The sequence below is a fragment of the Paenibacillus sp. FSL P4-0338 genome (assembly GCF_038002365.1).
In the GTDB taxonomy this organism is placed as follows: domain Bacteria; phylum Bacillota; class Bacilli; order Paenibacillales; family Paenibacillaceae; genus Paenibacillus_AQ.
Genome location: NZ_JBBOCG010000002.1, coordinates 1,899,665 through 1,957,335, shown reverse-complemented (window position 1 = coordinate 1,957,335; position 57,671 = coordinate 1,899,665). Strand labels below are relative to the sequence as shown.

Sequence of the window (57,671 nt, the reverse complement as noted above, 5' to 3'; positions counted from 1 at the left end):
GATCGCCCCGCTGACTGCGAGGATCAGATTGAGCTGGAGGATACGCTTGATGCTTGGAATGATAATATGCCGGAACTGATGCCAGCGGTTAGCCCCATCTATCTCAGAGGCTTCATAGATATCGCTGCCAATCGAGGAGATTGCGCCAAGGAAGATAATAAAGTTCATCCCCATGTAACGCCATACCGAGGCAAAAGCAAGCGAGATATTAATCAGCTGCGGATTCAGAAGCCATTTCTGCTGCAGCGCCCCGAGGCCGAGCAGATCAAGAATCGTATTAAGGGTGCCTTCCGGCTTGAAGAAGAACAGAAAGATGAACCCGATGGCCACACCGTTCAGCAAGGTCGGAAAGAACAGAATCCCCTTGAACCAGTTCTTCATCCGGACATTGAAGCTCAGAATCGTGGCAAAATAAAGGGCCAGGCCCATCTGGACAAAGGTGGCAAAAAAGTAGTACAAGCTGACCTTGAACACGGCGAAGTACTCCGGCTTGGTGAAGATCGTCTTGTAGTTGTCGAAGCCGATGTACTCCATATTTTTGCTTAGCCCGTTCCAGCTGGTGAAGCTGTACTGAAACATTTTAAAGACAGGTAAATAGGAGAACGTCAACAGCAGAACTACGGGTACTAGCGAAAATAAAAAGATGATTAGAATCCGTTGATTTTTATAGCTCATGTTAGACAATTTGGGCACTCTCCACACCTCCTGAAAACTTACTGCTCTTCATTCCGCTTCTATCCCTGCAAAAGTGAAGGGGATTATGCCGTTACCGGCATCTCCCCTTTCTTTTGATCTTTAATCTACTTGGCAGTCACAATTTTGGCTCTGGCTGTTTTCCATTTATCATTTAGTTCTTTCATAATGTCATCATAGGATTGCTTCCGGTTGCCAATTGCCGCTTCAATGATTACCTTCTTGAAGTCAGGCTGCCACAGACCGATCTCAGCCTCTTTATCAATGGCATCCACCCAGCCCTCTTCACCGGCTTTGGCTGGAGCAAGTGTGTCGAAGGTGATGTCTGTACCTGCAAATTGTTTGAGGATTTCAGGCAGCTCGGCTCCCTTTACCGGGCTCATGCCTCCGCCTTCAGTAGTCGGATAACCGGATTCATTAATGAACCAGTCCACCCATGCTCTGGCCGCTTCTTTATTTTTGCTGTGAATGCTAACCCCCAGATTATAGTCGTCAGACAGCGGAACCAGGATCTTGCCGGCATTGGTCGGGAATGGCATGAAGCCTACATCATCCGGGTTCGCTGCCAGTCCTTTGATCTGACCGATGGCCCAGGAGCCAAGCATCATCGTACCGATTTTGCCGTTCGCCAGATCTGCCTTGGAGGATTCCCAGTCGGTTGTAGTCGGGTCTTCTTCAATCAGACCGTCTTTGGCTGCATCGTACATCACTTTGTAGAGCTCATAGTGCGGCTGGCCTGGAACGAAGTTATCGTCGGAGGCCACCTGACCGATGTTGACATATTCCCGGTCTCCGGCAACGGTTGCCAGATCCGCTTCCCACTGGGTCAGCGTCCAGCCCGCAGCATAGTTCGTGTAGAGAGGAACGGCATCCGTCTTCTCCTTAATGCTCTTCAGTGCGGCGGAGAACTGGTCCAAGGTTCTTGGAACCTCGGTCACTCCGGCATCCTTGAAGACCTGCTTGTTATAGATCACGCCGGAGAAATTAACCGTAATCGGAATGCCGTAGGAAATCCCGTCTACCGTCCGCTCTTCGAGGCCTGTATATTGCTGCTCCAGGTCAGACTTTTTACCCAGCGGCTCGAAGAAATCCGGCAGGTCTTTGATCGCTACGCTGGTAGGCAGGAGCAGAACATCTCCGTAATCACTGGTGCTCATGCGGATTTTAATCTGATCCTCGTAGTTCGACAAGGCTTCAAAATTCACTTTGACATCCGGATATTTCTCATTGAACTTGGCGGCGTAGTCTTTGAACACGGTATCCACAATATCCGTCCGCTGTGTAATAACCGTAATATCACCCTTTATATCCTTGGCGGCATCTCCCTCTGGAGCGGCTGTTGCCTCCGCTGCGGTGCCTGTGTTCCCGCCTGCTTTGGTTGCTGCCGCATTAGTGGCATTATTGTTGTCAGATGCACAGCCGGAGAACAATCCGGCCATCAGTGTCAGCGCTGCCAACCCGGTAACTGCTTTGGTTTTTTTCATCATATTTCTGACCCCTCTCTTCATTTAGAACAGATAAGTAAAATAACAAAACAATAACAACAAAATTGATTTCCCTACTAAACAGAACCTAAATTGTCCTGAATTCATCTTGAATCCTTTGTTGTTATCGCTTTCATTGCAATTATAGACCTTACTTTCCCTTTAAACGATGGTTTCAATTGCTTTTTCTGGTCTTATATTTGTTATTTTTGTTATTTAAAATATAGTGACAGCAAAAACAAAACATCTGCACAACCGCGAAAAAACACTACCCTGACACTTCCTGAAGAAGTGAAATGGTAGTGCCAACGGGCTCTTTTCCTGTAAAGTGCGACGCAAGATTATGATCTGTAACGGCTTTTATACTCCTTAGGCGTCATGCCGCACATTTTCTTGAACAGCTTATTGAAGTACACCGGATCGCTGTAGCCGACTTTGTCAGCAATCTCATAATTCTTCAGGTCCGGATGATGGAGAAGCATCTTTTTGGCCTCCGCAATGCGGATGCCGATCAAGTAGTCGGTAATGGTCTGCCCTGTCTTATGCTTGAACAGCCTGCTGATATAACTCGCATTCATTCCCACGGCCTCAGCCAGCCGCTCAAGCTCGAAATTAAGACCGTAATCCTGCTCAAGAATGCTCTTCATCTGCTCTACTACATAATGCTCCCCGCCTTCGGAAGGCTGATTCGGCACTTCATCGGAGGGAGCAGCTGCAGGCGTCTGCCGGGTCGCTTCTACACTTTTGAGCAGATCATATAATTGTGCCTTATCAATGGGCTTCAGCAGATAATCAAGTACACCGAAGCGCATGGCCTTACGGGCGTAGTCGAATTCACTGAAGCCGCTCAGCACTGCTATAGGCAGCTGCTTAAGATGTCCTCTCGCCTCTTCAATCAGCTGGAATCCATCCATTCTCGGCATCTTGATATCTGTAATAAGAAGATCAATCTCCTCCAGGCTTAGCTCCTGCAGATGGTTCCAGGCCTCAAGCCCGTTGCCGTACGAGCCGATTACCCTGACCTCCACATCCATTCTGGAAGCGATCTTCTCCAGCCCGCGGCGGATCACTTCCTCATCATCTGCAATCATGATCCGGATTACCACCCTATCGCCCCCGTCGTTTCATCTCTGATGATAGCGCTATCAATATAATTATAGTCCCTGCATAACCATTAGAAAATGTGCCCCTATCCACTTTTATAGTCTTCAATTGACTTGATCCAATTCCCGCTTGAATTCCCGGCCGAAAAGGGTTATAACATGGTTATATATCGTTATTATTATATACTAATATAACAATAACAATTATAAAAAATAACTCCAACACCAGCAAGCACTAATAAGGAGTGAACAGAACAAATATGAACAATGCAACCGAAGTATGGCGCACCCGGCTGGAAGCAGAGCTGAAAGACAATATTCTGGGCTTCTGGATGAAGCATGCCCTGGATGATACTCATGGCGGCTTTATCGGTGAAATGGACAATCAGCTGCAGGTGTTGCCCGGTGCGGACAAAAGCCTTGTACTGAATGCACGGATTCTCTGGACATTTGCAAGTGCTTACAGCGTGTACAGAACCGCAGATTATCTGGCTATGGCCGACCGTGCCTATGATTACCTCATTCAGCATTTCACAGATTCTGAATTCGGCGGCTTCTTCTGGTTGGTAGATGAACACGGATCTGCTTCCCAGCCCAAGAAACAAATCTATGGACTCGCTTTTGTCATCTACGCCTTGGCTGAGTACTATCATGCCACCGGCCGGGACGACGTCCTGCGCCAAGCCACCCAATTGTTCCATTTGATTGAGAAGTACGGTTATGACCCTCTTCACAAAGGGTATATTGAAGCTTTATCGCGGGAGTGGGAGATGACCGATTCCCTAAGTCTGAGTGCGAAGGATATGAATGAGAAAAAATCCATGAATACACATCTGCATGTACTGGAAGGGTACACCGGCTTGTACCGGGTATGGAAGTCAGAGACACTCAGAAGCAAGCTCGCTGAGCTGATCGAAATCATGCTGGAGCATATCCTGGATTCGAATGGAAAGCACTTCCATTTGTTCATGGATGAAGAATGGCAGGTGAAGTCAGAGCATATCTCCTTCGGCCATGACATAGAGGGGAGCTGGCTGCTCTATGAAGCTGCAGAAGTACTCGGAGACGAAGCCCTGCTTGAACGCGTGCGCAAGGTATCCCTGTCGATGGCCGAAGCTGCACTAACTGAGGGAGTAGCGCCGGACGGCGGAATCTGGAATGAGGCAGATCTAAGAGGCTTCATTGACAAATCCCACGAGTCCAGAGACTGGTGGCCGCAGGCTGAGGCCATGGTCGGATTCTACAATGCATATCAGTTAACCGGAGAACTGCGGTTCCTGGAAGCCGCTGAGAACTCATGGAGCTTCACAGAGAAATATATTATTGACCATAAGCTGGGCGAATGGCACTGGGGTGTGGATGCATCACTCCAGCCACTGGCCCATGCACCGAAGGTCAGTGCCTGGAAATGCCCCTATCATAACAGCCGGGCCTGCTTCGAGCTGATTAGACGGCTTGGCGAACCATCACATGTAGAGGAGACTATTCAATGAGCACAATCTTTGAACAACGCAAGCAGACGTTAACGGAACGCTATGAGGCACTCATCACTCGCCCCAATGAAAAGCAGCCATACGGCAACGGTATTTATGACCGCTACAAGTATCCCCTGCTCACTGCGGAGCACGCCCCCCTGATCTGGCGTTACGACTTCAATGAGGAGAGCAACCCGTATTTCGCAGAGAGAATCGGAGTTAACGGCGTATTCAATCCAGGCGCCATTGAACTGAACGGCAAATTCTACATCGTTGCCCGGGTGGAAGGCAATGACCGCAAATCCTTCTTCGCCGTTGCCGAGAGCAGCAGCGGTGTGGACGGCTTCCGCTTCTGGGATCACCCCGTAGTGCTTCCTGAGACCGCAGACCCGGATATCAACGTCTATGATATGCGCCTGGTGCAACATGAGGATGGCTGGATCTACGGCCTGTTCTGCACCGAACGTAAGGACCCGGACGCTGCCCCTGGCGATTTGTCCAGCGCGGTTGCGCAGTGCGGCATTGCCCGTACCAAGGATCTCAAGACCTGGGAGCGCCTCGCCGATCTTAAGACCGGCTCCGCCCAACAGCGCAACGTGGTCCTGCATCCAGAATTCGTTGACGGCAAATATGCCTTCTACACACGCCCGCAGGACGGGTTCATCGACGCCGGTTCCGGCGGCGGTATCGGCTGGGGCTTATCGGAGCAGATTGAGAACGCTGTTATCACCCGTGAGACGATTATAGACCAGCGCTACTACCATACCATCAAAGAAGTGAAGAACGGTCAAGGGCCGGCCCCGATCAAAACACCGCTCGGCTGGCTGCACATCGCTCATGGCGTCCGCAATACGGCTGCCGGCCTGCGCTATGTGCTGTATGCCTTCTTGTCTGACCTTGAAGAGCCTAACCGTGTGACTCATGCCCCAGGGGGACATTTCATTGCGCCAGACGGCGAAGAGCGCGTCGGTGATGTATCCAATGTTGTCTTCTGCAATGGTGTAATCGCCCGTGACAACGGAGAGGTATTCATCTACTACGCTTCCTCCGATACCCGTATCCATGTAGCCGTCACCACTGTAGACCAACTGCTCGATTATGTCATGAATACTCCTGAAGATCCGCTTCGTTCCTATGCTTGCGTACAGCAGCGTATCGCTTTGATTGACCGGAATTTACAATTGAAATAACGCAAACAAGCTAAAACGGTACCGTCCTTTGAGGACGGTACCGTTTTAGCGAAAAATAGAAGGATAAGTTATCGTGTGCAACATATAAATTCTTATATTTAAGCTAAAGCTCCACATTGTGGGGTTATTTTGCTGCTTCAAGCCCGGGGTTTGCCTACAGAGTCCCGGTGGACGATATCTGCGGAGATCAGAATTTTCTCCAGCGGTGCTGCGGGATTCTGGATGCGGTTCAGCAGCTTCTCTACAGCTGCACGGCCCATAGCTTCCTTAGGCACATGAACGGTTGTAAGCGGAGTAACCCCCCGCAGGGAATCCTCGATATTGTCAAAGCCAGTGACGGATATATCAGCGGGAATACTAAGCCCGGCTTCCCGCAGCACTTCACTGACGTCAAGGGCTGTAAAGTCGTTCGCACACACAATTGCCGTAGGCAGGGTATCCGATTCTTTCCGGGTGGCAATCCAGCGTCTGAATTCGTCGCGGAGCATTTGGTCATCCATTCCCTCCAGCAGCAGTTCGTCACCTATGGCCGGGACCTTCAGATGATTCTCCTCCAAGGCGCTGCGGAACCCGATCCAGCGGTCACGGAAGCTGCGGGAGTAACGGATATTGCCGATAAAGTGAAATAGAGTATGTCCGGTGCCTATCAGATGATTGACGAGCCGGGTCATGGAATCGATGTTATTCGCAAATACAGTATCACATGGAATCAAAGCATCCTCATGATCGATCATGACCAGCGGAAGCCCGATCCGGTGCACTTCGAGCAGCAGTGAGGTGGAAATCTGCCCTACTCCGATCAGACCGAGCAGACCGTCAGGATTGAGGACATTAACGAAATTATCAGCCCGGTGCTCTGAAATGATTACCATGCCCAGCCCCTCCTGATCCAGCGCCAGCGCAATGCCATCGACGATTTTGCCCCAGTATAGTGAATCTTGGGTCTGAGAGCGGATATTGGGCATCAACACCAGCACGGACTGCTTATTTCGGTCTTGCTCTCCTGTCAGCGAACGGCGCTTGGGACTTTGCACATAGGCGTTTTTTTGAGTGAAATATCCCAGCTGAGAGGCGGCTTGAATGACCCGCTCCCGGGTGGTCTCATTGACCCCGTCCTTGCCGGAGAGCGATTTGGATACGACGAACTTGGAGACCCCAAGATGATCGGCTATTTTTTGCATCGTTACTTTTTTGGCCACAACACTACCTCCAGAATTTGATCTTGCTTGCTGCGCAGCCCCCGGTGGTTACGGAGCAGACTGCTGACTCATACGCGCTTCCTTCCATTTCGCATTCAACTGGTCAAAGGACTTCTGCAAGTCCGGTGCCGCGAGCACATCCTGAATATAATCGCCCGACCAGAAGCTCAGCTTCGTCCGGTTCGCCAGATCGATGAACGCATCCGTCTGCACCGTAGCCTCAACCAGCTTCGGATGATAGGAGAGGAACTCGCTGTATTGCTGTAAGGCAGGCTCGTCCGTACCCTTCGGCGGAAGAAACCCCCAGTCTCTCGCATACGACGTTTCTGTAATGAAATACTCTAGCCAAGCCATCGCAAGCTCTTTATTGCGGCTGTACTTGCTGACCCCCATGAACCAGTCGGGATTGAGCGCAGCATAGTGGACCGGGTGATTATCATAGGGAAAAGGAAAGAAGCCGATGTCCTCAGGTGAAGCGCCTGCATCCATAATCTGCCGGATGGTCCAGTTCCCCTGGAGATACATGCCTGCTTCGCCTTTAGCCAGTCTGGCTTTGGAGATCTCCCAGCTGTTGGAGAATAGCTGTTCCTCGACATAGCCCTTGGCCATCATCGTCCTGGCAATTCCCAGAGCCTGCCCCCATTCGTTACCGATCTGCCAGGGACTGTCCTCATGGACCATATCATTCAAATAATCAGGGTTACCCGTCATATAATTAACCAGATTATCACCCCACTCCCGCAGCGGCCAGACTGCCCCGTAATTCATATACAGCGGGATGATGCCCGCCTGCTTCAGCTTGGCACAGGCCGCGTAGAACTCATCCAGCGTCTGCGGCACCTGCTCAATTCCCGCCTGCTCAAAAGCCTTCTTGTTGTAGACGATTCCGCTCGTAGTTGTACCTGTAGACAGACCGTATCGCTTGCCGCCAAAGGTAGCAAAAGTTGTGAATCGCTCCTGCGCCGCCAGCTCACCGCTCAAAGGCTCGAAGAAAAGCTCCAGCTCCTTCGCAGGCAAATTGACCGGCAGCAACAGAACATCCCCTGTATCCTTGGTGGACAAGCGAACCAGGATATCCGTCGCATAGCTGGACAACCCCTCGAATTCCACATGCGCCTCAGGGTACCGCTTCCTGAATTCATCCGCGTAGTCCTTGAAGGTCCCATTCTCAATCAGGTCAATCCGGTTCGTCAGCATCACGATGGTTCCGGACAGTCCGGAAGGCGCTTCCTCTCCGGCAGAAGCTGCCGGGACCGATGCCGGCCCTCTACTACTCCGGCTGTTACAGCCGCTTGCCAGCAGGAGCAGCAGCACAACATACACCGGAAAGCATACAATCATCCGTCTCAAGCTCATTCCTCCTTAAAAGGATCTTCCCTTCCATTCTCGGCGGCACGCCCCGGCAGCGGTAATGACAAGATTACATCCGTACCCGCGCCCGGCTTGCTGAACACCTCAATCCCATAGGCCGGACCATAATGAAGCTGAAGGCGTTGGTGCACATTTGCCATGCCAATCCCTCCATTAATGCTCTTCTTCGGAGGAGCTGCAAGCCGAAGTCTCTCCCTCAGCTTATCCAGCGTAACCTGATCCATTCCGCAGCCGTCATCACGGATATGGAACAGCAGCCTCTGCTCTGTATACTCACACTTGATGCTCAGATGCATCCGGGACTTGGTATCATCCAGCCCGTGATACGCAGCATTCTCAATAATCGGCTGAAAAACCAGCTTAATCATGGAATAGTTGTCAAGCGCCTCGGGAACGTCAATCTTCAGCTCAAATCTGCCGGGATACCGGCTGCCCAGCAGCTCCACATAGTTGCGCACATACAGCAGCTCCTGCTTCATCGTTGCCCAGCCGGTCAAGTCACTGGTACTGTAGCGGAGCAGCTTCCCCAGGATAGAGATCATGTCAGCGGCTTCCACATCATCATTAATCTCTGCCGTCATCCGGATGGTTTCAAGCGTATTGTAGATAAAATGCGGGTTGATCTGGCTCTGAAGCGCCTGCAGCTCCGCCTCCTTCTTCTGTTCTTCAATCTGGTAAATATCCTGGATCAATTGACGAATGCGGGCCAGCATACGGTTGAATTGATGCCCCAGGAGACCAATCTCGTCACGGCGTTTAATGCGGAAGGTCACATCAAGATCGCCGCCCTGCACTTTTTTCATAAGCTGGATCATTTGGGTCAGCGGCTTGGTCAGGGCAAATGACAGAATGATCGAGATGATCAGGGCCAGCACAATGATGATTAGAGTAGCGCCTATAGTCGCATTACGGGTCAGCTTCACTCCACGGGTCAATTCGTCCACCGGTATGGAAATAATCACCTTCCAGTTCGTCTTGGTTGAACTCGAATAGATATTAAGCCGGTCCTTGCCGGATACGGTGTCATAAAAGCTCCCGGAGCTCCCTTCCGCAGCACGGAATAAGGAGGACCGGGAAATATCCACAGTGAGCAGCTTCTGCTCACTGTCATAGATGACTTTGCCCGACTGATCCACAAGGATGGACTTCCCCCGGGTCACCTTGTCCAGCTCCGCCACCTGATTCTCCAGATTACTGAAGTTAGCCTCCACTGCGATCAAGCCGGCTGGTTTCCATAGCCCGTCCAGAATGGGACGCACCACCGTAAAGGCATAACGGGTACTCTGCAAATTGCTTGTATACGCCTGTGTTCCCAGCAGGGTCGCTTCTCCGCCGGAGCCCTTTACCTGCTCACTCCAGAACCTGTAGCTTTGCTGCAGATCTAGCCGAATGCCCCCATCCTTGGCAGAATAATAACCATTCCCGTAGGCATCAAAAATATAGACCGAATTGGTTCCCCGCTTAATATTGTTAATAAATGAAATATTCTCTTCGATGCCCCGCTGAATGGACAACAGGAGATCCAAATCGCCGGGGGCCACCTGAGCCGTGTCCTGCTTGCCTTCCATCATCTGCTTTTGCTCATAATAACGGTTCGAACGGATCAGATTCTGCTTAATCTCATTGACGTAGGCGGGCATTGAAGAGATCCGTTTCATATCTTCTATGTAATCATCGATGGAATCCATCATTTGATCAATCAGCTTCTCGGAATAGGCGATTGTGTTCGCCTGGATGGATTCCGAATAGCTCCTGAAGCTGATCACACTGATGAATGACAGCGGGAGCGTAATAATGACCAGAAATACCAGGAACAGCTTGCGCTCCATGGACATATCCTCAATATAAGACCACCAGTTGGTATTGCGTGCTGTTCTCATGCGGCCTTCTCCCTGGTTCAAATTACATAACTAATCCAGCAAACAACAATAACAAAACCCTAACAAAAATATTATACGCATTCGCTTAAGGATGTACAAGGAAGGATGTACTGTCAAAAGAAAATAAGTTTCTATAAGCCAACGGGCAGGAAAATTTGGTGGCTCTATTGAATAAAAGGTAATTATTAATTAGCCGTATTCGCTAAGGGTTAGGCTTCTCAGGAAAGTAGGAAGGTTATGAAACTTAAAGGGACTTTGACTGAACAAGCATATAGAGAAGAATTAATAGCCTCGAAATTTCATTTGTTCAATGATATGTCCAGGCGCAGGTTTTTGAACATTATTAGAAAAACATTCCCGGCAATGAAAACAGCATACGTTTTATCTTGGATCCCCGACCAGGGTGAGGATATAATTAGCTTCCTTGTGGATACTCATTCAGTTATTAAGATTGAACTGGATCGTTATGATAACACAGTTACTCCGTTAGTCGATGTGTATCCAATTGAACATTGGATGAAGGGACTTAGTAAAACGTTTCAGATCAAAATCTTAGTAGCTTTGGATCTGGCTAAAAATGATATGTATCAAGGCAATTGAAGTAAAACATCAAAGTATTAACAGAGGTACTAATATTTTTATAATCCGTGCTACAGCGCTTAAGACGCATAGTAAACCGCTGAGACAGACCAACTAATAGAACTCTAAGGGTGAAAGATACTGGTGCCTTCTCTCACTGGCAGCTTGTAAGGAGCAGTATTGTTGCATTATTTGCAGGATTCCTTAAAAAATAGTACTGGCTAAGCTCCAATTGTTGCATTATTTGCACAAATTCCGGCGTTTAGAGCAAGTTAGCACAGGATTTGTTGCAATTCGTGCAGGATTTCAGCATAGACCACTTGTACCGGGCAGCATTGTTGCACTTTTTGCAGGATTTACTTATAAATGTTACTGGTTCTGAAGCGTGGGGCCCGTCTCTCTGCGCAGCACTCCTAAACATCAACCACATAGAAACGGTATTGCCGCCCTTTTAAAGGACAGTACCGTTTCAGCGAGAAATAGAAGGATAATTTATCGTGTGCAACAAATAAATTCTATATTTTTAAAAAAGGGCGTCACGCAGCCAAATATCGGCTTGCGTGACGCCCTTGCTTTAGACCTGGAACGGTTCTGATGTTTATTTGATTGTAAACAGCGACAGCTTGCTCTCCAGTTGAGTAGAAGCCCCTTGCAGCTTGTTCGACAAGGCTACGAGATGGTCACTGACATTCTGCTGCTCACTGCTGAGCGATGCAACCTCTTCCGAGGTTGCCGAAGATTGCTGCGCTACCGCACTTACATTCCCCATAGCATCAGACAGTACACCTTGCGAATGGTTCAAACTGTCGATGGCCCCTGTTACAGACTCCAGACTCATAATGAAGTCTTCCATCTGACCCTTCACGGACACGAAGATCTCACTGGTACTCTTCACGGACACCATCTGCTCCTTGAACAGCGGAGCCACTTCAGACAGGACAGCAACCGTCTCATCCATTTCAGCTACGATCTTGTCTGTAATTCCGGCGACCAGAGCGATGGACTGCTTGGATTGGTCTGCAAGCTGCCGGACCTCCCCTGCGACTACCATGAAGCCACGGCCGGCTTCGCCTGCTCTCGCTGCTTCAATCGTTGCATTCAGAGATAGAATGTTCGTCTGCTGGGTAATATTCTTCATCACATCCAGCACCTTGATTACGGAATATACCGTTTCCTTGAGATTATTGACTCTTTCCACCAGAGCGGAGGTCATCTCACCTGTACGTCCGGTCTGATCCAACAGCTCTTCCAGCTGTACAGCACCCTGTCCGCTGGCTTCCCCAACTCCACGGGCTGCCTGATCCATCTCGGAGTTGGCTGCAATAACACTCTGCATCTGCGTAGCAATCAGGTCTGTCAGCTCATTACCGCGTTCGGCTTCCTGGGCCAGACTTCCGGCACCGCCGGCAATCTCTTCCGTGGCCGCAGCGATCTCCTTGGCAGAGATAGCCGTCTTGCGCGAAGCATCCCCCAGCTCACCCGCAGTCTCAAGGACTTCGCGGGCTGTATCTGTAGTCTGGGCTACCAGCTCAGTAATCTTACCCATCATCATATTGAAGGAGGCCGACAGCTGGCCGATCTCATCCTTCGAGACATACTGGGTACGGACACTCAGGTTACCTTCGGCTCCCTCCAGCATCAGGTCCTTGAGGCGTGCCAGCGGCTTGGCGATCAACTGGACCATCCAGAAGCCGACAATCATAGCAAGCACGGCTGCCGCTCCCGCAGCAAGGAAGGTGGTAAACAGAATCGGCGTGGCAGCTTGAACCAGTTGTCCGGTAGGAACTACACCGGCAAGCTTCCAGTCTGCCTTCTGCATCGGATTGTACACAGCAAGGATATTCTTGCCGTTCTCATCCTTCGCTTCCGTGCTGTCATTGTTCACCTTGCTGTCCTTGATGAAATTCAGTACGGTGGCTTTGCCGTCCTCTTCAGGCTGCGAGGATGCCACTACGATACCATCCGGGGCAATCAGTTGAATCCGCGAGCCATCCCCAAGTTGTACACTCTTGAAGGCTTCTTCCAGGAGAGTGCTCTTAAGCTCCAGCATGACTACATAAGAGGCATTGGAGCCCAGATTCTTAAGCGTTCTGACCATAGCCAGATTCTTGCCGCCGCTGCCTTCAACGGCAGTAGGGAACCAGTAGTTCTGGGCGGATTTGGCTTCTGAAGTATAATAAGGCTCATAAGAGCTTGAATTCTTGACCACGGTCTTGTACCATTCCTGTGCTCTCACATCATCGCCTGCGAGACCGGTGCTTCCGCTGGAGACAATCCCCATCTGAGGGTCCTCCGGAATGAGAGAAATCGCAACGATATTGGAATCTGTTGTAGTCTGGCTGGACAGCTTCTTACTGATCGCATCGGTAGCCACGAACTTATCGTAGCTGCTCTTCGCTGAAGACAGCTCTGTCAGATTCGCTTGCATCTGTGTATCAAAATATAACTGAAGCGCGAGACTCTCATACTGCTTCAAGGTAATGTCCAGCTTCTCCGAGGTCTGAATAATTGTCTGCCGGTTGGCTTCGGACACATTCTCTTTAATTGTATTCTTGGCTTTGTTGTAAGACAGAAGTCCTAAGAACAGGACCACTACCACGATAGAAGATAAGAAGATCAGGAACAGCTTAACCCCAACGGATTTATTCGGGTTCACCCTCTTCATCTGGCTTAGCGAGCTGTTCAATACTTTTTTGTAATTTCTTTTCTCTGCCGTGTTGCTTGTAGTCTGTGAAGCCTCTGTCTTCTGGGCCTTAGCCTTTTGTGTGCTTTTTGGCTTTTTACTGTTTTTTGCCACTTTTATCCTACTCTCCTTCGGTTTATCTGCCTTATTGTCCGGATTGGGAGCCCCCATAACCATCACCTACCTATCCCTTAGATTGGAAGATATATGTAAGCGTTACCTGCCCTATATATCGGCACAAAGACTCATATTTCTTAGCATTTTTTTTGCAAGTTGATACATTATACAGATATTTTTGTCGAATTGCATAAGTATATTGATACACAAAAAAGAAATGCCCTTGTGTAAACGGACATCCCTTAGTTTGTAAAGCCATTATTTTCGCTTGCGCATCATATCGAAATAAGCAACAGGCTGATCTACCTTCATCCGCACACGCTGAAGCGGGTGACGGGCCACATCCAGCGGATTGCCGGCCTCATCCCACAGCTCTCCGACGGTCTGCTTGAAGAAGGTGTCATCCGGGCCGAAGAACTCAACTTCCTGTCCCGGCTTGAAGTTATTGCGCTGCTGAACGAGCGCCATTCCGCTCTCTGCATCATACTCCAGCACCAGTCCCGCGAAATCATACGGAGCTGCCTTCTCTTCGGGTTCATAGATGTGGTCCTCATGGTCCGGTGTGTCATAGAAAAAGCCTGTGTTCAGCGGACGGTTAGCCGCCTTCTGCAGCTCCTCCAGCCATTCGGGCTTCAGCACATACCCTTCAGGGTCGGCCATGTAAGCATCTATGGCTTTGCGGTAGGCATTCACTACGGTCGCCACATAGTGAATCGATTTCATCCGGCCCTCAATCTTGAAGCTATCGATCCCGGCTTCAATCAGGTCGGGAATACTCTCCAGCATGCATAGGTCCTTCGATCCCATAGTGAACGGGTTGTCCTCGGGCTGATGCAGCGGCAGCTGGGTGATTCCAGGCTGCAAGGCCTGAGGCGCCTCAGCTTGTTCCTCTTCGGATACCCAAGCCCCTTCGGGACGGGCATCTTCGAACAGATCATACTTCCAGCGGCAGGATTGGCAGCAGCCGCCGCGGTTGGAGTCACGGTCGGTGAAGTGATTCGATAACACACAACGTCCGGAGTATGAGGAGCACATCGCTCCATGGATGAAGCTCTCGATCTCAATATCCACATGCTGCTTGATCTCGGCGATCTCCTCCAGGCTAGTCTCCCGGCCCAATACTACGCGCGGCAGACCTTCCTCCTTCCAATAAGACACTGCCTGCCAGTTGAGCGTGGACTGCTGGGTGCTTAAGTGCACTTCAAGACCAGGCACGAGACGCAGGGCAGTATCGACAATCACCGGATCGGCTACGATAATTGCTGCAATTCCGGCCTCATATAAATTACGCAGGTATTCTTCAATCCCCGCGACATCTTCATTGTGAGCATAGATATTGGTGGCTACGAATACTTTGGCACCATATTTCTTGGCAAATTCAACACCCTCGCGCATTTCCTCGAAGGTGAAATTATCTGCGCCTGAGCGCAGACCGTATTTCTGTCCTCCGATATAGACTGCATCCGCGCCATAATGCACGGCGAATTTCAATTTCTCCAGATTTCCTGCCGGAGCCAGGAGCTCCGGTCTGTCCAGACGGTAACGCTTGCCCTTGAACTGGGGCTTAGTCATGGTTCCCATTCCTGTTCTCCTTTCTGTGTCTCATCTTCTGCAAGATTTAAAAGCATACATCAGGTGGTACACGCTGCTGAACCCAATGATGATGGGATAAACCTTACAAGAGCTGAGACAATACCTTTTATTTAATATACCTGCTCTTTATAGAAGAAGCCGAACGACAGTTCACGCTCAGGGTCCTGCAAAGCCCGGACCTCCTCCAGCCAAGACTCCTCGAATGCATATACAGCGGGATCAGCGGCGTAGACGTCCATGGCATGACGGTAAGCCTTAACGACAGCCACATTATAAGCCACCGGCTTCAGCAACCCCTCGATCTTCAGGCTGTGTACACCAGCTTTTAACAAGAAATGGAGATCCTCCAGAATGCAAATATCATCCGAGCTCATAATATGCGTGCCGTTCTCGTCCTCATAGATCGGGAACTTCTCATTCGGACGCTCCGCTTCGATCAGGAACAGCCCGCGCTCCTTACCCAGGCTTCCGCCATCGCTTGGACGGCCCTGGTGGGACATATAGCTTGCAACAAGCTTTCGCTTGGAATGATAGATATTCGTCATGCCGTGTACCTGGACCTGGGCTTCCACTTCAAGGTTAGGGACCATCTCGGTCATCTCATCCATATTCAGCTCACGTGCCAGAACGACCCGCGTGGCTCCCTTGCGGCCCCAGTAATTGGCTGTAGCATAGTTGGTCGAGGTCATTTCCGCATTCCAGTGCAGCTTCATTCCCGGTGCTTCGGCTTTGACGGCCGCCAGTACGGCGGGATCACCGAACTCCACCCCATCCACACCCAGCCCGCCCATGGCCTTCACATAAGCCGGAAGCTCCTCCAGCATAGTATTGGGAATCAGTCCATTGATGCTTACATATACCTTACCGCCCCGGGCATGTGCCAGCTTAACTACTGCGGCCGTGTCTTCAAGTGTAAAATGTCCGGCGAGACGCATACCAAAGCGGTCATCGCCGACCAGCAGGGCACTCGCTCCTGCATCCAGCAGCGCTGCCGCTTCTTCCAGAGAAGCCGCTGTTACCAGCAGCTCCGGTGTGTTATTCATCGTGTTACCTCCTGTGCATTGCTCATCCTTACTATTGTAGCGGGTTCTTACGGATTTTGTTTGCTTTTTTGAATATTGGCTAAATGTTCCTTGTAGGTTCTGGCAAATAAATGTCCCTGTGAACCGTCCTTCTTCGTCACATAGAAGAAATAATCCGAGATCTCCGGCGTCATGGCTGCTTCGATCGACGCCAGCCCGGGGCTGCTGATCGGTCCAGGCGGCAAGCCCGCCTGCTTATACGTATTATAAGGACTGTCTACCTTCAGATCCTTCTCATACAACCGCTCTTTCTGCTTGTCCAGCAAGTACTGGACGGTAGCGTCGATCTCCAGCTTCTGCCCCTTATCCAACCGGTTATAGATAATACCGGCCACCAGCGGACGTTCCTTGTCTACTACCACCTCACGCTCCACCAGTGAAGCTACGGTCAGCAGCTCATGCAGCGAGAGCCCGCGGTTCGCCAGCTTCGCCTTCCACTCAGGAATCGTATCCAGCTTCTTCACCAGCTGGTCCAGCATCGCCCCGATGACTTCCTGCGGGGTGCTGTCCTTAGCCAGTTCATAGGTCTCCGGGAAAAGGTACCCCTCCAGCCGGTGGCGCAGCAGCGGATTGTCCGGAATCTCCAGCTTGCTTACGGCTTCCATTCCCTTACCTGAATCAATCAGCTTCAGGAAGATCTCCGGCTTCTGATTCCATGCAGCGGCCAGCTTCTCTGCCACCTGAACCGCAGTATACCCTTCAGGAATTGTAAAAGTAACGGTAGCTTCCTTCACAATATCTCCGGCATTCAACCGGCTGATCAGCGTATCGTAGGAGTCGCCGGGGCTTACCTGGTAAGTGCCCGCCTTGAAGCTGGAGCCTTCCTGGACCCATTTCAGATATCCTTTGAAGAACAGGCTGTGCTTGATAATGCCCTCTTGCTCAAGCAGGTCAGCTATTTGCGAGCTTCCCATACCCTTCTCAATCGTAACCGTTACGGCCGGCCCTGCGGGCTTGACCGGCTGCATTCCATTCCAGATGTACCATGCTCCTCCTCCTGCAGCAGCTGCCAGGACCAGAATTAAGATAAGCACAGTGCGGATCACGGCTTTCAAATGTTACGCCTCACTTTCCGACTATAAAGTATAAAATTGTATTGTCCAAAATTCAACCTATTTTTATAGCATAAGCTTTTTCCATCCAAACTGAAAGGTCATTTCGCTGACCATAAGCAAAAAGAGCGCGGAAAAAATCCGCACTCTTCCGTATCTGCTCTACATGAAGTTGCTACAGTCGCTTATTCGCTATCCGCAGGGAAAGTAAGCTCATCATACAGCTCGGAAATATTCTCCCACTCTTCATCGTCCATAATGCTCTCCAGCTCCGGAAGTCCGTCCGGAGAAACTACGATGCGCAGAATTTCCTGCTCCGCAGCTCTTCCCGATCCGCCCAGAACGGCATAAGCATGATCACCCACAGCAAATTCTGCAATAATATCGTAAACGGAAGACTTGCCCTGCTCATCCTCCAGTTCTACTGTTTCTCCATATACTTCTTTGAGCTTAGAAGTCCATACCGCTTGATCAGCGGAAAACTCAGTCATTCTCTGCTCCTCCATCCAGCTCGTCAACCAAAGTATTGAAGGTCTCCTCTACGATGGCCCATTCTTCATCATTCTCAATCATGAAGAGCTGCAGATCGTCGCCGTCTTCCTCGTAACGGAACGCGTAGACCTCATCTGTCTCCTCATCCTCGGAATCAAGCGGAACCACCATCATATACTTGGCATCCGATCCGTCCACTTCAAACTTCATGATGACCTCGAATTCCTCTTCATTACCTTCCTCGTCGGGAATATAGATAATTTCCGGTTCCTCTTCTTGGCCGATCTGTTCGTTTGTCATATCCGCACACCCCTCACCTTTTACTGTTAGCATCCAAATAATTTTGCAAAATCAGCGCTGCGGCCATTTTGTCCACCAGCCCCTTGCGTTTCTTCCGGCTGACGTCCCCATCAATCAGCACCCGCTCAGCAGATACCGTCGTCAGACGCTCATCCCAAAGGTGTACGGGTAAATCGAGTTGCTCCCGCAGCTTATCTGCGAATTCAATGCAAATTTCACCACGGGGTCCTACGGAGCCGTTCATGTTCTTCGGCAGTCCGACAACAATCTCGCCGATTTCGTACTCCTTGACCAGTTCACGGATACGCTCGAATTCATTGCCGTTTCCGCGCCGCTCAATAGTCTCCAGAGATTGTGCTGTCCATCCGAAAATATCGCTTGTGGCGACACCTATTCTGCGGTCGCCGTAATCCAGTCCCAGCTTCTTCATCATTTGGGCTGGTCCACCCGATGATTGGCCAGATAGAAACGGACCAGTTCTTCGATCAGCTCATCACGCTCTTTCCTCCGGACCAAACTTCTCGCATTGTTGTGGCGTGGAATGTAAGCCGGATCTCCTGAAAGAAGATATCCTACGATCTGATTGATCGGATGATATTCTTTCTCCACCAGCGCGTCGTACACGGCGAGCAGTATTTCCTGGGGAGAGGCTTCCTTTTCGTCGCCCTTCACATTGAATTTGACCGTTTTGTCCATGGAGTCCATGTGGTGACACCTTCCTTCTGCAAAATCACCCTGATTCGGGCGGCTTCGCAAAGTTGCTGCTGTACAGCTCACTTGCTGCCCTCATCATAACATATTCATGCCCCAACGAGGAAATCCTGCCATGGTTAAAGCGCTTTTTTTGGCATTTTGTCTACAAAAATAGATGTTTTTTTGGGTTTTAAGCTATTGCAAGCCCTGGGTCAATAATGAATAACCCAAAAAAATATACATTGTGTGAATAAAGCAGCGGCACCGAGGAAATGCCCTCAGCACCGCTGCTTCCCAACCCTTGATAGAAATCCACAGTTTCTTACAGAAAGGAATTACTGTATACCGCTTAAGCCTGTGCGGCTACCAGTTCCTCGGCCTTCTTCAGGGCTTCGCCCAGCTTGGAAGCGTCCTTGCCTCCGGCCTGCGCCATATCCGGACGTCCACCGCCGCCGCCGCCGCAGACTGCAGCGATCTCCTTCACCAGCTTGCCGGCATGGAAGCCCTTCTTCACCAGCTCCTGAGGTACGGCTACCACGAAGTTCACCTTGTCATCCATTGCAGCACCAAGTACCAGTATGGCCTCCGGGAGCTTGGACTTCAGTTCGTCCGCTGTCGAGCGCAAAGCATCGATATTGCCGGCTTGTACAGAGACCGCAAGAAGCTGCGTTCCTCCGCCTACTGTGATTACACTGCTGGTCAGCTCTGCTGCGAAGGTTGCGCTCAGCTTGGACTGGAGCGATTCATTCTCACGGCCCAGCTCGCGTACCTGGGCATGCAGGGCTTCAATCCGCTTCGGCACATCGGTCAGCGAAGATTTCAGCAAGGCTGCCGACTGCTTCAACAGGTCCAGCTGACTCTCCGTGAACTGATAGGCGTAACGGCCAGTCACAGCTTCAATCCGGCGCACCCCGGAACCGATGCCGCTCTCGCTAAGCAGCTTGAAGATTCCGATCTGTGCTGTATTAGACACATGGCATCCGCCGCACAGCTCCAGGCTGTAGTCGCCAACTTGAACGACACGGACAACATTGCCGTATTTCTCTCCGAAGAGGGCCATCGCTCCCATAGCTTTGGCTTCATCTATCGGCTTATTCTCAATGACTACTGGAAGGCTGCGCCAGATCTGCGCGTTCACGCGCTGCTCAATATCACTGAGCTCCTCTGGAGTAATGGCTCCAAAATGCGAGAAGTCGAACCGCAGGCGTGAGCCTTCTACTAAAGAGCCAGCCTGATTCACATGGCTGCCCAGCACTTCCTTCAGCGCCTTGTGCAGCAAGTGGGTGGCCGTGTGGTTCTTCACGATATCCTCGCGCTCCGCCTGGTTCACTTCGGCACGGACGGTATCGCCGACCTTCAGATCGCCTGCTTCCACCGTAACCAGATGAACATGCTGGCCATGCGGTGCTTTGAAGAGGCCGTTCACCTTCGCGGTCACCGATCCGCCGGTCAGAACGCCGGTATCGCTGACTTGGCCGCCGCTCTCTGCATAGAATGGTGTTGTCTCCAGGATCACCTGGCACTCGGCGCCTTCGCTTACTGTATCCTGAAGAACACCGTCTACCACAATCGCCAGGACCTTGGACTCTGTTACCGTGTCATTATATCCAACAAATTCACTTTTAACCGTAAGCTCGGCGAGCGCACCGCCTTGAATCTTCATGCTGGCGCTGTCCTGACGGGCTGCTCTGGCCCGGTCACGCTGCTCCTGCATCGCGGCATCGAAGCCGGCGCGGTCTACGGCAAGCCCCTGCTCGGACGCGAAATCCTCGGTCAGGTCAAACGGGAAGCCATAGGTGTCATAGAGCTTGAATGCATCGGCACCGGCAATGGTGCTCAGGCCGTCTGCTTTGGCTTTGGCGCTGATCTCCCCGAGGATCGCCAGACCATCGGACAACGTCTCGTGGAAGCGCTCCTCTTCCAGACGGATGATTTTGGCGATATATTCACGGTTCTCGACCACGGAAGGATAATATACTCCCATAATCTCTCCAACGGTCTCAGTCAGCTCATGAAGAAAAGGACGGTCCATTCCCAGCGTCTTGCCGTAACGTACGGCGCGGCGGAGCAGACGGCGGATAATATAGCCGCGTCCTTCATTGGAAGGAAGTACTCCGTCACCCACCGCAAAGGTAACGGTACGCACATGGTCGGCAATGACTTTTAGCGCGATATCCTGTTCAACATTATCTTTGTAGGTTACCCCGGCAAGCCCGGCAGTCTTCTGGATAATCGGCTGGAACAGATCGGTATCGAAGTTGGAATCCACATCCTGAAGAATGGAAGCGAAGCGCTCCAGGCCTGCGCCGGTATCAATATTCTTGTTGGGAAGCGGCGTATAGCTGCCGTCCTTATTATGGTTGAACTGTGAGAATACGAGGTTCCAGACCTCCAGCCAGCGCTCATTCTCACCGCCCGGATACATCTCCGGATCACTCATATCACTGCCGTACGCTTCACCGCGGTCATAAAAAATCTCCGAGCACGGGCCGCACGGGCCTTCGCCGATATCCCAGAAGTTCTCGTCGCCCAGCTTGATGATGCGTTCTGCGGGCAGGCCGACCTTCTCATTCCACAGCTTGAACGCTTCTTCGTCCTCAGCATACACAGTCACGGAGATCCGGTCGCCGTCGAAGCCGATCCACTCCTTGCCGGTCAGGAATTCCCAAGCCCAGGTAATGGCCTCTTCCTTGAAATAATCACCGATGGAGAAGTTACCCAGCATCTCAAAGAACGTATGGTGGCGGCGCGTCTTGCCCACGTTCTCAATATCATTGGTGCGGATACATTTCTGCGAATTCGTCAGGCGGGGATTCTCCGGAATCTCCCGGCCGTCGAAGTAGGCCTTCAGTGGCGCCATACCTGCGTTAATCCACAGCAGCGAAGGGTCATTGTGCGGCACGAGCGAGGCGCTCGGCTCAATACGGTGGTTCTTGCTCTCAAAAAACTGCAGCCATTTGGAACGGATTTCACTTGCTTTCATCATGTACAGCTCCCGTCTCTTCATTAAATTAACAACAAAAAACGCCCCTGAATGAAATTCAGGGACGATGATTATCGCGGTACCACCCTGGTTATCGCCTTAATCCGTGAACCACGGACAACTGCAGACGATCGCCTTGTGCGGCTGTTAACGGGTGCCCCCGGCGGGATTGTCCCCGCACTCCGAAATTAGCTTTCAGCCGGCCTGTCTCCCAGGTTCTCACACCCGATGCGGCAATCCGCAAAGGAACCTGTTCTCTGGTGAAGCCATGCTCCGGCGTACTTGTTTTCATCAACGCTTTGTCCGATTTGCTTTTTAACATTTCAAGTATAGCCAGCGGGTGGATATCTGTCAATCACAGGCCGTAATTTGCTGTAACAGGAGCTGATAATCGCTATGAAAAAGGTTATTTACAGCGCTTACACACAGGCGTATAATTTAATTATTCTTAGCGTCGAGACGTAGCTCAGCTTGGTAGAGCGCTTGCTTCGGGAGTAAGAGGCCGCAGGTTCGAATCCTGTCGTCTCGACCATTTCTAACATATCTAATTAAGATTCGCGGCTTTGGGGCCGTGATTTTTTGGCATTCTGTCTTCCATATATTATCCTGTTTGGACTCTTGGATCATTCCTCTCTAGCGGCTCTTCTCCTTGCCTAAGACCTTTCGGCATTCTTTCTCGGCAAGTGCCATCTGCTTAATTCCCGTTCTGATCTGATTCTCCGATAAATTCGAATACCCCAGAATAAATGTTGGCTTCTGAGGGATCTGGTTAAGAAAATAATCAGATGCAGGATATATTTTCACTCCATGTCCCAGAGCCTTCGCGGCAATCATCTGCTCATCAACCACTGTATCCAGCTCAATGAGCAGATGTAATCCAGCCTCATCTCCAAAAACCTTGACCCGGCTGCCAAACTCATGCTGAAGCGCCTTTACCAGACAGGAGCGGCGGGTAGCATATAATTTCCCCATTCGGCTTACATGCTTGGCATATTGTCCTGACTGGATGAAATCCGTCAGTGCTTCCTGTTCCAGCGTAGGGGTCATGCGATCCGTAATCCACTTGATCGCCAGAAAGGGCTTTATTAAGGAAGGCGGAAGAATGGCATAGCCAATGCGCAGTGCAGGAAACAGAATTTTGCTGAAGCTTCCCACGTATACGACCCGCCCAGAGTTATCCAGCCCTGCAAGTGCAGATACCTTTTGCCCTACATACCGGTATTCACTGTCATAATCGTCTTCAATAATGAGTGCTCCTGACCCTCTTGCCCACTCCAAAAGCTGAATTCTCCGGTTAAATGACATTGTCACACCCACCGGAAACTGATGCGAAGGGGTTACATAGATCAACTTGGGAGTTTTTGACTGTCTTTTACTGTGATGCGCCAGACATTCATCCATCTCCTGAACACATATTCCTTCCTGGTCAACCCGTACGGGAATCACTTCACCCCCAGAGTAGCTGAATATTTCCCTGAGCACGTTATGAGTTGGGTCTTCAACCAGCACCTGATCTCCTTTACTCAGGCAAAGCCTGGCGAGAATATCCAGAGCTTGTGTAGCCCCAGTCGTAATCACAATTTGCTCCGGAAGTGCCGGAATGGAGCGGGTAGAACGAACTAACCGGGCAATCTCCTCCCGGAGTGCCAGGGTACCTTCTGCTGGTCCGTATGTAAGCATGTCAGGTGTGGCTCTCCGGCAGACCTCAGTCAGTGCACGCTGCCATCGGTCCATGGGAAACATATCCCAAGCTGGCACACCATGTCGGAAATCATAAGGAACCGCTGACGATGAGGGAAGAGCCGATATGAATTTCGGTGCTTTGGTTGACACAGCACAATAATTACCCGTCATCCTGCCGGGGTCAGTATCTGCTCCCGCTGCATTGTCGGCAACAAACGTTCCCGCTCCTCTCCTCATCTCCAGATAACCTTCCGCCTGTAGTTGCTCATAGGCTTGAAGAATGACACTGCGGGAAACCAGAATCTGTTCGGACAGCAATCGAGTGGCAGGAAGCTGGTCCCCGCTTCGCAAGCATCCGCTGTTAATTGCCTGCAAGATTTGCTCAAACACCTGTCTGGATAAAGATGTATCCGATGTCTTATCTAGTGTAATTAACAATTCATACGCCAAGTAAAGCCCCCTCCATCCCCTATGAGATCTTTCTCTATAAATGGATTTAAGCCTCCGGGTTTTGAGACACCGAAGGCTTGCAGTATATAGATTGTCTTATACTTCTTGTAGTGCAGGGCGCTCCTTGAGCATTTCATAGACTTGAGCAACATCCTTGTCCCCGCGGCCAGAAAGACTAACCACAATAATTTCATCCTTGCTCATGGCTCCTGCAACCTTCATCGCATAGGCGACAGCGTGAGAGCTTTCCAGGGCCGGGATAATTCCCTCCGTCTTGGAAAGGGTCAAGAAGGCATTCAGCGCTTCTTCATCGGTAATCGAGACATATTCCGCCCGCTTAATCTGCTTATAATAGCTATGTTCCGGACCCACACCGGGGTAATCCAACCCGGCTGCAATGGAATGGCAGTTCTCGGCATCGTTCATCACGTAGCATCTGAACCCGTGAATAATATCCGGCTTGCCTGTACTAAGCGGTGCTGCATGGATCCCGGTCTCGATCCCTTTTCCTGCAGGCTCTATGCCCACTATCGTGACACCCGGGTCATCCACGAAGGGATGAAACAATCCAATCGCATTGGATCCCCCGCCTACACATGCAGTGATCAGATCAGGAAGGCGCCCTTCCTTCTGCAGAATCTGCTGCTTGGCCTCTCTTCCAATAATCGCTTGAAAATGACGGACCATCAGCGGAAACGGATGCGGTCCAACAACAGATCCGATGAGATAGTAGGTATCTTCATAGTTCTGTGCGAAATCATTCAGCGCTTCATCCACAGCTTCCTTCAGTGTTCTGTTACCGGACTTCGCAGCCACAACCTCAGCTCCCAGCATCTGCATACGGAATACATTGAGAGCCTGTCGTTCAATATCCACCTCCCCCATATAAATGGTGCAAGGGATATTGAACAAGGCACATACGGTAGCAGTGGCTACACCATGCTGTCCTGCGCCAGTCTCGGCAATAATTCTTTTGGCCTTCATCCGGTGGGCAAGCAGGATCTGGCCGATAGTATTATTGATCTTATGTGCTCCGGTATGATTTAAATCTTCACGTTTGAGGTAAATTTTGGCCCCGCCCAGTTTATTCGTCAGCCGCTGCGCATAATATAACAGACTCGGCCGGCCCACATATTCATTCAGATAGTGCAGGAACTCCCGCTCGAACTCTTCGTCGTCCTTATAACGCTGAAAAGCTTCGTCCAATTTATTAAGCGCCGCCCTTAGCTCATCCGGAACGTTGCTTCCGCCAAACTTCTCCTGATCTCCTTCACCAAATACACCGTCCGCAGTTACCTTAATAATGCTCATTGAGTAACCTCCTATATATTTTTGGGTGTGCCAAAAGAAGTTCTTATAAACCCGTCTCTCATTCTATAGGGTACTGTGCAATCAAACACGACTTTTGTGGTCATGCCAGGCTTCGTAATCTGTGGGGACATGCCCGGCATTTGCGATGGGTCCAGATGGAAGCCTTCAAGTCCCGGGAAGGTAATAATGTCCACATCCGCCTGAAAACGGGTCGTCATGGCCCACCACACTTCCTCTTCACTGAACAGGTTAACATCCTCATCTACCAAAACCACCTGTTTGATCATTCGAAAAGAACGAAGAATCATCGTTCCGGCGCGCCTGACGGCGAGATCGTCCTCATCATCTATTTTATGAAATTGAGCAAATAACAGCAGTTGCCCTCCCCCGGCAGAGCTGCAATAGGCATTGGTAATGCGGGAAGTTACTTGATTGCGTACATATTGGAGCACTCCAGCTTCCATCCCCACCGCTAAAAGATTAGATTGCTCGTATCCCGGACCAATCACGGTTTGAAATATAGGATTAGCTGAGGAAGTGATCCCCATAATCTTAATGACAGGCAAATGGGGATGTGCCTTGCCGTCATATCCCAGAAACTCCGGCATAGAATGGCCCCCAGGCTCTCCTTCAGGAGCATACTCATAGGTAATTTCACCTTCCAGTACATACTCCGCTTCGGACAAGCAGTCTGCGGCAACAGATAAACAGGAGGAAATCTTGACTGGCTGTCTCCGTAATCCGCCTGCAATAGCCAGCTCATTGAACCCCTCGGGCGCTACAGCACCCGTGCAGCAGGAAGCAATATATATAGCAGGATCCAGACCGATATTGATGGAGATCGGAAGCGGCACACCCATTTCTTGTGCCGCCAGGTAGAAGCTCTCCAAGTGGCGGCCTGGAACCATCCAGATTGTCAGTTCGTTGTTGCTTTTCACCCATAGCCGATGAATGGAAATATTGCTGTCACCAGTGACAGGATGCTTAGCGACTACTAACCCGAGTGTAATATAGGGTCCCGCATCCTTCATGCTCATGGTGGGGATTGGCAACCGGGTGAGGTTAACATCCTGATGGATCACTTCCTGACAGGGCGGCTTCTCATATTTTACAGGCTCAATTGGATGCTGTGCGGCATCCAGCAGGAAGTCCGCTATATATTGTTCTTGGGCCCCGAGAAGCATTGCACAACGTTTCCGGGTTCCAAAGATCCCCGCCAGCACCGTTTTGTTCACTGGCATCACATGTTCGAATAACATCGGTACTCCCGGGCCGGTTGGTGAAGAGACAGGAACCCCGCCTCCCTGGGCTGCATATAGAGCGGCTAACTCATATTTAGCGTCCACAGGCACCGTATACCGCTGGACGCCTTCAACATGTTCCTCCAAGTATACAAGAGCCGACTTCAGATCATGAATCGCGGCTCTCACACCGCTGGCTCATCTGACTGCTCGCGGCTGTGCAGATATTCAAGCTGCATATCCGTCAGAACCGTAATTAATGTCTTGTAAGTAGCCGTTGCGATCTGTGGTTCAAGACCTGCCGCCTCTGCCAGCCCAGCTACCTTATCTAGTACCTGCTTAACCCGGTCACAGGAACGGACGGACTCCTCATCTTTTTTCAAGACCATAATTTTCTTAACGACCCGGGTTCTTTCAGCGAGCAAAGCCACTATCTGCCGGTCGATGATATCAATCTCTTGACGATGAAGCGCAAGGTTCTCATTCAACATTACTGATCCTCCCTAGATAATTTGAGTTTCATATAAGTATGATACATAGGTCGAAATGAAATTTTGAAATATTTGAAATCCGCTTTCAGTGCATACACTTTCAGGATGAAATTGAATAGATTCAATTGGCAATTCCCTATGCCGTACCCCCATAATATATCCATCATCCGCAGATTCTGCAGTGACTTCCAGACAATCCGGCAGCTCCTCCCGGCTCACGATCAGGGAATGATAACGCGTAGCCCGAAATGGATTATGGAGTTCTGCAAAACAGCCTTTACCATCGTGAATAATCTCACTGGTTTTGCCATGCATCAGATGTTTCGCCCCTATAACTTTGCCGCCGAATGCAAGTCCAATCGCCTGGTGACCCAGACATACGCCAAGGATCGGAAGACACGCTCCATATTGCCGGATCAGCTCGATATACCGCGCATCAGCCGGATGGCCCGGACCTGGACCCAGGACTACAAAATCCGGAGCCAACTGCTCCACAAGACCCGAACTTAACTGATCGTTACGCACCACTTCAAGCTCTACTCCGGCTTTCATCAGATATTGGCAAATAATAAATACAAAGCTATCATATGCGTCAACGACCAATGCTCTCATTCAGTACCTCCCTGCCTGTGACAGCCCAGAATAATGCACCCATTTTATGAAAAGTTTCACTCCACTCCTTCTCCGGCACGGAATCAGCCACCACTCCCGCAGAGGCGCGAATGGAATACGAATCAGGCTTATGGTGAACCGCTGTACGAATGCACAGGGCCATATTTACATACCCGTTGAAATCAATGAATCCCATTGCCCCCGCATAGGCCCCACGGCGCGTGGTTTCAAGCTCTTCAATGATCTCCATTGCCCGAATCTTAGGCGCTCCAGTCATTGTGCCTGCCGGAAAAGTAGCGGCAATAATATCATACATGTCGTTTGTGGCTTTCTTCGCTCCCCTTACACTTGACACCAGATGGTTCAAATGTGAATATTTCTCGATCGCCATTAATTCCTCTACCTCCAGAGTCCCTGTTTCACAGACCCGGCCAATATCATTACGGCATAAATCTACCAGCATAATGTGCTCTGCTACTTCCTTTTCATCCCGCTTCAGAGCTTCTATAAGTCTCACATTCTCCTCTGGAGTGGGGCCCTTGGGGCAAGTACCTGCAATAGGCCTCATTATGATGTTCCCACCCTGGATTTTAATATACAGCTCTGGACTGGCCCCGATCAGCGTCATCCCTCCAAAAGTGGCCAAATACATATATGGCGATGGATTACGCACTCTTAGTCTCCGATACACGTCAACAGGAGTCATAGGGCTGTCAATATTGACTTGATTCCCTAGCTGGACTTGATAGATATCTCCAGCCGAAATATAGGAGAGAGCTTTCCTCACATTATTCTGATATACCTGACTGTCTATCGTATATTCCACAGATAATGGCTCTACAGCATCAGTTAACACCCGGTTCATCTGCAAATCACCCTTATGAAGCATAAGGCAAATCTCCGCCTTGGACAGGTCATCCCATCCTTCAGCAGCTTGGTTGAGAATCAGCCGTACGGTCTTGTCAACCAAATTATATTCTATTAGCCCTTGATACAGGGACAAGGCAAGATCCGGGACCGTTCCGTCATTCGGAATCTGTCTCGGCAGACTTTCAACAGACCATGCGGTATCATAGCCCAAATATCCAAAAAAACCGAAATAGAAGGCTTCGCCCCGATCCGGGACGGAAACGGTGAACTGGGACTGAACGAACCGCAGGAAATCCCACAAGTCCTTGCGATTTCGCAAATGCAAACCCCCATCCCGAGAGACAAGCAGCCCTGCCTTCAGCCCCCCCTGGCTTACCCGCTCCATCATGGACTCTAGTCCTGTCAGTTGTATTTCTGTTGAGAATGCTGTAATCGTAAAGAGCGGTTTGAACCCTATAAAAGTACTCTGGGCACTCTTGGAAGACCCCGATAAGGTTTCCAGAAAGTAGGTATTTTGCTCCCCCAGGTGTTCCCGCAAGGATAAATAGGTCTCAAAGGAATCGTGAAACGGAATATCATGCACTTCAGTGTTTACTTGAATAGGATGCAAGATTCTTCACACTCCCAGTCTGTTTTAGTCCACTTCATCAATAACAAACACCAGAGTCGGGCTACCTTCCATCCCTTGTGACCGATGCGGATCTCCATCAGGAATTACAAAACCCATCCCGGGCCTGCAGGATACCTTTCTGCTCTCGTAATGTATTGTGAATTCTCCCTGCAGCACATAACCCACATGCCCCTTCAGGCACCAATGCTCTTCATTAAAACCCGGAGGAAGCTCCAGCAACCGAAGCCGCTTATTGCCGATATAGCTGATTTTCACACGCCCGTTAGCACCAGGCTTTTCCCAGCTTGTCCATTCCATATTAGGAAAATCAATCCCTCCGAGAGCTTCCAGTTCCTTATTCGTCACAGCCATCAACCTCCACTTTTTATTATTTATTATATGAAAACCAATGATGGGCAATCTCTTACACTAGCGGTGCTTGGAGACGACGCAGCTCATTCTTGCATATTCTCCGCTCATTCTCTTCCTCACATTGCAAAAAGGAATGATTCGTAATCTGCGAATAATGCTTCATAGCTGAGATCATATCAATCATCCGGTTGATCATTCTTCGTACAGAATCCAGCCCTTCCAAATCACTGAATGCCTCGCTTGCTTGTCCGGCATGCAGAAGAGCGGGAAAACCGCTCCCTACCAGGATCATACGATTCAGCAGAATATTGTTCACAATCTGAGAATGAACATGCTGGTGATTATAGCGCCGGCCTGTAATGATCGCTCCTCCGACCTTATTCGTAAGGGGGCGCTCAAATCGGAGATAGCATACCCCTGAGCGTTCAATAAACATTTGCATCAGATGCCCCATGCCGAAACCATGAACAGGAACCGCATAAATAATCCCTTCGGCCTTCTGCATCATCTGCACAATGTACTGCATGTCATCCGTCAGTTCGCAGGCCTTCTCCCGGTAGTTGCAATCCCCGCAGGTCCCGGAAGGCGAGAGGTTAAATTCTCTTAAATTAAGTACTGAGAGATTTGCTCCTCTGTGGATAGCTATTTCTTTGCTATACTTCAGGATCTGGTCTGTATTTCCACCAATGCGGGTTGATCCGCATATCGCTAGCAGTTCTACCGGCATAATATCCATAGGCGCATATTCCTCCCATTATGAATGGATTATAGAAGTTCAACAAAAACAGCAACAGCGACAGAAGCAATGATGACACCAAACAATGGCACCTTTTTAGCCAATACGAGAACAATAGCAACCACACCCGCTGCAATCCCTACCATCGGCGCCTCTTGATCCACCTGAAATATACCGGGAATAATTAACGCGCTGAGTACAGCCAGAGGAAGATTCTCCAAAAACCAGTTCTTTCGCTCCTCCATCTCCGCCTTCCGCACAAGCAGCAGCGGCGCAATGCGGAATAAGAAGGTCAGCATACCCATTCCGAGGATCACAATTATTGTCACATGACTTCACTCCTGACCTCATTTTCTTTGGAAGGGAATATTCCGCCGACACATGCTCCGATGATCATCGCAGCCACTACAGTAGCTGTTCCTAATAAGGGCTGTAGCAACCAGGAGGAAACAGCGGCTGAAATGCAGATCGCCAGGTTTCTTTTGTTGAGCCGGATCTGGGGTATTACTAATGCAATAAGCAAAGCGTACAGGGAAGTATTCAGCGCCGGCAAAATATTAGCGGGAATATAATCTGCCAGCATAATCCCGGCATACGTTGCGATTAGTGTGACGGTGTAGGGCGGGATCTCCAGCCCCAGCAAATAAGGAAGGGAATGACTCCCTGCTTCTCTGCGGTTTTTGTCGGACATCATACTGACCGCATACACCTCTTCTGTCAGCCCGAATCCAACAAATCCTTTGTAGAACGGGCGTGTATTCCGGTTCATTCTGGAAGAGAATGACAGGCTAATAAAAAAGTATCTTAAATTGATAACGAACGTGAGCAGCAAAATAATAGGGGCAGCGGTTCCCACTGCGAGCAGCTTAGCTGCGATAAACTGGCTTGCTCCGGCGTAGACCACAGCGGATAGAAGAAAGACCTCCAGGTCACTTAAGGAAAGGGCTTTGCCCACCAGGCCGAAGGTGATGCACGCCGGGATATATCCGATAACAATGGGAATGGAGTCAATAATACCTTTCTTCACTTGCCTCATGGGCTCTGTCACGATCCGCGAAAACCTCCCCGTTATGTAATAGAAAGGTATGCACAGGTGAATCCTTATGAATGAACGCCCATTCAGATCTCCCAACTCCGGTAAATGGCTGCAGCAATTCATTTAAAAGAAACGTAGTGGCCTCTACAAGTACTTTAGCTTCTTTATGGACCGCTTCAATCGTAAACAGCATTTGTGAGGATTCAGCCGTTGTCTTAACATGATCGCTCTGTCTCCAGTTCCAGCGCCGGGAGTGTGCTCTCCCGGCATCATCTGCATAAATAATCTCACCGGCTGAAGGAAGCTCACACCCATCCACTTTCCCAATCGGCAAGAACTGTTCATTCCCAGTAGCTCTTCTGATAACAAATTCTTGTATATCAGAGATATCGCACGAAGCTATAGGTGTACGGCATTTCAAAGAGATAGCATTGCATAAGTTCACGAGTGTATGAATTCGGGCTAATGCCCCCTGTTCAACTACACGTCTTATGAGCGATTCTGCAGCGCAAGGATACCTTGCGGGCTTGACACCAAATTGACTATAGACTTTCCGCCAGGCTGCAATGGTCGGAATTTCACTTATTGATTCTTTTTGCAATCCTGAGTTCATGATTTCCTGTTCCATATGAGCAAGCAGCGCGTTCACTTCAGAATCCCTGTCTAAGTTTGCAATATGAGAAGTCGCGATCAACCCAACATGTAAATCAGGGGCTATCTCAAAAACATCTTGCGAAAATTCCACTTTAAATGCTCTACTGCCCTCTACTTTCCCGGTATGGACTTGATTCATCTTAATCCTCCTTCGGAGCATTTCACTTCACTGCATTGCAGCGCTACATGGAATATTATACCTTATATACATTTTATTTATAAACTACCAATTCCCGACCAATCAACCATACCAATTTGCTTTTGAACTGAAACGTCCGGATGGACGATATCATCCTCAAATAAATCGAATATGTGCTCTTCTGTCTCTAAAATAAAAAAGCACTACCGTGAAGTAGTACCGTCAATGTCCTATTCTCTTTTATGTTTAAATAGCAAATTCAGACTACCTCAGCCCCGCCCACAGCCGTCTTCGCAGCTCCATCTCCTCATAGATACGCTCCAGCGGCAGTTGCATGGACTGGCCCGTTATATTCACTGGTGTGCCGGCGAGACGGAGGTTGATGGCCATCAGCCAGCGCTTTAGTCCGCGTTGCCGGGACAGGTAGGCTTGGGGGTCAACGAGGAAGATGCAGATGTTCAGTTGTCCATAGTAACGGATCAAGCGGATGTCCGAAATGTCCTCCCACATCAAGCGTCCTCCCGGAATCGCTGAAGACTGGTCATCAATGCCCTGGGCATCCACCACCAGCAGCGGGGAGCGGCGCAGCAGCATGATTAGATAGACGATGGCCGCCAGGCCAAACAGCACGGTGCAGGCAATTCCCAGCGTCCGCAGAAGGATGGCAAGATCCGTCGTAACCTCCCCGGATATTTTTAGCAGCCAGAACCCCAATATCACAAAAAGCAAGGATCCCGCTAACAGGAAAAGGATCTTGATCCAGAACGGCTTCACCACGAGCGGCTGGTAACCTCCATCGTTATACGGCTGGTAGTCCATTTAGTCGTCCTCCTTCAGAGCCTGCCATTGAACCGCAGCAGATACATGCCCAGTTTCTTTGGATTATAACTATAAATGGTACCCGATCACTCTACCCTCCGCAACCATTTTACCCAAGAAAATGAAACATTATTGCACATGCGCACCAGCCGTGTTATTTCCGTATTCTAGGCAGGAACGCCGCCGGAATTAACGCCAGAGTCGAGAAGGCAATCGTCCACATGAACGTATGATCGAAGGCAACGGCCAATGCGGACGGGTCAGGAGTCAGGACGGAATTCAGCTCATTTTGCAAAATAATTGCGATAACCGATACGCCGAAGGCGCCGCCAATCTGCTGCATAATACGGGTAGTGCTGCTCGCGTGCGGGATTTGCTTCGAGGACAGACCGATATAGGCAGAAGCCATAACCGGCAGAAAAACGGCCCCTAATCCGGCCCCCCTCACAATAAGAACTGCACTCAAAAAATAGTAACTCGTGTCTGCTCCAAGCTGTGTCAGCGGCCAAGTGCCGAGGATGGTAAGGACCGTTCCGGCAAGCACCACAGGTCTCGATCCGATCTGATCCGTCAATTTGCCGGCCAGTGATCTGGTCAGCAGCATCCCGATGCCTTGGGGAACGAGCAGCAGGCCGGAGATCAGCACCGTTTCACCGCGGACTTGCTGGAGATACAGCGGCAGGAGCAGCATTGCACCATAGGTGGTCAAGCCGGATAGAAACAGCAGTGTAGAGGACACGGTTAAGGAACGTACCCGGAACAGCCTGACATCGATCAATGCTTCGCTTCCTTTGCGGAGGGCATACACCACAAATACTGCTAAAAGCGCCACACCTGCTATGACTGGGGCAAGAACCGCAGCATGACCGAAGCCGTGGTGGGAGCTGACTTCTCCAAGACCGTACAGGATAAGCACGATAGCCGGAGACAGCATCAGCAATCCAGACATATCCAGCCGTAGCGTCCGGGCATTGTGCTCTTCCTTAGGGAGCCCTTTCCAAGCAACAATTATGGCAGCCACGCACAGCGGAATATTGACAAAGAAGATCCATCTCCAGTTCAAGTGATTAACGATTATTCCACCCACCACCGGTCCCAGAATGGGCCCAAGCAGCGCTGGCAGAGCTATGGTCGCCATTTTTCTGCCCATATTGTCTCCTCCATAGGCACGTACGGCCAAGGTCTGCATAATGGGCATCAGCAAGCCCCCGCCGATCCCCTGAAGGGTTCGGAACAGTATCAGGCTCTCCACGTTCCACGCCATGCTGCACAGCACAGAGCCGAGCAAAAACATGCCCAGTGAAAACAGCCACATCCTCCTTCCCCCAAACCGCTCCACAGCCCAGCCGCTTATCGGAATGACCATCGCAAGCGATAGCAAATATCCGGTCATCACCCACTGAATCGTGGACACCGAAGTGTTAAATTCCCGGACCAGCGTATCAATCGCCACATTGGTTATCGTCGTATCGAATATCGGTGCCAGGATACCAAGCATAAGAATCCACATCAAGTTCTTCGCTCCAGCCTGCTGTTCAGACGGTTCAAGTGCTGGTTTAGCTTGCTCTTGCAAGTTGATCATCTCCCTTTAATCACTAAATAAGATACTTTAAGTTTCTTATTTGAGCCTATGATATACTATCCACATAGGAAACGCAACGAAATTCTCCAATGGAGGTTGAGATAGATATGTCCACTTCTCAAGAACAGGATAAATCGAAGAACAGACGCAGAGGCAAGGAGCTGGAAGCTGCCATTCTGCAAGCTGTACGGGAAGAGTTAACAGAGCAGGGGTATTCCAATCTTACGATGGAAAGTGTGGCCGAGCGGGCGGGAACAAGCAAGGCCGTACTCTACCGCCGGTGGGCTAACCGCGCTGAGCTTGTGCTTGCTGCCATCCGGGAACGTGTGCCCCTGCCGCTGGAGGAAGTCCCCGATCACGGGAATTTGAGGGATGATGTATGCGGGGTGCTGCGGGCTATGAACCAGAATAATATTCAAGCCATATTGAACGCTTTCTACGGGCTTGTAGCGGAAATGGGCGATATGCCGCTTGCCTCGTATATTTTCCCGCATGGGCGTCAAAACAGGACCATGTCGATTTTGCTAGAGCGGGCTGTTGAGCGGGGAGAAGTGTCTGCCGAAGCCGTGACCCCCCGAATGCTCACTCTGCCGTCCGATCTGGCCCGCCATGAGCTGATGCTGTACAACGCCCCCATGTCGGAGGAGACGATCGCCAATATTGTGGACGAGGTGTACCTTCCACTGGTGTTGAAGCGGTAAATACTTGTTATGAACCTTCATGCCATTTCTCCAGCATCTCCTGCGCCTTGTGCTTATCTGTCAAAAGCATCTTGCCACTGTCGTGCTGGCAGCCGGTGCAGCCGGGACTGATTGCTGATCTGGATGAGGGGCATTACTTTACCGTTTAGGCTATTCGCCCTTAATTATTTGATGTGGGGCTAATGTTGCAAGTATTGCAACTCGGCATACCCAAACAGCCAGCCACCGGAAATCCCCGGCGACTGGCTGTTTCTCTTTCTTATAGAAGTAACTTTACAGCTTCCAGATCCGGTACAGAATCACCGCAGCTTCCGCACGGGAGAGGGTGTCCCCCGGGGCAAGCTTGCCCGTCTTACCGTTCACTACACCGTATTTCAGCAAGGCGGATACGCTGTCCTTGGCATAGGCGGAGATTTGACCGGCATCGGTGTATGATGCAATTGATCCGTTGCCTTCAGCCGTGATTCCGGCCGCCTTCAGGGCACGCGCTGCAATTACCATCATCTCCTGACGGGTGATGACGCCCGCTGGCTTGAAGGTATCGCCCGCATAGCCTGTGACGATACCGAGCTGCTTCGCCGCCGCAAGCTCCTTGCTGTATGCCGCGTTATTCTGGACATCGCTGAAGCCTGTAACTGCTTCAGCAGCAGCCTTAAGCTCCAGCACCTTCATCAGCGAGGCTGTGAAGTCTGCTCTGTTCATAGGAGCCGCAGGCATGAAGCTGATGCCGCCCGGAATGATATCGCGCGCAGCCATGGCAGAAGCTGCCTGCTTCGCCCATGACAGGCTGCCGAGATCTGTAAAGGACGGCGGAGCGAAAGCTGCGGCAAATGTGCCGAACTCCGGAGTACGGAACACCAGCGCTTCCTTCGCTGCCTCGTAACGGCTGTTCACCACAGCAGACAACGTACCGTTACCGGTGAGCGAACGGACCAGCAGGGAATCAAGTCCCCTCTGCTCTTCCGCTGACGCTTTGTAAGGAATAGAGACGGTCATCGCGCTGCTGCCAGGCAAGGCTACCTTCTGCCCGTCTGCAAGCAGACTCAGCTCCACCACCGGACGGCTGCCGGTCTGCTGGAGAGCAGCGGCATTCAGACCTTCGGCTGTGGATTGCTTGACCCGGATGCTAACATATTCAGTGGTTGCTGTAACCCCTGCGAGCTGCTCACTTGGAATGGACAGCGTAGCGAGGCCGTTCTGGAGGACAAGCAGGTACTTCTCCTGTGTCTTCAGGCCTTGAAGCGGCAACTGGGCTTCATAGGAAGCCACGCCGGTCAGGTTCGCCAGATCGATGATGATCTGCTTCCGTCCGTCCGCTGCCGGGGCCGCCTGCTTCAGGGCTTGCTGCCACAGCTCAGCCGTAACTACAGCCTTCGCCTCTGTACCTACGGTCTTCACCACAGGTCTGAGCGTCACCACACCATCCTTGCTGTCCATCTGTGCAGTCTTAGGTGCAGGCGTACTGCTGTAGCTGGTACCGCCGGATACTGGTGCCGGTGTAGCTGTTGGTTCCAGCGTTGCTTCCGGTTTTGGCGTTGGCGTTACCGTTGGTGTTGGTGTTGGCGTTGGCGTTGGAGTCGGCTTCGTCGGCGGTTCAGCGCCGTCTTTGGCCTTAAGCTTCAGCACGCCGAAGACGGAGGTGTCCTGATAGCCGTTGCCGGTGGTATCATTCCAGGCGGCCACACTTTGCCGGACGCCGCTCTTGGCATCGTTGATCTGAGTGTCGAAGCCGACCTTGGTGCCGCCGGCTGGCGTGATTTTTTTGAACGGAATCTTCATTTCAAGCGTATAGTTAGTTCCGGTTACCTTGGTTGCCGACTCGAAGCCTGCACCAATGGCTGCCGGACTGAAGGAGGCTTCATTGTCGTAATTGACCCGGTATTGTCCGTCATCGCTCTCATAGAAGGTCGTGCGGCCGAAATTCTCATCCAGGAAAATCTCGACAGAGTCCTGCTCCCATGGATTCACATTGCTCTTGTCCAATTGAGCGTCATTCACTTGGACCAGCACATACAGATTCTGGTCATCCCACAGGGTACGCGTGGTTCCGCTTGCGCCCTGCCAGGCCATCTGATAACGGTTCACAGCCATCTCGGGCGCAGAAGCCCAGATGCCATCCGCTGTTCCGTCAATGACCGGCGTGCCGTAGACCGCCTCTGACACGTTGGCTTCCGCTGTATCCGGCTCATGCTCAGCCATGAATTTGGCCGGATCAATGACTGCGTAGTAGGCCGGCTTCGCCTGCAAATCCCTGTCGAACAGAAGCGGGCTTGACTCCGCTCTCCAGCTTGTGCGGTCATCCATGCCCCAGAAGGTTACCCGCGCGATATGGTCAGCATGGGCCTTGTAAATATCCATTAATTTGGCATACAGATAGCCCTGGGCAATCTGTTCCTTCTCCGTCTGCTTATTCCCGCTGCCAGCCTGAATATCCAGCTCGGTAATACTGACCTCTACGCCAAGGGAGATGAACTTCTCCAGCGACAGCTTGACGTTATCTGGATTGGTATTGATATTGTAGTGCGCCTGCATTCCCACACCATCAATCAACAGCTTGCCTGGATGGGTCAGCGCGTACTTCTCATTCAGTTCCTTAACCATACTGTAGATGGCCTGGGCCTTGTTCTGGTTATCATCATTGTAATCGTTATAATACAGCTTGATATCCCATTCCGGATGCTGGTCCAGCACTTCTCTGGCCGCCAGGAACGCCTGCTCCAGATAGTCCGGGCCGATAGCATCATACCACGGAGCCTTACGCAGCGCCGCTTGCCAGTTATTCGGATTGGACGGGTTATCATTCATAGCTTCGTTGACTACATCCCAGGAGATCACCCGGTCTCCGAAATGCTCCATAACTCTCTTAATGTGCTCTCTCAGGTTAGCGAGGGCTTCGTCACGCCCCAGTGGAACGCTTTTGCCCGCTCCATCCGTTGACGTATTCATCCATGCAGGAGACTGCTGATGCCAGACCAGCACATGCCCGTGCATCTTCATGCCTTCGGCAAGTACCTTGTTCACCATCGCATCCGCCGCTGTAAAAGTGAAATTGCCCTTGGTCGGCTGCAGCGCATCCGGCTTCATGGCATTACCTGCGGTAGCAACGTTGTGATGCATTTTCAGCAGGTCCAGCCGCACACCTTCCAGATCCTCGGCGGATAACGCGTTGCCGATCAGGAAGTCTTTTTGATAGGCTGTTTTTAGCGGAATCAGATCTCTCTGAATATCCACCGGAGCGGTGCCGGTATGTTCGAAATTAATATCATCGATATAAAAGGAAGCGGTTGCATTATTGGAACTCTCAATGTACAGGGTCAGATGTTCGCCGCCCACACTGTTATAGCGGTAGCTGCCCTCATATTTCACCCAGCCGTCAGCCGTACTGATCGTCTTGGGAGACAGCGCCACATAACTCGCTCCTGTATCGTTCCCCACCTGTGTGGACAGCTGGAGCTGTGCGCTCGCCGGTTCGATCAGCTTCACCCAGGCAGACAGGGTATATTCGCTGCCCTTGTCCACATACTTCTCCACACGCAGGGAAGGCCCGTGCCAGGTGTTGCTTCTGCCCTCGACCTTCAGGGAATACGAACCGCCCTCTGTATGATTCGCTTCATTCGTTACAGTTACCGTCTCGGTTCCGGCTCTGCCGGTGAAGCCGCCCAATTGCTGATCTTCAAAAGTAACCTTGCTGAACGGCAAAGCCGGTTCACGCACAGGCTCTTCCCCGCCGCCCGGAGCGGACTCTGCCGTTATCAGAAGATCGCCAAGGTAGAAGGGTACTGTGGCTCCCTTTTCGTTGGAGTTGATGCGCAAGGAATGGTCTCTCTTAGTAGAGTCCGTGGCACTCGTGTCCACAGTAAATGTCTTCGTCAGTGTGACCGATTGCCCTGCCACATAGGGTATTGCTGCATAATTCCCGTAGCTGTTCACTGTCTGCAGCGCTGCTTCTGCTCCCTCTGGGAGCGTCACCTTCGCGTCAACGTAGACAACAGCCGTTACGGTGTACGTTTTCCCATGCTGGAGACCGAGATCGGTAAATTTGAAATCAACTCCATCCCAGTTGTCCTTCCGGTTGTTTACGTATAATGCTGCACCATCGGCATTCCCTGCAAAAGGAACCTCCTTAACCGCACTCAGGATTGCTCCCCCTGAGTGGCTCGTCTTACCTGCCCCATTCGCGAAGGTCTCATGATATACCGTGGTCTGTGCCTCGGCTGCCTGAGCAGCCGGAAGATAACCGCCTGCCGGAAGAAGCAGAAGGGCTGCCAGCAGCACCAGAGAGACTTGCTTGATTATTCTCTTCATGCATTGCACTCCTCTGTATGAATTTGGGTTTCAATGAGTTAAGCGCTTACAGCTAATGTGGAAGCCTCCCCCTTCACCACCCAAATCGTAGCATACGGACCCAAGTGCGTCTTACCTGAAACTAAAGGTTGTACCGTGCTTTTTATAGATGATTCCGGCTTACTGCACAGCAAAGAAGACCCCTGAATTAGGAGTCTTCTTACCAGCAGGATCTAGATCAGCTTGTGCGCATACCACTTCTTGCCCCGGAAGCGCCACAGGAATACTGCTCCTCGGACCGCCCACTCGCAGTTCATCGCCAGCCATACCCCCAGCACCCCGTACCCCAGTACAATTCCGAGAATATAGCCGAACACCACCCGGAACAGCCACATGGTCAGCATTGAAGCAATTGAGGTGAAGCGGGAATCTCCCGCTGCCCGCAGGGCAGACGGCAGAATGAAGCTGAACGCCCAGAGCGGAATCTGGGCAATCGCATTGACCAGCAGCACCACGAACAGATCATCGATAATCTCCGCAGGCGGGGAGAAAATAGACACCAGCGGGTGGAACAGCGGCATCAGGATCAAGGCCACCAAGGCGTAAGAGGCGGAACCGATCCACAGGAAGGACTTGATGAACTTCCGGGCATCCGCCACATCCCCCCGTCCGATACACTGGCCGACCACGGTCACAATCGTCAGCGACAGCGCACTGGCCGGAATCTGAAAGACCATCGCCAGCGATCCGGCAATCGCATTAGTGGCGATGGCATACGTGCCCAGACTGACAATGAAGATTTGCGTCAACAGCTTACCGCCGTTGAAGAACATCTGCTCTGCGGCGAACGGTACGCCGATGAACATGATTTTGCGCAGCATCGTAAGCGGTACATGGAACAGGTCGCGGAACCGCACACGCAGCACCGAATCGAACTTGAACAGATAGATCAAGGCACAGGCCATCCCCACATAACGCGCAATATTGACCGCAAATGTCATGCCCAGCACACCCATGTCCAGCAGGTTAATAAAGACGACGTTGAGGATAACGTACAGCACGTTCATAATCAGCGACAGCATCAGCGAAGCCCGCGTCCGGCCTACGCCCCGCAGCGCACCGCATACGGCCTGAACCACGGCAATCCCCAGATAAGAGATGCTGCTGCCGATCATATAGACCCGGGCATTGTCCAGCACATCGGCGGAAGCCGTCCCGAACAGCAGATTCAGAATAGGCGTATGGAAGGACATCAGCAGCAGACCAATACCCACCGCAAGCAGCGAGACCGAGGTTACCGAGCCGGCTGTAGCCTGGGAGACCATGCGGTCATTCCCGCTTCCTTTATACTGCGCAACCACCACCGTCCCCCCGGTCGCAATCGCCACAAACACATTGATCAGAAAAATATTCAGGGAATCCACCATATTCACCGCACTGACCGCCGCCATCCCTGACGAGCTGATCATCGCAGTGTTGACCAGATTCAGTCCGATAATGAAAGCCTGGTCAATGAGAATAGGCAGAAACAAGGCGATAATTTGCCGGTAATCCATGCTGTCTCCGGACAGATATTTTTCCAGCCATTTCTTGGCCGGTTGAGGAGCTTGAAGCTGCATACATTGATCACATTCTTTTCTGTAGAATAATTGCAGGCACACAATACATTCCTTCCAGTTTACTACAGATTCCGCTTCAAGTCTGTGTTAAGTGTGGATTTCGTTCAGATTACCGGATAACATTCCCTGCTCCCTAAGTAAAATCCTGGGTCCGGCCGAAATATAGAATGAGAGTATTTACTTTCGGAAGGAGGAGCCTATTATGAATAACGAGATCGTCAAAAGTCTGATCCAGCAGGTGACGGAAGATGTGTTATCCGAAAACCAAGCTGCCTTGGAGCAGAGTGGAAACAGCCAGGCCAGCATTCAATTAGCTGTGCAGCTATCTGCCATTACCACCCTTAAGATCCTTGAAAAGCTGGAGCTGATCGATAAGGATTAACCGCTCAGCTCGCCTGTGCTACATACCCATAAGGCACTCCGCGCAAAAAACCGCAGGAAGCAAATTTCGCCTGCGGGTTTTTTGGCGTGCCTATGGGAGATTCAGGGGTATTTGTGCGCTTCGTATACGCTCTAGGCCTGCTTTTGGCAAATCCAAGTGCACTTGTGCTCCTCATTTACGTTCCAGGCCGGCTTTTGACGAATTCAAGTGCACTTGTGCTCCTCATTCTGACGGCTTAGAGGGATTTATCCCTTTTATTTTGGCTCATCATCCACTTTTATCCGCATCAATGGGATTTATCCCTCTCATTTTCGCTCACCGCCCACTTTCAGCTGAATCAATGGGATTTATCCCTTTAAATTTGGCCTGCTCCCCTTATATGCGCTGCGCTTCCAGCCCCCGTGTGAGCTCAAGCACTTCAATACCGGCCAGCAGCACTATTCCGATTCCGTGAGTATCGTTAAGCTGCCAGGTGAGTTGTTCTTTGTAATATAGTTTGTTGAAGGAATAGCCCGATCCCCGGCAGACGCCATAGACATTCCCCTGATGGTCGATGCAGTACTCGGCCAGTGCCGTCCAGCCGCGTAACGCTGCACCGGTATATGGATACGGCTCTGTCAGCCAACCTCTGCGCACGCCGCGCGCAAAAGCATACACGAACATCGAGGAACAGGATGCCTCCGCATAAGATTCGGGATCGGTCAGAACCTGATGCCATAATCCTGCGGCGTCCTGCAGCCGTAAATATCCTTCGCACAGCAGCCGGTAATACTCCAGCAGTTCTTCCCGCTGCGGATGTTGCTCCGGCAGTACCTCCAGCAGCTCAGTCAGCGAGAACAGCACCCAGCCATTGCCTCTTCCCCAGGCTACACCGTTCGGCTTGCTGAATTTGTAGTCATACACATGATGCATAATGCCAAGCTCCGGCTGGAATAGCCGATTACGGTAATGGAGAAATTGTGACACTGCATCATCCAGATAAGCGGTATCTCCCGTCAGCTTATAATACCTGCTCAGGAATGGAGTACTCATATACAGGTCATCACACCACATCGTTCCCTGCATGAAGTCGGTGGTGCCCCGTGTCCGGTAGAGTGCCCCCTCCTCATCGCGGGACTGCGTCTCATGAATGTACCGGGCGATATACGCCGCTGTCTCGGTCGCTCCATGCAGCGGCTGTTCGGCATGGGCGGCGAGCATCGTAGCACCGAAGGAGCCGCAGTCATCCAGTGAGTCCATGAGCGCCAGCTGCTGGTTAATACCCGGAGCACCATAGCGGCTGCGGTCCCAGAGCGAATAAGCATGAAGCCGGGTACACTGCTCAATATGTCCTCTAGTATAAGCGGAATAATGAGGATCAGCCAGAGCCTGACCGGTACGCAGCAGACCATATAGAGTTACCCCGAGCGGATAATTCCAGCGGCCGTACAGCACACTCTCCAGATAGGGCCTGACTGCACCGCCAGGACGGTCCACCCGCCAAAAGCATTCCTCCGCCCCTTCACCGAAGGGAGCATCCATAGAGACCGCTTCCATTGGCTGCGGTGCCGCCGATTGTAGAAACGGGCCCAGGTACAACCATGGCCCGGTCTGCCCTTCCACCGGATAAGGACTCACCAGCTTCAGTGTGCCGGTGGAGCTTTTAAGGACACAAGAACTGCCTCCCGTGTCCCCCGCCCGGACACGGGGAACTGCTTCTGCTGCTTCCAGGCGGAAGCCCCACCCGGGGCCGCCGCACACGGCCTCGACCAGCAGGTCATGGCTGCCGAAGCTCAGCGGCAGCATGCACTCAAGGCCGGCACTCTCTTCGGACTGGATGGCGGCAAGCCTGCCATCTACGTAGACCTTGAGTGCCGCTACATCCCGGCTGCGGAGGGACAGCCGGACGTTCATTCCGCCCGGCGCGCTCACCGCAAGCCTGCTCCAGGCCAGCGCCTTCGCGCCGGGCTCCGCGCCGAGCACGCGCGCGAGATTCCCGCGCTGTGCCTCGTCATCCGGCCATCCGGCCGCCGGATACCAGGCACAGCGGGCCGCCAGCGCAGCTTCGGCGGCCTCCGCGGCTTCTCCGCAGCAGACGCGCTGCGAAGGCTCTGCGCGGTGCGCCGCAGCCTCTCCCTCTGGAGCGCCGCAGCCCTCCGGCTGCAGGGCCCATCTGCTCTGCTGCGGCGCGCTGTAGATCCAGCCCTCGCAGCCGCTGCGCTCCGCAGTCGGGGCCAGACAATGCAGCGGTGCGCCCTTCACGCTCCCGGTGCCGAAGATCCCGCCGCAGCCGATGCCGACTGCGGTACACTCCAGCAGGAAGTGATTCCAGCCTGCCGTCAGCCCGGTACGAAAGAACGCCTTACGGTCCGGGAACACATCATCGTTCAGATTGGAAGCGAAAACGGCAATGCCGTTGACATAGACTGTCACCGGACCGAAGCAGCTGAGGGCGAGCGGGATTTCGCTGTCTGTATCGCTCCACAGCTTCCCCCAGGCATAGACAAATTCCCCGTCCCGCAGCTCAGGCAGCCGCTCCTTCAGGTTCATCTCGTACCGGCAATCCGCCAGCCGCGGGAAGCTGTGCTCCAGATGCACCCGGTAGACCGGAGGCTGCGGCGGATTCGCACCAATATAGCGGTTCGCTATAACCGCCAGCATGGATTCTGTATGATCTCCAGCGGTACGGACGATGGAATGACGCGGATCAAAGTAGGCGGGGACGTTGGCCTGCGCAACCTCACCTCTGCTGCCCGGCGGGCCACTTTTCACGGTACTCTTCACGGAATCCGCTCTCAATGTACTATCCTGCACGGCATCACTATTCGCCGACTCCGCTCTCAATGCAGCACCCTTCACGGCATGCCCTTCCTCGGCACTCAACACCGCCTTCTCGTCCCCGCCCCCCATCACAACGCCACCTCACCGCCGGGGTACAGGGTGGAGCTGTACAGGCGTTTGGACTGGGGCAGCGGCTGGCCGGGGTGCGCCGCTTGCAGCGGTAGGGCTTCACCGGCATAGACAGCAGCCAACTCATCCGTATAAATAATGACCTGCTCCGTTCCGCTGCCCAGCAGATCCCCGTGCACGGCATAACCCTGCTCGGCGAACTCGGCTACGATATTCATATAGCCGTCATAGAGTGCGGGAAGCACAGCTTCGCCCCGGCGGTATGCCAGAATATAGTCGGGTGCATCCGGCCAGAATCGGCTGACGGCTTCGACAATGGTAAGCCAGCCGTCAGTGGTACGTTCTTCCTTCCACAGCTCCCGGCCGGACTGGTCCAGCAGGAACATAGCATCCTTGCCCCGCAGACCCTTGCCGTCATCCTCCCGGACTAGACGGTCAAGGCCCGCAATCTGCAGGCCGGGCAGGTCCGGGCGGAACCGCCCGAGCGCCAGATGCTGCGACTCGACAGAGCCTTCGTACCGCCACAGCTCGCGCCCGTCACGGTCGTACATCACCGTCACACTGCCGCCGATGACCAGCTCCGGCACCCCGTCTCCGTTCACATCGCCGACCCACAGGCAGTCCGCGTGATCGTCCAGATCCTTGCAGCTCCATAGCAGCTTGCCCTCCGCGCTCAGCAGATCATATCCGGCCATTACCTCATCGCGCCCGTCACCGTCCAGATCGTACACCCAGGGATAATGCCCCAAATTGCCCTGGTGGGTCCAGAGCAGCCGGAAGTCCCGGTCCAGCACCCACAGCTGATGGTAGCGGTCTTTGAGAATGATGTCGGAAGGATAATCGCCGCCTGACAGGTTGGCAATAATGATGCAGTCATGAGCCTCCTTTGCCGGCAGCGGATGAACCGCTTTGACTTTGCCCGTCGCCCCCTCCAGAATATGCAGCTGGTCATTCATCACACACAGTACCTCCAGAGCCCCGTCACCATCGATATCAGCAATCTGCGCCGGATAATCGGAGCCTTGCCTGCCTGCGTCCGGGTCCGGCTTTCCCGTCTGCCACAGCAGGCGGCCATCCAGATTGTACGCCGTCAGGCACTGCACCTGATGGGGAATATAACGCACATCCTGGCGGTTATCCGGCTGCACCAGCAGCAATTCAGCCCGGCCGTCCCCGTCCAGATCGCCGAGCAGCATTTTACATCTTGGACCGGCGGCGGAGATATCCAATCCGGCCAGCCGGTGCAGCTTTTGACTATGATCCATATGATTCACAATACATCCTCCTTCACTCTATCCCTGTTCTGTATCAGCCCAGATCCACAGTCTGTCCCCCAGGCACCTCGACTGCCGTACCGTCAACCTCCAGCCAGACCGCAGCCGCTCCCGGATTACAGACAAAATTCCTTGCCGCCGAGAACAGCAGCCCCCGGCAGGCCTTCATATATTGCACCAGCTCCAGATTCGTCGCATACCAGATGTCGCCGCGTCCGCCCGCCATGGCGCAGAAGCGCTCCATCAGGTCCCAGTTGTGGTCATTGTCGAACTCATAGCTATGTCCCCACACATACATCAGGTACAGATACTGCCGCTTATGCAGTTCCACAAAAGTCTCCCCGTGAGCCAGCAGCTCCCGATTATGATGGCAGGTCGCCTGCCACTCCAGCCAGTCCTCCGGCAGGGCGAAGCCCCCGGTGGTCTGTACCGTCCGGGCATATTCAATGCCCAGATGCGGCAGCAGCGCCTTGATCTCCTGCGTATAGGAGCCGTTCGGGTAAGACATGCCTCGCACAGGCTGGCGGACCAGCCCTTCCAGCACCCTGCGGTCCTCCATAATCTCCTCCACGACCTGCTCCTGCGGGCAGCGCGCCAGCGTCGGATGACTCCGCGTATGCACACTGACCTCATGTCCATGGTAGAGAGCCGCAACCTCATCAGCCCTGATACGGTCCCCTTCGCCAAGCAGCCCGGAATTCAAATGGAAGCTGCCCTTGATTCCATGCTGGTTGAACAGCCCGACCAGCCGTTCATCCGCCCGCCGTCCGTCATCATAGCTCATGGTCAGCGCCTTATGACGGCCTTGCGGGTAGCAGTAATAGACTCCCGGCATTGCAGTAAAACCTCCTTCGTAATCGTCCATCCCTATATAGATTGAACTTGTATATTTTTTAAGCTATGGGATAGCCGTGACTCCAGCCACCTCTCCCAGCTTCAGGGAGCATAGACGACCAGATCGCTATATTCCGCTATCAGCGGGGCCATCTGCCGAAAGCCAAGTCTGCCGCCGCCGAGCAGCGGACCGAAGGACGAGCCGTCGTCCACCCATTGCAGCACCGGCAATTCATTGATGGCAAACGTCACAGCAGCCCCCCGCTTCACCACCAGCATCCGGTAGTCCGCAGTCATATCGGCGGTATCCGGCAGCGGGTCAGCGCCTTGGGCGACAAGGTGGAAGCCATAGCTTTTGCGCAGATTACAGGTGTGAAAAGCCCGCTCCTCCTCCCACATCCGGCGAAAATACGAGATATGATAGGCATCCATCTCCCCATGGTGGTACTGGTCATATTCGCCCGTGCGGGCCGGCAGGGACGGGTCGAACAGATCCTTGCCTCCTGCACCGGCAGCCGCGAAGAACAGAATGGCCAGCCCCGGCTCGCGCAGCGGGCGGAACCTCCAGGAGATGGCAAGCTCCGCTGGAAGAACCTCAGAACACCAGAAAACCACATTCGCCTTCTGTCCTTCCTCAGCCCCGCGGGTACTCTCCAGCCTTAACCGTCTCTGCGGAAAAGTAACTGCGCCCTCGCCTTCCATCCGGAAGCCCTCTACCTGCGCGGGCCCCTCAAGCGTATTGCGGTAGATCTCCCGCCAGCCCTCAGGAACATCTGCTCCACCCTGTAGCGTAGTCATTGAACCACCTCACCTTTCTCGGCACCGGCATTATGGTCAATTCCGGCACCGGCCCTCGCGCTAATCCTAGCTTCTGCACCAGCCTCAACATCAGTTCCAGCACCAGCTCCAGTTTCCGTACTCCCCACAGCTTCCGCATCAGCTACATCACCCGCTCCACCATCGCGTGCAGGCAAGGCTTCGGCAATCAGCTCCAGCGCAATAATCGTGTTCAGTGACCACTGTGAGGCTTCGTTCGTATTCATCCAGTCCACTTCATCCAGCGCTTCCATAGAAGTCACCTGCTTCTGCTCCGCTTGCAGATTGACCGTGCCGAACGGATTCTCAAGCAGGATGCTCCAGCAGCGTTCCGCCGTCGCCCGGTCATCCTTAACCCATGCGCCGTAGGCGGCAATAGCCACACTCAGCACCGGATGCTCGAAGCGCAGCTTGCCTGTAATTGCCCCCCCGGATCTAAGCCGTTGCTCTTCCTCCGGCAAATTATAGAAGACACCGAACTCCGCCAGCATGTCCTCCCACTCCGGGTCCTCCAGCATCATGGCCAGCTCGAACCACACCTGCGGCCCGCCCATGCAGATCGCCAGATGCCGTCCCCAGTTGTCATCGCCCATAGGACTGAGAATTCCCGTTGTGGGATCATATCCGTAGGTTGGCCCGGAGATCAGCCGCAGATTGACTGCTTTGATGCAGTCGATGCCGGTTAGGATTTTGTCGCGGTAGGCCGTATCCTCATAACGTTCCCAGCGGGTCATCCAATTAGAGCTGAACGCGGCCCAGTCCGGCCCCACCCGCACATGCGTCTTGAATTCATCCTTCGCAAAATAAGCCCGCATCGGGTCCAGATTCACCGTGGAATAATCCGCATCCTTCACACTGTCCATGATGTCGCCGGTCCGCTCATCTCCGGTCAGATAATAGTAGTAGCGGTGCAGGCCCGCCATAGCAATCCGAGCTTCCTTGCAGCCGCAGCCCCAATGCACGACATTGTGCCGGGAGCCAAGACCCGCATATTCCCCGAAATGATACACATCCACCTCGCTGGTATGCCTGGTCATCGCTTCTGCCATCCGGTAAATATCCGCGCGTCCGGTCCGCAGAAAGCTCACCCACAGCCACATATTCGGTACCAGTTCGGCATTCTGCCAGGCACAGCCGCCCAGATCATAATTCCAGACATGGCGGACCGGATCATAGCTGTGCATGAAATCGCCATAATCCCACAGGCCATACCACTTCCGCTGCTCCATCTCCTTCTGGTAAAAGCTGATGATTCCGTCCAGCCGCTCCTCCAGGTACGCCTTGGCCGGCGTGCTCCGGTCCGGCAGGCTCCAGAGTCCAAACGCCCGGCTGCGGTGGTAATACCCGGGCTCACAGACCAGCAGCGGCGGTTCATCCGCCTGCTGCTGCATCTGCCGAAGCTGACCAGAATCCGGCGTCCGCGCGGTACACCACAAGGTCAGCTCGTTCGTATTGGCGATGCCGTAAGGGGTTGCCCGCAGCTCCTCCGCGCCTTCATAAGAGGACTCGACATGCGTCTTCGTATCATAGTGGCGCAAGTCCATCGCCTGTGCCTCCGGCGTCCAGAACCAGACCGTTAACGCCGCTTCCGCGCCGGAGGTGCCGCTGATCTCCAGCCCGGAGGGGTGCTTCTGCCAGAAATCCTTCACTCCGGCAGCCAAGCCTCCGCCGTCAGAGCCGACATAGCCCAGTCCGCCTGCCCGCCGGCCTTCCGCCCCTTTAATCCAGGTGCAGTCCGACCCTGTCCGCTTATGCACGGCATAATGCTCAGACGAATCCTGCACCAGCCGGAAGTCATCCCATACCGCCGAATCCTGGAGCAGTCCCGTGAAGTACGCATCCTCTACGGGATCAAAGTGCTGGCTCTGCCCCTCAAGCTGCCCGGCGAACATACCGGCATATTTGCCCCGGGTTCTGCGGGTCTGCAGCGTCTTGGGGGATTCGCTGAAGATTCCCCCGCTGCCCGCCAGCCGGACATGTCGGTTATACAGCGGACCGCTGAGCGGCACCTTGAACAGCAGGCCCAGCCCCTTGATGAAGTCCTGCTGCGGGTTGCCGTCATAATGGAAGGTATGCACCAGCCGGATGGATGCAAGCCCGGCATAGAAATAGAGCCGCAAAGTATAAGGAAGCCATTCCCGGGCTCCCCTTGTACTTCTGTGCCGTCCGTCCAGCCGGATCACGGCACGCACCGGTCCCCGCTCCTCCAGGCTGGCCTTCAGCGTCACTCCGGTGAACCGTTCCTGCCGCAGCTTCAGCTCCCCGCTGAGGATGTCCCGCTGTTCGCGGAGACAGAGCAGCTCGCTTCCGCTGCACACCAACTGCTCTGCCGGGCAGGGTTGATTCGCCGCGCCTATAGCTGCACCGGCTGAATCTGCACCTGCATCCGTAGCTACACTCACATCCGCACTCGCACCTGCACGCTCACCAGCCACCGTGCCCACACTCACGCCCGCACTCGTACCCGCACCTGAACCCGTCACCGCCTCCGTAGCTCTGTAATATCCATGATCATCGTCCGGTCCCCCGGATTCCGCCGTTCCCCGGCGGATAATCCGCGAGATCACGCCCGGGCCATGCTTGACCACGGTGCAACGAATGCTGCCTGTATCGACAATATAAGCCTCCTCTGTCTCTGCCACGGACAGCTGAAAGGCTGCGGACACAGCGCTCTGCCCGGCAGAGCGTTGCAGCGTATATCCTGCCGTACTCCCTTCAGGGCATACGGCAGAATGCAGGGACCATTTGATGCTGCCGTCCGGCCAATACGCAGCCGGACGGCTCTGCAGCGGCAGGCGGGAGCCGTTATCCGCCCCGCCAAGATATAGCGCGGCCAGTTCTCCGCGCTTCAGATCTCCCTTGGACCAGGGGACACCCCAGGTCACCCCCGCAGCCGCAGCAGGCGGCTTCAGCCATCGTAACTGGACTGGCAGGGCCGAGGATAAAGAGGTCATCTTCTGTCATCTCCTTGATGGGACATCACCTGGACGATTGAGCCGTTGCCGGAGCAGGAGGCCTGCGGACGCGGGATCACGGAAAGTGAGCCGCTGTCATTCTGAAGCCGGTCCCCGCTTACCGGGTCCCATTCTCCTTCTCCCCCTCCTGCCGGATCAGTTCACGGTAACGTGTCGGAGTGATATCCTCCTGTTTTTTGAAAATCCGGTTGAAATAACTCTGCTGATAGCCAACCTGCAAGGCGACATCGTTCATCTTCAGATCGGTGTCACGCAGCAGTTCCTTCGCCTTGGTGAGCCGCAGTTCCGTTACATAATCAATGAAATTCTGCCCGGTGACCCGCTTGAACGACTTACTGAGCAGAAAAGGACTGGTCCCTGTATAATCCGCACAGCTGTCCAGTGAGATATTGTCCATATAATGCTGCTGAATATACAGCATCGCCTGGTCAATGGTCCGCCTTATCCCGGCGTCGGAGCGCTCGCACAGCTCCTTCAGGAAGGGAGCGATAACCTGTGTGCGGAACCAGGAGAGAATCAGCCCCGGCTCATGGATCTGCGAGAGGCTGGCATACAGATTCCTGCCGCCGAATAGCTGGCTCTGGGCCATCCCGGCCTCCAGCACCGCATGAAGGATCGCGCCGAGCAGATGCAGCATCCCCTGCTGTACGTCGATCACCTTCGCGCCGCCTGCGGAGAGCGTCTCCAGGAATTCCTCCAGCAGCCGGTCCGCTTCCTCCGCTTCGCCGGTCCGCAGCGCCTGAATCAGCCCGCGCTCCAGCGCGAAGGAATACTGCGGCATAGGTGTGCCCTGCCCCTCCCGCTCCAGCTGCTCTAGACTGATAATCTGGTTCCCGCCCCCGTACCTGCTGTGACTGGCCGCCTGCTTCGCCGCCTCGAAGGACCGCGGAACCGCGGAGATGCTCCCGATCCTTGCACTGTACGCCACCGTGGCTTGAAGCTTAAGCATCCGGCTCAGGGTAGCCGCCAGCTCTTCACCGAAGGCCCCCACGCGGGCCGGGTCCGGGCCGCTTCCCGGTTCCATCAGCAGCATACCGGAGGTAAGGTCATGCAGATTGACCGTCTCTGCCCGGCCGAAATGCTCCTTAGCAAGCTCCCCGATGATATTTACAGCCGCGAACGACACCAGACTCTCGTCACCGCTGCGGAATTTGGCTTCCAGGCTGGAGATGCCGGTCAGCTGGATATACAGCACCACGAAGGTACAGTTCTCCACTTCCCACTTGTACTGCTTCATCCGGCTCTGCAAGTCCTGTTCGGAATAGGCATACAGATACCCCTGGAACAGCTGGTGGAGGAAGCTCTGCTGCACATGCGGAAGCTGCTCCGAGAGCGTGTACTCGAGGGCGTGCTGCTGTCCGTGCAGGTTCTGCCAGTGCCGCTCGATCAGCGTCAGCTCATCCACCCGGTCCCCGGAGGCCGCATGCTCGGGAAGCAGGGTCTGAAGCAGACGGCGGACCGGCGAATAGATTCTGCGGGAGGCAATCCAGGACAGGACTGCCGCCAGCAGCAAGGCGCACAAGCTGACCAGAATAATCATCCGGGACAGCCAGACCACCGGAGAGGTAACGCTGGAAATCGGCGAAGCCGATACATACCGCCATTCACTGGCAATCCGCGAGAAATCACCATAGGTCACCGCATAAGTAACCCCGTTCCAGTCATACAGAAAGGACCCGCTATCCTGGCTGCCTCTGGCTGCAATAGCAGCCCGCAGCGCCGTAACGAGCGGCGTTGGGGTATCCATCCCGGCCCCCGAGATGAACAGCCCGCCGGATTTCTGCTCCATGAACACTTCCCCCGTGCTGTACGGGGTCATGGTCCGCAGCATCGCCGATACCTTCTCTGTATCCATCCGCAGCAATAGCGCCCCGAAGGGCTCCCGGCTGCCGCCGGGGATCTGGTGCACCAGCGTCAGCTCCTTCTGCTCCGGCTTCTCCGGTTCAAAAGCCCACTCCGTCCAGTACGTGCTCCGCTCCTGCTTCAGCAGCTTCGAGTACAGTACTTCCTCCTCCGCAGCCAGCGTCCCGTACTCCGTGCCGAAGCGCACCGGCTGTTTACCGGCCAGATACAGCTCAACCTGCCGCACCATAGAATTCGAGCCCTGCATGACTACCAGTGTCTTCGTAATATCCCAGGCCCGTTCATGATTGCGGATGAAATCCATGTTGCTCAGCCCGTAGTCGAACTTCGGATCGAATGCCCAGTGGGCCAGCATCAGCTCCAGATTAGACAATTGATCATTGATGTTGTCCGCCCGCTGCTCAATCTGCCGGTTATGCATCCGGAGCAGCTCCTTCTCCAGATTTCCCCCGGCCATAAAATAGACCAGCAGCCCGATGATCAGCCCGGGAATGGACGAGACGATCAGCACAATAATGAGATTATTGCGGTAATAACGGCCCTTGCGTCCTGTCCCGCCTCGCGTATACCTGTTCCGTGCTCCTGCCCCTTCATTCTCCATTGCATTCACCAGCCGAATCCTTAGTTTAGAGTTGCAGCTATGCAGCCGCAGCGGGCTCAGACCGGCCGGAGACTGGAGCAGGACCGGGTTTTACTTGCCCGCTGAGGCGTACAATTCGTTCATTTCCTTCACAAGCTCATCTCCGCCGGTCTTCCGCCATACCTCAAAAGCGGACTTCAACCCGGCCTCATCCATCTGACCGACAATGAATTTGATGCGCGCATCGTTGATTACGTTATCCAGCTGTGAGCCTTTTTGCGTATAGACTGCCGAGATCAGCGCTTCCGCCGGATTGGTCACAATCGTCGCTTCATTCGTCTTCTGTACCTCGGTCTGCTTCAGCCGCAGCGGGGTCTGTTTCACTTGCTTCGCCTTGTCCTCAGGGATGAACGGCAGCATCTGGTTCAGGCCTTCCACTTCCGATTCCAGCAGAACGGTATCGCTGGAGCGTTCGATGTATCCATCCACCAGCTTATAATGCACGCCTTCAATTCCATAGTTCAACATCGTCTGCAAATCCTCATCATTCAGCCGGTCCAGGAAGGCCAGCACCTGCTTCAGCTCCTCCTCGGTTTTGACCGAAGACTTCGGAATCGCCAGCATGCCGGAGAAGCCGGAGGTCGGGAGAGTATGCAGCGCGCCGTCCGCTCCGCTCACACCGCCGATAACATCCATATAATGACGTTCCGGCTCATCTTTGCCTTCCTTTTGGAGGGCGGCATGAATCTTGTCATCCAGCCGTGCCGCGTTATCGACCACATCGACGATGACACCAGCCTTGTTGTTGACGACAGGATCATTCCATTTGGAGCTGTCCATCACCGCGAAGTCGGCGTTGATCAGCTGCTCATCGTACAGCTTTTTCATAAATTTAAGCGCTTCCAAATAACCGGGATATTCATGCTCAGGCACGAGCTTCCCTTCCTGAACGCCCCACTTGTTCGGAGATCCGAACCACAGCTTCATCGTATCGAAGCCGCTGGCCCACTGGCCGGTCCACTTGACCAGCACCATGCCGTACGTATCCGCCTGGCCGTTGCCGTCCGGGTCCTGCTCCTTGAACGCTTGCAGCATCGAATAGAAATCATCCACCGTCTTCGGGTTCTCAATCCCCAGCTTCTCCATCCAGTCCTTGCGGAACACCACGCCGTTACGTCCCAGCGCCCGCCCTCTGTAGATCCCGTAATTCTTGCCGTCGATGGCCGAGTTATTCAGAATGACCTCCTTCGCCCCGCTGAGATTCTGATAATCCTTGAGATACGGACCCACCTCCCAGAAAGCGCCGGATCTGGCCGCATTGACGAAGCTGGACGCTTTCACGTCGCCTACATACATAATATCAGGCAGCTTGCCGGAAGCCAGCGTAATGTTGAATTTGTCGGCATACGATGCATTCGGCACCCATTCGAAATGGATTTTGGTGTTCGTCAGCTCCTCCAGCTTGGCGGCGACCGGACTGCCGTCCTTCGGATAATTGGTTTTGAAAATCGGCAGCATCAGCGTCAGCTCAAGCGGCTTCTCTCCCTTGGCTGTACCGTCCGTCTTCCCGCTGTCAGCGGCAGGGTCCTTCTGTCCCGCACCCGCATTCTCCCCGTTTCCGCCGCAGCCGGACAATACACTTAGCAGCATAATCATAGCCAGCAGCATGAACAACCCTTTTTTCGCAGACCGTGAACCTTCACTCCGCTTCATCTTCTTCATCACTTGGCCTCCCTTTATATGTTGACTAACCGCTTACCCTTTGACTGAACCCAGCATCACCCCTTTGGCAAAATGCTTCTGCAGAAACGGATACACGCACATAATCGGCAGGGTGCCGACCACGATGACGGCCATTTTGATCGACTGCTCCGGCGGCTGCACGAAGTTCGGGTCCATCGAGCTGAGATCCCCCGCTGCCGACTGGGACAGCATGACGATCTGGCGCAGCATCACCTGCAGCGGCCACTTGGACGGGTCATTGATGTAGAGTAGCGCCGAGAAGAAGTTATTCCAGTGTCCGACCGCATAAAAGAGGGTGAACGTCGCCAGCACAGGCTTCGACAGCGGCAGCACAATCCTCCACAGCAGCCCCAGCTCCGTGCAACCGTCGATGCGCGCCGCCTCCTCCATCTCAGCGGGAAGCTCCTGGAAGAAGTTCTTCACGATAATCAGGTTGAAGGCGCTGATCGCCCCCGGAAGAATTAAGGCATTCAGCGTATCGAGCAGATGCAGCTCCCGGATTACCAGATAGGTGGGAATCATCCCGCCTCCGAACAGCATCGTGAATATCACCAGATTGAGGATCAGATTGCGGCCCATCAGGTACCGCTTCGCCATCGGATACGCCATGGTAACCGTGAAGAACAGATTGACTGCCGTCCCGATCACTGTCACGTACAGCGACACCCCGATGCTACGGACAATGGTATCCGTGGAGAAAATAAACCGGTAAGCGTCCAGCGAAATGGTCGTCGGAACCAGAAAGACCGCGCGCTTCGTAATTTCCGCCTCGGTGGCGAAGGAACCGGCGACGACAAACAGGAACGGCAGAATGGCCGCGATCCCGATGATGCCCAGCACCAGGTAATTAAACACGTCAAAGGTAATCTCTCCGGCGCTGCGGTAACGTTTAGCCACACTCTTGGCCTCCTTTTCAATATAATCCAGATTCGCCTGACTTCTTGGCGAGCCAGTTGGTGCCGAGCACCAGCACGACCCCGATTACCGATTTGAACAAGCCGACTGCGGTGCTGTAGCTGAATGCCCCCTGGGTAATTCCCAGCGCATACACATAGGTATCGAAGACCTCGGCCACCTCGCGGTTCAGCGCATTCATCATCAGATAGATTTGCTCGAAGCCGTTATCCAGAATCGTACCCATCCGCAAAATCAGCAGAATGACAATCGTACTGCGGATCGCGGGCAGCGTAATATGCCAGGTCTGGCGCCAGCGGCTGGCTCCGTCCACCACGGCGGCTTCATATTGCTCCACATCGACACCGGCCAGCGCAGCGAGGAAAATAATCGTCCCCCAGCCGCATTCCTTCCAGATGGTCTGCAGAATAATCATCGGGCGGAACCAGTCTGGATTGGCGAGGAAATCAATTTTGTGCCCGGTAACTGTGTAGAGGAATTCATTGACCGCACCGCCCTGGGTCGTAAGGAACACGTAAGAGATACTCGCGACGATGACCATGGAGATGAAGTGGGGCACATAGATCAGCGTCTGAACCGTCCTTTTGTAGAAGGACAGCCGGATCTCATTCAGCAGCAGGGCCAGGATAATCGGTGCCGGGAAAAAGAACACCAGATTATACAGCGACAGCACCAGCGTATTGCGCAGCAGCATGAAGAAATCAGGATTCTGAAAAAACGTGCGGAAATGCTCCAATCCGACCCAGCTGCTTTTCCAGAAGCCCAGAAAAGGCTGATAATCCTTAAAGGCGAGCAGCACTCCCCACATCGGTACATATTTGAACACCAGGAAATATAGGAGTCCGGGGCTGAGCAGTATGTAGAGCCATTTGTCCCGCTTCAGACGTCTGAAGCGCTGCTCGCGCCTGCTGCGGCGGAAGCTTGTACCCGCGCTGATCTCTGCTGCCCCCATTGCCGCTCCTTGCTTCATTTACCTTCACCTCCGTATGGATAAGCAGCCTGGCTAGTTCGCTTCACTACATTGCCGTGGCTGCGCTTTCTATTATGGTTGGCGGGTGTTTTTCCGGCAATCGGACTTTTTGGACAGCGCTTTGTACGCCTTCTGCACCGCTTCCGCAATAAAGTCCAAAACCGGCAAAAGTTTACTATTGATTGTGGGGGGAGGACACTATATAAATTAAACCTTGTAAATACTCAGTATGGGATAGCCGTGACTCCAGAGAAGTTTTGGGCTTCCGGCCGCTGTTGTCTGCAGATTTCTTGATATATACCGTTTTTAACGGTTGAAATCCGCATACAAAGGCGGTCGCTATCGCTCCTACAGCACCAAAATTCCCCTCCGCCACTTTCCCTGTCTGTAATTTTCAAATTCAATTGATATAGATCGAAAGAAGTAAAAATACATCGCCCATATGGGGCTTTTTCCAGGAGGTTATAATGATGAAGCAAAAGCTATATTACGGTGCAGCATGGTACCCTGAGCTGTGGGGAGAAGCTGAGCGGCAGCAGGATCTTCAGCTCATGCAGGAGACCGGGATTAATCTGGTACGCATGGGCGAGTTCATCTGGTCGCTGCTGGAGCCGGAGGAGGGTTCCATCGATGTACGGCCGTTCGCTGAGCATATCCTTCAGCTGCATGATCACGGCATCGATACGGTCATGTGTACGCCGACCGCGACCCCGCCAATTTGGCTGACTCACGGGCACCCGGAGCGCCTGCACATCCGGGCAGACGGGGCGGTAATGAGCCACGGGTCCAGACAGCATGTCTGCACGAATAATCCTTATTTCCGGCAGCGGGCGGCGCTGATCACGGAAGAGCTGGCCCGGGTGCTGGGTCCGCTTCCGGGCTTAGTCGCCTGGCAGCTCGACAACGAGCTGAAGGCGCATGTGGCGGAATGCATGTGCGGGTCCTGCCGCTCACTGTGGCATGAGTGGCTGGAGCACCGCTACGGAAGTATCGGCGAGCTGAATAATGCGTGGGGAACCGGCGTGTGGAGCCAGATGTACCAGCGGTTTGATCAGGTGCCGCAGCCGGTGGCTACGCCTTTCCTGCATAATTCATCGCTCGTCACCCAGTACCGGCTGTTTCAGATGGAGAAGGTTGCGGAGTTCGCGGGGGAACAGGCGGCGATCATCCGCCGTCATTCGGCAGCTCCGATTACGCATAACAGCAATGTTCCTTTTCATCTGGACAATGAGCAGCTGTTCCGGGAGCTTG

The 57,671-nt window shown here is 53.0% G+C and carries 46 protein-coding genes and 1 tRNA gene (2 of these 47 running past the window's edge); 7 read left to right on the top strand and 40 right to left on the bottom strand.

Annotated elements, in window-relative coordinates:
• The 3 genes from MKZ07_RS32505 to MKZ07_RS32495 form a co-directional block, all read right to left on the bottom strand.
• On the bottom strand, positions 1-693 hold the 5' portion of the coding sequence (locus MKZ07_RS32505; protein WP_036696627.1) for a carbohydrate ABC transporter permease. Its footprint begins 189 nt before the window's first position; only the first 693 of its 882 coding nucleotides appear in the window; its start codon is at positions 691-693; its stop codon lies beyond the left edge, outside the window.
• Between the two features lie 107 nt (positions 694-800).
• Positions 801-2,177: an ABC transporter substrate-binding protein gene (locus MKZ07_RS32500; protein WP_341029840.1), complete on the bottom strand. Its 1,377-nt coding sequence runs from the start codon at positions 2,175-2,177 to the stop codon at positions 801-803.
• Between the two features lie 341 nt (positions 2,178-2,518).
• Complete coding sequence (locus tag MKZ07_RS32495; protein ID WP_341029609.1) at positions 2,519-3,283, bottom strand: response regulator; 765 nt, start codon at positions 3,281-3,283, stop codon at positions 2,519-2,521.
• Between the two features lie 257 nt (positions 3,284-3,540).
• On the opposite strand from MKZ07_RS32495, the gene MKZ07_RS32490 reads away from it, so the two are divergent.
• Both MKZ07_RS32490 and MKZ07_RS32485 read left to right on the top strand, forming a co-directional pair.
• Positions 3,541-4,773, top strand: coding sequence for an AGE family epimerase/isomerase (locus tag MKZ07_RS32490; RefSeq protein WP_341029607.1), 1,233 nt, complete (start codon positions 3,541-3,543; stop codon positions 4,771-4,773).
• The gene (locus tag MKZ07_RS32485) at positions 4,770-5,945 is read left to right on the top strand and encodes a glycoside hydrolase family 130 protein (protein ID WP_341029605.1); all 1,176 of its coding nucleotides are present in this window, start codon (positions 4,770-4,772) and stop codon (positions 5,943-5,945) included. Before MKZ07_RS32490 ends, MKZ07_RS32485 begins: the two co-directional genes overlap by 4 nt.
• A 137-nt stretch (positions 5,946-6,082) precedes the next feature.
• On the opposite strand, the gene MKZ07_RS32480 is transcribed toward MKZ07_RS32485, so the two are convergent.
• Genes MKZ07_RS32480 through MKZ07_RS32470 form a run of 3 tightly spaced genes read right to left on the bottom strand, consistent with a single transcriptional unit; the run spans position 6,083 to position 10,395 of the window.
• On the bottom strand, positions 6,083-7,144 hold the full coding sequence (locus MKZ07_RS32480; protein WP_341029603.1) for a LacI family DNA-binding transcriptional regulator: 1,062 nt from the start codon (positions 7,142-7,144) through the stop codon (positions 6,083-6,085).
• 48 nt (positions 7,145-7,192) lie between these two features.
• The gene (locus MKZ07_RS32475; RefSeq protein WP_235218474.1) at positions 7,193-8,485 is read right to left on the bottom strand and encodes an ABC transporter substrate-binding protein; all 1,293 of its coding nucleotides are present in this window, start codon (positions 8,483-8,485) and stop codon (positions 7,193-7,195) included.
• A gap of 11 nt (positions 8,486-8,496) precedes the next feature.
• Positions 8,497-10,395 (bottom strand): cache domain-containing sensor histidine kinase, encoded by a 1,899-nt coding sequence (locus MKZ07_RS32470; RefSeq protein WP_051493703.1) that lies wholly within the window; start codon positions 10,393-10,395, stop codon positions 8,497-8,499.
• 237 nt (positions 10,396-10,632) lie between these two features.
• On the opposite strand from MKZ07_RS32470, the gene MKZ07_RS32465 reads away from it, so the two are divergent.
• Positions 10,633-10,995: a hypothetical protein gene (locus tag MKZ07_RS32465; RefSeq protein WP_036696614.1), complete on the top strand. Its 363-nt coding sequence runs from the start codon at positions 10,633-10,635 to the stop codon at positions 10,993-10,995.
• A gap of 577 nt (positions 10,996-11,572) precedes the next feature.
• On the opposite strand, the gene MKZ07_RS32460 is transcribed toward MKZ07_RS32465, so the two are convergent.
• The 10 genes from MKZ07_RS32460 to MKZ07_RS32415 all read right to left on the bottom strand — a co-directional run bounded on the left by MKZ07_RS32460 (position 11,573) and on the right by MKZ07_RS32415 (position 22,261).
• Complete coding sequence (locus tag MKZ07_RS32460; RefSeq protein WP_235218469.1) at positions 11,573-13,771, bottom strand: methyl-accepting chemotaxis protein; 2,199 nt, start codon at positions 13,769-13,771, stop codon at positions 11,573-11,575.
• A gap of 261 nt (positions 13,772-14,032) precedes the next feature.
• Entirely contained in the window at positions 14,033-15,355 is a 1,323-nt protein-coding gene (locus MKZ07_RS32455) for a peptidase U32 family protein (protein ID WP_036696612.1), read from the bottom strand.
• 122 nt (positions 15,356-15,477) lie between these two features.
• A complete protein-coding gene (locus MKZ07_RS32450) occupies positions 15,478-16,410 on the bottom strand; it encodes a peptidase U32 family protein (protein ID WP_036696609.1) in 933 nt (310 codons plus the stop codon).
• A 47-nt stretch (positions 16,411-16,457) separates the two neighbouring features.
• Positions 16,458-17,504, bottom strand: a complete 1,047-nt coding sequence (mltG, locus tag MKZ07_RS32445) for an endolytic transglycosylase MltG (protein ID WP_200869218.1) — start codon at positions 17,502-17,504, stop codon at positions 16,458-16,460.
• Positions 17,505-17,686: 182 nt separating this feature from the next.
• On the bottom strand, positions 17,687-17,992 hold the full coding sequence (locus MKZ07_RS32440) for a DUF1292 domain-containing protein (protein WP_036696608.1): 306 nt from the start codon (positions 17,990-17,992) through the stop codon (positions 17,687-17,689).
• Positions 17,985-18,293: a DUF1292 domain-containing protein gene (locus MKZ07_RS32435; protein ID WP_036696606.1), complete on the bottom strand. Its 309-nt coding sequence runs from the start codon at positions 18,291-18,293 to the stop codon at positions 17,985-17,987. Before MKZ07_RS32435 ends, MKZ07_RS32440 begins: the two co-directional genes overlap by 8 nt.
• A 13-nt stretch (positions 18,294-18,306) precedes the next feature.
• On the bottom strand, positions 18,307-18,723 hold the full coding sequence (gene ruvX, locus MKZ07_RS32430; protein WP_179090526.1) for a Holliday junction resolvase RuvX: 417 nt from the start codon (positions 18,721-18,723) through the stop codon (positions 18,307-18,309).
• The gene (locus tag MKZ07_RS32425; protein WP_036696603.1) at positions 18,723-18,998 is read right to left on the bottom strand and encodes an IreB family regulatory phosphoprotein; all 276 of its coding nucleotides are present in this window, start codon (positions 18,996-18,998) and stop codon (positions 18,723-18,725) included. The genes ruvX and MKZ07_RS32425 overlap by 1 nt, the downstream gene beginning before the upstream one ends.
• Positions 18,999-19,335: 337 nt before the next feature.
• The gene (alaS, locus tag MKZ07_RS32420; RefSeq protein WP_036696598.1) at positions 19,336-21,969 is read right to left on the bottom strand and encodes an alanine--tRNA ligase; all 2,634 of its coding nucleotides are present in this window, start codon (positions 21,967-21,969) and stop codon (positions 19,336-19,338) included.
• A 91-nt stretch (positions 21,970-22,060) separates the two neighbouring features.
• Positions 22,061-22,261, bottom strand: a complete 201-nt coding sequence (locus MKZ07_RS32415) for a hypothetical protein (protein ID WP_341029597.1) — start codon at positions 22,259-22,261, stop codon at positions 22,061-22,063.
• A 163-nt stretch (positions 22,262-22,424) separates the two neighbouring features.
• Here MKZ07_RS32415 and MKZ07_RS32410 point away from each other — a divergent pair.
• Positions 22,425-22,501 (top strand) — tRNA-Pro (locus MKZ07_RS32410).
• Positions 22,502-22,602: 101 nt separating this feature from the next.
• On the opposite strand, the gene pdxR is transcribed toward MKZ07_RS32410, so the two are convergent.
• The 13 genes from pdxR to MKZ07_RS32345 all read right to left on the bottom strand — a co-directional run bounded on the left by pdxR (position 22,603) and on the right by MKZ07_RS32345 (position 34,575).
• Entirely contained in the window at positions 22,603-24,102 is a 1,500-nt protein-coding gene (gene pdxR, locus MKZ07_RS32405) for a MocR-like pyridoxine biosynthesis transcription factor PdxR (protein WP_051493699.1), read from the bottom strand.
• Between the two features lie 96 nt (positions 24,103-24,198).
• Positions 24,199-25,413 carry a tryptophan synthase subunit beta gene (trpB, locus tag MKZ07_RS32400; protein WP_341029593.1) on the bottom strand — a complete coding sequence of 405 codons (1,215 nt, stop codon included), beginning with the start codon at positions 25,411-25,413 and terminating at the stop codon, positions 24,199-24,201.
• Positions 25,414-25,424: 11 nt separating this feature from the next.
• Positions 25,425-26,843, bottom strand: a complete 1,419-nt coding sequence (locus MKZ07_RS32395; RefSeq protein ID WP_341029591.1) for a UbiD family decarboxylase — start codon at positions 26,841-26,843, stop codon at positions 25,425-25,427.
• On the bottom strand, positions 26,840-27,145 hold the full coding sequence (locus MKZ07_RS32390; protein WP_051493698.1) for a chorismate mutase: 306 nt from the start codon (positions 27,143-27,145) through the stop codon (positions 26,840-26,842). The genes MKZ07_RS32395 and MKZ07_RS32390 overlap by 4 nt, the downstream gene beginning before the upstream one ends.
• 12 nt (positions 27,146-27,157) lie before the next feature.
• Positions 27,158-27,757: an anthranilate synthase component II gene (locus MKZ07_RS32385; RefSeq protein WP_076161436.1), complete on the bottom strand. Its 600-nt coding sequence runs from the start codon at positions 27,755-27,757 to the stop codon at positions 27,158-27,160.
• Complete coding sequence (locus MKZ07_RS32380) at positions 27,738-29,210, bottom strand: anthranilate synthase component I family protein (protein WP_341029836.1); 1,473 nt, start codon at positions 29,208-29,210, stop codon at positions 27,738-27,740. The genes MKZ07_RS32385 and MKZ07_RS32380 overlap by 20 nt, the downstream gene beginning before the upstream one ends.
• A 51-nt stretch (positions 29,211-29,261) precedes the next feature.
• Positions 29,262-29,603, bottom strand: a complete 342-nt coding sequence (locus MKZ07_RS32375) for a cupin domain-containing protein (protein ID WP_036696816.1) — start codon at positions 29,601-29,603, stop codon at positions 29,262-29,264.
• Positions 29,604-29,661: 58 nt separating this feature from the next.
• Positions 29,662-30,345, bottom strand: coding sequence for a flavodoxin family protein (locus tag MKZ07_RS32370; RefSeq protein ID WP_036696586.1), 684 nt, complete (start codon positions 30,343-30,345; stop codon positions 29,662-29,664).
• A 29-nt stretch (positions 30,346-30,374) separates the two neighbouring features.
• Entirely contained in the window at positions 30,375-30,674 is a 300-nt protein-coding gene (locus tag MKZ07_RS32365) for an AzlD domain-containing protein (RefSeq protein WP_051493694.1), read from the bottom strand.
• Entirely contained in the window at positions 30,671-31,393 is a 723-nt protein-coding gene (locus MKZ07_RS32360; protein WP_162174476.1) for an AzlC family ABC transporter permease, read from the bottom strand. Before MKZ07_RS32360 ends, MKZ07_RS32365 begins: the two co-directional genes overlap by 4 nt.
• Positions 31,353-32,174, bottom strand: coding sequence for a B3/B4 domain-containing protein (locus MKZ07_RS32355; protein WP_051493691.1), 822 nt, complete (start codon positions 32,172-32,174; stop codon positions 31,353-31,355). The genes MKZ07_RS32360 and MKZ07_RS32355 overlap by 41 nt, the downstream gene beginning before the upstream one ends.
• Before the next feature lie 264 nt (positions 32,175-32,438).
• Positions 32,439-32,993 (bottom strand): STM3941 family protein, encoded by a 555-nt coding sequence (locus MKZ07_RS32350; protein ID WP_051493688.1) that lies wholly within the window; start codon positions 32,991-32,993, stop codon positions 32,439-32,441.
• A 154-nt stretch (positions 32,994-33,147) separates the two neighbouring features.
• Complete coding sequence (locus MKZ07_RS32345) at positions 33,148-34,575, bottom strand: MDR family MFS transporter (RefSeq protein ID WP_036696581.1); 1,428 nt, start codon at positions 34,573-34,575, stop codon at positions 33,148-33,150.
• Between the two features lie 107 nt (positions 34,576-34,682).
• Here MKZ07_RS32345 and MKZ07_RS32340 point away from each other — a divergent pair, with 107 nt between their 5' ends.
• Positions 34,683-35,276, top strand: a complete 594-nt coding sequence (locus MKZ07_RS32340; protein ID WP_036696578.1) for a TetR/AcrR family transcriptional regulator — start codon at positions 34,683-34,685, stop codon at positions 35,274-35,276.
• Between the two features lie 273 nt (positions 35,277-35,549).
• On the opposite strand, the gene MKZ07_RS32335 is transcribed toward MKZ07_RS32340, so the two are convergent.
• Together MKZ07_RS32335 and MKZ07_RS32330 are read right to left on the bottom strand one after the other, a co-directional pair.
• Positions 35,550-39,581: an endo-1,4-beta-xylanase gene (locus MKZ07_RS32335; RefSeq protein ID WP_341029581.1), complete on the bottom strand. Its 4,032-nt coding sequence runs from the start codon at positions 39,579-39,581 to the stop codon at positions 35,550-35,552.
• 212 nt (positions 39,582-39,793) lie between these two features.
• The gene (locus MKZ07_RS32330; RefSeq protein WP_036696574.1) at positions 39,794-41,179 is read right to left on the bottom strand and encodes an MATE family efflux transporter; all 1,386 of its coding nucleotides are present in this window, start codon (positions 41,177-41,179) and stop codon (positions 39,794-39,796) included.
• A gap of 202 nt (positions 41,180-41,381) precedes the next feature.
• Here MKZ07_RS32330 and MKZ07_RS32325 point away from each other — a divergent pair, with 202 nt between their 5' ends.
• Positions 41,382-41,561 carry a hypothetical protein gene (locus MKZ07_RS32325; protein WP_036696572.1) on the top strand — a complete coding sequence of 60 codons (180 nt, stop codon included), beginning with the start codon at positions 41,382-41,384 and terminating at the stop codon, positions 41,559-41,561.
• Positions 41,562-41,936: 375 nt separating this feature from the next.
• On the opposite strand, the gene MKZ07_RS32320 is transcribed toward MKZ07_RS32325, so the two are convergent.
• The 9 genes from MKZ07_RS32320 to MKZ07_RS32280 all read right to left on the bottom strand — a co-directional run bounded on the left by MKZ07_RS32320 (position 41,937) and on the right by MKZ07_RS32280 (position 56,420).
• A complete protein-coding gene (locus MKZ07_RS32320) occupies positions 41,937-44,450 on the bottom strand; it encodes a glycoside hydrolase family 88/105 protein (RefSeq protein WP_084648974.1) in 2,514 nt (837 codons plus the stop codon).
• Entirely contained in the window at positions 44,450-45,715 is a 1,266-nt protein-coding gene (locus MKZ07_RS32315; RefSeq protein ID WP_341029834.1) for a hypothetical protein, read from the bottom strand. Before MKZ07_RS32315 ends, MKZ07_RS32320 begins: the two co-directional genes overlap by 1 nt.
• Positions 45,716-45,758: 43 nt before the next feature.
• Positions 45,759-46,559, bottom strand: coding sequence for a polysaccharide deacetylase family protein (locus tag MKZ07_RS32310; RefSeq protein WP_036696567.1), 801 nt, complete (start codon positions 46,557-46,559; stop codon positions 45,759-45,761).
• 101 nt (positions 46,560-46,660) lie between these two features.
• Entirely contained in the window at positions 46,661-47,356 is a 696-nt protein-coding gene (locus tag MKZ07_RS32305) for a DUF1961 family protein (RefSeq protein WP_036696566.1), read from the bottom strand.
• Positions 47,353-50,328 carry an exo-rhamnogalacturonan lyase family protein gene (locus MKZ07_RS32300; protein ID WP_341029578.1) on the bottom strand — a complete coding sequence of 992 codons (2,976 nt, stop codon included), beginning with the start codon at positions 50,326-50,328 and terminating at the stop codon, positions 47,353-47,355. The genes MKZ07_RS32305 and MKZ07_RS32300 overlap by 4 nt, the downstream gene beginning before the upstream one ends.
• Positions 50,329-50,446: 118 nt before the next feature.
• Positions 50,447-52,813, bottom strand: a complete 2,367-nt coding sequence (locus MKZ07_RS32295) for an AraC family transcriptional regulator (protein WP_341029832.1) — start codon at positions 52,811-52,813, stop codon at positions 50,447-50,449.
• Between the two features lie 90 nt (positions 52,814-52,903).
• Positions 52,904-54,505 carry an extracellular solute-binding protein gene (locus MKZ07_RS32290; protein WP_156949662.1) on the bottom strand — a complete coding sequence of 534 codons (1,602 nt, stop codon included), beginning with the start codon at positions 54,503-54,505 and terminating at the stop codon, positions 52,904-52,906.
• Positions 54,506-54,547: 42 nt separating this feature from the next.
• The gene (locus tag MKZ07_RS32285) at positions 54,548-55,432 is read right to left on the bottom strand and encodes a carbohydrate ABC transporter permease (RefSeq protein ID WP_036696562.1); all 885 of its coding nucleotides are present in this window, start codon (positions 55,430-55,432) and stop codon (positions 54,548-54,550) included.
• Positions 55,433-55,448: 16 nt separating this feature from the next.
• Positions 55,449-56,420: an ABC transporter permease gene (locus MKZ07_RS32280; protein WP_036696559.1), complete on the bottom strand. Its 972-nt coding sequence runs from the start codon at positions 56,418-56,420 to the stop codon at positions 55,449-55,451.
• Between the two features lie 470 nt (positions 56,421-56,890).
• Here MKZ07_RS32280 and MKZ07_RS32275 point away from each other — a divergent pair, with 470 nt between their 5' ends.
• Positions 56,891-57,671: the 5' end (the start) of a beta-galactosidase gene (locus MKZ07_RS32275; protein WP_341029829.1), read on the top strand. Its footprint extends 1,208 nt past the window's final position; only the first 781 of its 1,989 coding nucleotides appear in the window; the start codon lies at positions 56,891-56,893; the stop codon falls past the right edge of the window.

What these genes read in the sequence shown, in the direction of transcription:
- MKZ07_RS32500 (WP_341029840.1), bottom strand. Translation starts at nt 2,177, where the DNA reads ATGAAAAAAACCAAAGCAGTTACCGGGTTGGCAGCGCTGACACTGATG.
- MKZ07_RS32490 (WP_341029607.1), top strand. Translation starts at nt 3,541, where the DNA reads ATGAACAATGCAACCGAAGTATGGCGCACCCGGCTGGAAGCAGAGCTG.
- MKZ07_RS32485 (WP_341029605.1), top strand. Translation starts at nt 4,770, where the DNA reads ATGAGCACAATCTTTGAACAACGCAAGCAGACGTTAACGGAACGCTAT.
- MKZ07_RS32475 (WP_235218474.1), bottom strand. Translation starts at nt 8,485, where the DNA reads ATGATTGTATGCTTTCCGGTGTATGTTGTGCTGCTGCTCCTGCTGGCA.
- MKZ07_RS32470 (WP_051493703.1), bottom strand. Translation starts at nt 10,395, where the DNA reads ATGAGAACAGCACGCAATACCAACTGGTGGTCTTATATTGAGGATATG.
- MKZ07_RS32465 (WP_036696614.1), top strand. Translation starts at nt 10,633, where the DNA reads ATGAAACTTAAAGGGACTTTGACTGAACAAGCATATAGAGAAGAATTA.
- MKZ07_RS32455 (WP_036696612.1), bottom strand. Translation starts at nt 15,355, where the DNA reads ATGGGAACCATGACTAAGCCCCAGTTCAAGGGCAAGCGTTACCGTCTG.
- MKZ07_RS32450 (WP_036696609.1), bottom strand. Translation starts at nt 16,410, where the DNA reads ATGAATAACACACCGGAGCTGCTGGTAACAGCGGCTTCTCTGGAAGAA.
- MKZ07_RS32440 (WP_036696608.1), bottom strand. Translation starts at nt 17,992, where the DNA reads ATGACTGAGTTTTCCGCTGATCAAGCGGTATGGACTTCTAAGCTCAAA.
- MKZ07_RS32435 (WP_036696606.1), bottom strand. Translation starts at nt 18,293, where the DNA reads ATGACAAACGAACAGATCGGCCAAGAAGAGGAACCGGAAATTATCTAT.
- ruvX (WP_179090526.1), bottom strand. Translation starts at nt 18,723, where the DNA reads ATGAAGAAGCTGGGACTGGATTACGGCGACCGCAGAATAGGTGTCGCC.
- MKZ07_RS32425 (WP_036696603.1), bottom strand. Translation starts at nt 18,998, where the DNA reads ATGGACTCCATGGACAAAACGGTCAAATTCAATGTGAAGGGCGACGAA.
- alaS (WP_036696598.1), bottom strand. Translation starts at nt 21,969, where the DNA reads ATGAAAGCAAGTGAAATCCGTTCCAAATGGCTGCAGTTTTTTGAGAGC.
- MKZ07_RS32415 (WP_341029597.1), bottom strand. Translation starts at nt 22,261, where the DNA reads ATGAAAACAAGTACGCCGGAGCATGGCTTCACCAGAGAACAGGTTCCT.
- trpB (WP_341029593.1), bottom strand. Translation starts at nt 25,413, where the DNA reads ATGAGCATTATTAAGGTAACTGCGGACGGTGTATTTGGTGAAGGAGAT.
- MKZ07_RS32390 (WP_051493698.1), bottom strand. Translation starts at nt 27,145, where the DNA reads ATGTTGAATGAGAACCTTGCGCTTCATCGTCAAGAGATTGATATCATC.
- MKZ07_RS32385 (WP_076161436.1), bottom strand. Translation starts at nt 27,757, where the DNA reads ATGAGAGCATTGGTCGTTGACGCATATGATAGCTTTGTATTTATTATT.
- MKZ07_RS32370 (WP_036696586.1), bottom strand. Translation starts at nt 30,345, where the DNA reads ATGGATATTATGCCGGTAGAACTGCTAGCGATATGCGGATCAACCCGC.
- MKZ07_RS32355 (WP_051493691.1), bottom strand. Translation starts at nt 32,174, where the DNA reads ATGAATCAAGTCCATACCGGGAAAGTAGAGGGCAGTAGAGCATTTAAA.
- MKZ07_RS32350 (WP_051493688.1), bottom strand. Translation starts at nt 32,993, where the DNA reads ATGGACTACCAGCCGTATAACGATGGAGGTTACCAGCCGCTCGTGGTG.
- MKZ07_RS32345 (WP_036696581.1), bottom strand. Translation starts at nt 34,575, where the DNA reads ATGATCAACTTGCAAGAGCAAGCTAAACCAGCACTTGAACCGTCTGAA.
- MKZ07_RS32340 (WP_036696578.1), top strand. Translation starts at nt 34,683, where the DNA reads ATGTCCACTTCTCAAGAACAGGATAAATCGAAGAACAGACGCAGAGGC.
- MKZ07_RS32335 (WP_341029581.1), bottom strand. Translation starts at nt 39,581, where the DNA reads ATGAAGAGAATAATCAAGCAAGTCTCTCTGGTGCTGCTGGCAGCCCTT.
- MKZ07_RS32330 (WP_036696574.1), bottom strand. Translation starts at nt 41,179, where the DNA reads ATGCAGCTTCAAGCTCCTCAACCGGCCAAGAAATGGCTGGAAAAATAT.
- MKZ07_RS32325 (WP_036696572.1), top strand. Translation starts at nt 41,382, where the DNA reads ATGAATAACGAGATCGTCAAAAGTCTGATCCAGCAGGTGACGGAAGAT.
- MKZ07_RS32320 (WP_084648974.1), bottom strand. Translation starts at nt 44,450, where the DNA reads ATGGGGGGCGGGGACGAGAAGGCGGTGTTGAGTGCCGAGGAAGGGCAT.
- MKZ07_RS32315 (WP_341029834.1), bottom strand. Translation starts at nt 45,715, where the DNA reads ATGGATCATAGTCAAAAGCTGCACCGGCTGGCCGGATTGGATATCTCC.
- MKZ07_RS32310 (WP_036696567.1), bottom strand. Translation starts at nt 46,559, where the DNA reads ATGCCGGGAGTCTATTACTGCTACCCGCAAGGCCGTCATAAGGCGCTG.
- MKZ07_RS32305 (WP_036696566.1), bottom strand. Translation starts at nt 47,356, where the DNA reads ATGACTACGCTACAGGGTGGAGCAGATGTTCCTGAGGGCTGGCGGGAG.
- MKZ07_RS32300 (WP_341029578.1), bottom strand. Translation starts at nt 50,328, where the DNA reads ATGACCTCTTTATCCTCGGCCCTGCCAGTCCAGTTACGATGGCTGAAG.
- MKZ07_RS32295 (WP_341029832.1), bottom strand. Translation starts at nt 52,813, where the DNA reads ATGGAGAATGAAGGGGCAGGAGCACGGAACAGGTATACGCGAGGCGGG.
- MKZ07_RS32290 (WP_156949662.1), bottom strand. Translation starts at nt 54,505, where the DNA reads ATGAAGCGGAGTGAAGGTTCACGGTCTGCGAAAAAAGGGTTGTTCATG.
- MKZ07_RS32280 (WP_036696559.1), bottom strand. Translation starts at nt 56,420, where the DNA reads ATGAAGCAAGGAGCGGCAATGGGGGCAGCAGAGATCAGCGCGGGTACA.